The sequence below is a fragment of the Alkalicoccus luteus genome (assembly GCF_012034335.1).
GTDB classification, from domain to species: domain Bacteria; phylum Bacillota; class Bacilli; order Bacillales; family Salisediminibacteriaceae; genus Alkalicoccus; species Alkalicoccus luteus_A.
Genome location: NZ_JAATHJ010000023.1, coordinates 1 through 53,681, shown reverse-complemented (window position 1 = coordinate 53,681; position 53,681 = coordinate 1). Strand labels below are relative to the sequence as shown.

The 53,681-nt window shown below is 49.6% G+C and carries 47 protein-coding genes and 2 riboswitches; of the genes, 15 read left to right on the top strand and 32 right to left on the bottom strand.

Features of this window, described 5'->3' with window-relative positions; translation table 11 throughout:
• Window positions 1-273: 273 nt before the first annotated feature.
• From HCN83_RS13205 to HCN83_RS13180, 6 genes are all read right to left on the bottom strand, one after another.
• Window positions 274-1,242: a sugar phosphate isomerase/epimerase family protein gene (locus HCN83_RS13205; protein WP_168008087.1), complete on the bottom strand. Its 969-nt coding sequence runs from the start codon at window positions 1,240-1,242 to the stop codon at window positions 274-276.
• 17 nt (window positions 1,243-1,259) lie between these two features.
• Window positions 1,260-2,297 carry a Gfo/Idh/MocA family protein gene (locus HCN83_RS13200; RefSeq protein ID WP_168008085.1) on the bottom strand — a complete coding sequence of 346 codons (1,038 nt, stop codon included), beginning with the start codon at window positions 2,295-2,297 and terminating at the stop codon, window positions 1,260-1,262.
• An 11-nt stretch (window positions 2,298-2,308) separates the two neighbouring features.
• Entirely contained in the window at window positions 2,309-3,337 is a 1,029-nt protein-coding gene (locus tag HCN83_RS13195) for a Gfo/Idh/MocA family protein (protein ID WP_168008083.1), read from the bottom strand.
• Window positions 3,338-4,072 (bottom strand): ThuA domain-containing protein, encoded by a 735-nt coding sequence (locus HCN83_RS13190; RefSeq protein WP_205774655.1) that lies wholly within the window; start codon window positions 4,070-4,072, stop codon window positions 3,338-3,340.
• 27 nt (window positions 4,073-4,099) lie between these two features.
• Window positions 4,100-5,125 (bottom strand): LacI family DNA-binding transcriptional regulator, encoded by a 1,026-nt coding sequence (locus HCN83_RS13185; RefSeq protein WP_168008079.1) that lies wholly within the window; start codon window positions 5,123-5,125, stop codon window positions 4,100-4,102.
• A 326-nt stretch (window positions 5,126-5,451) separates the two neighbouring features.
• Complete coding sequence (locus tag HCN83_RS13180) at window positions 5,452-6,666, bottom strand: MFS transporter (protein WP_168008077.1); 1,215 nt, start codon at window positions 6,664-6,666, stop codon at window positions 5,452-5,454.
• Window positions 6,667-6,751: 85 nt separating this feature from the next.
• On the opposite strand from HCN83_RS13180, the gene HCN83_RS13175 reads away from it, so the two are divergent.
• Window positions 6,752-7,219 carry a metal-dependent hydrolase gene (locus tag HCN83_RS13175; RefSeq protein ID WP_168008075.1) on the top strand — a complete coding sequence of 156 codons (468 nt, stop codon included), beginning with the start codon at window positions 6,752-6,754 and terminating at the stop codon, window positions 7,217-7,219.
• Between the two features lie 81 nt (window positions 7,220-7,300).
• Window positions 7,301-7,807: a GNAT family N-acetyltransferase gene (locus HCN83_RS13170; RefSeq protein ID WP_168008073.1), complete on the top strand. Its 507-nt coding sequence runs from the start codon at window positions 7,301-7,303 to the stop codon at window positions 7,805-7,807.
• Window positions 7,808-8,125: 318 nt separating this feature from the next.
• Here the strand turns inward: HCN83_RS13170 and arsA are convergent, their stop codons facing one another.
• The 4 genes from arsA to HCN83_RS13150 all read right to left on the bottom strand — a co-directional run bounded on the left by arsA (window position 8,126) and on the right by HCN83_RS13150 (window position 13,127).
• Complete coding sequence (arsA, locus tag HCN83_RS13165) at window positions 8,126-9,862, bottom strand: arsenical pump-driving ATPase (protein WP_168008071.1); 1,737 nt, start codon at window positions 9,860-9,862, stop codon at window positions 8,126-8,128.
• Between the two features lie 23 nt (window positions 9,863-9,885).
• Window positions 9,886-10,242 carry an arsenite efflux transporter metallochaperone ArsD gene (gene arsD, locus HCN83_RS13160; protein ID WP_168008069.1) on the bottom strand — a complete coding sequence of 119 codons (357 nt, stop codon included), beginning with the start codon at window positions 10,240-10,242 and terminating at the stop codon, window positions 9,886-9,888.
• Between the two features lie 226 nt (window positions 10,243-10,468).
• Entirely contained in the window at window positions 10,469-11,836 is a 1,368-nt protein-coding gene (gene mgtE, locus HCN83_RS13155; protein ID WP_168008067.1) for a magnesium transporter, read from the bottom strand.
• Between the two features lie 222 nt (window positions 11,837-12,058).
• Window positions 12,059-12,224, bottom strand: a riboswitch (M-box (ykoK) riboswitch).
• 90 nt (window positions 12,225-12,314) lie between these two features.
• Window positions 12,315-13,127: an undecaprenyl-diphosphate phosphatase gene (locus tag HCN83_RS13150; RefSeq protein WP_168008065.1), complete on the bottom strand. Its 813-nt coding sequence runs from the start codon at window positions 13,125-13,127 to the stop codon at window positions 12,315-12,317.
• Window positions 13,128-13,223: 96 nt separating this feature from the next.
• Between HCN83_RS13150 and HCN83_RS13145 the strand changes: the two genes are divergently transcribed.
• Both HCN83_RS13145 and crcB read left to right on the top strand, forming a co-directional pair.
• Window positions 13,224-13,613: a fluoride efflux transporter FluC gene (locus HCN83_RS13145; protein WP_168008063.1), complete on the top strand. Its 390-nt coding sequence runs from the start codon at window positions 13,224-13,226 to the stop codon at window positions 13,611-13,613.
• The gene (gene crcB, locus HCN83_RS13140; protein WP_168008061.1) at window positions 13,610-13,990 is read left to right on the top strand and encodes a fluoride efflux transporter CrcB; all 381 of its coding nucleotides are present in this window, start codon (window positions 13,610-13,612) and stop codon (window positions 13,988-13,990) included. Before HCN83_RS13145 ends, crcB begins: the two co-directional genes overlap by 4 nt.
• Window positions 13,991-14,072: 82 nt before the next feature.
• Here the strand turns inward: crcB and murB are convergent, their stop codons facing one another.
• Window positions 14,073-14,993, bottom strand: a complete 921-nt coding sequence (murB, locus tag HCN83_RS13135; RefSeq protein ID WP_425483626.1) for a UDP-N-acetylmuramate dehydrogenase — start codon at window positions 14,991-14,993, stop codon at window positions 14,073-14,075.
• A 197-nt stretch (window positions 14,994-15,190) separates the two neighbouring features.
• Between murB and HCN83_RS13130 the strand changes: the two genes are divergently transcribed.
• Together HCN83_RS13130 and HCN83_RS13125 are read left to right on the top strand one after the other, a co-directional pair.
• Window positions 15,191-15,496 (top strand): antibiotic biosynthesis monooxygenase family protein, encoded by a 306-nt coding sequence (locus tag HCN83_RS13130; protein WP_168008057.1) that lies wholly within the window; start codon window positions 15,191-15,193, stop codon window positions 15,494-15,496.
• The gene (locus tag HCN83_RS13125; protein ID WP_246238238.1) at window positions 15,493-15,843 is read left to right on the top strand and encodes a hypothetical protein; all 351 of its coding nucleotides are present in this window, start codon (window positions 15,493-15,495) and stop codon (window positions 15,841-15,843) included. Before HCN83_RS13130 ends, HCN83_RS13125 begins: the two co-directional genes overlap by 4 nt.
• A gap of 49 nt (window positions 15,844-15,892) precedes the next feature.
• Here the strand turns inward: HCN83_RS13125 and HCN83_RS13120 are convergent, their stop codons facing one another.
• From HCN83_RS13120 to HCN83_RS13090, 7 genes are all read right to left on the bottom strand, one after another.
• Window positions 15,893-16,591: a PepSY domain-containing protein gene (locus tag HCN83_RS13120; protein WP_168008055.1), complete on the bottom strand. Its 699-nt coding sequence runs from the start codon at window positions 16,589-16,591 to the stop codon at window positions 15,893-15,895.
• Window position 16,592: 1 nt separating this feature from the next.
• Window positions 16,593-17,417 carry a PepSY domain-containing protein gene (locus HCN83_RS13115; protein ID WP_168008053.1) on the bottom strand — a complete coding sequence of 275 codons (825 nt, stop codon included), beginning with the start codon at window positions 17,415-17,417 and terminating at the stop codon, window positions 16,593-16,595.
• 976 nt (window positions 17,418-18,393) lie between these two features.
• Complete coding sequence (locus HCN83_RS13110; protein ID WP_168008051.1) at window positions 18,394-19,098, bottom strand: PepSY domain-containing protein; 705 nt, start codon at window positions 19,096-19,098, stop codon at window positions 18,394-18,396.
• Window positions 19,095-20,450, bottom strand: coding sequence for a sensor histidine kinase (locus HCN83_RS13105; RefSeq protein WP_168008049.1), 1,356 nt, complete (start codon window positions 20,448-20,450; stop codon window positions 19,095-19,097). Before HCN83_RS13105 ends, HCN83_RS13110 begins: the two co-directional genes overlap by 4 nt.
• Window positions 20,447-21,142 carry a response regulator gene (locus tag HCN83_RS13100; protein ID WP_168008047.1) on the bottom strand — a complete coding sequence of 232 codons (696 nt, stop codon included), beginning with the start codon at window positions 21,140-21,142 and terminating at the stop codon, window positions 20,447-20,449. The genes HCN83_RS13105 and HCN83_RS13100 overlap by 4 nt, the downstream gene beginning before the upstream one ends.
• A 356-nt stretch (window positions 21,143-21,498) precedes the next feature.
• The gene (locus HCN83_RS13095; RefSeq protein ID WP_168008045.1) at window positions 21,499-24,588 is read right to left on the bottom strand and encodes an efflux RND transporter permease subunit; all 3,090 of its coding nucleotides are present in this window, start codon (window positions 24,586-24,588) and stop codon (window positions 21,499-21,501) included.
• 83 nt (window positions 24,589-24,671) lie between these two features.
• Window positions 24,672-25,229 carry a TetR/AcrR family transcriptional regulator gene (locus tag HCN83_RS13090; RefSeq protein WP_168008043.1) on the bottom strand — a complete coding sequence of 186 codons (558 nt, stop codon included), beginning with the start codon at window positions 25,227-25,229 and terminating at the stop codon, window positions 24,672-24,674.
• Window positions 25,230-25,408: 179 nt separating this feature from the next.
• Here HCN83_RS13090 and HCN83_RS13085 point away from each other — a divergent pair, with 179 nt between their 5' ends.
• Together HCN83_RS13085 and HCN83_RS13080 are read left to right on the top strand one after the other, a co-directional pair.
• Window positions 25,409-26,272: a transporter substrate-binding domain-containing protein gene (locus tag HCN83_RS13085; protein WP_168008041.1), complete on the top strand. Its 864-nt coding sequence runs from the start codon at window positions 25,409-25,411 to the stop codon at window positions 26,270-26,272.
• Between the two features lie 21 nt (window positions 26,273-26,293).
• Entirely contained in the window at window positions 26,294-26,977 is a 684-nt protein-coding gene (locus HCN83_RS13080; protein ID WP_168008039.1) for an ABC transporter permease subunit, read from the top strand.
• Window positions 26,978-27,032: 55 nt separating this feature from the next.
• Here HCN83_RS13080 and HCN83_RS13075 read toward each other — a convergent pair whose 3' ends face one another.
• The 8 genes from HCN83_RS13075 to HCN83_RS13040 form a co-directional block, all read right to left on the bottom strand.
• Window positions 27,033-27,236, bottom strand: coding sequence for a hypothetical protein (locus tag HCN83_RS13075; RefSeq protein WP_168008037.1), 204 nt, complete (start codon window positions 27,234-27,236; stop codon window positions 27,033-27,035).
• A 28-nt stretch (window positions 27,237-27,264) separates the two neighbouring features.
• Window positions 27,265-28,089 carry an SDR family oxidoreductase gene (locus HCN83_RS13070; protein WP_246238237.1) on the bottom strand — a complete coding sequence of 275 codons (825 nt, stop codon included), beginning with the start codon at window positions 28,087-28,089 and terminating at the stop codon, window positions 27,265-27,267.
• Between the two features lie 51 nt (window positions 28,090-28,140).
• Window positions 28,141-29,073, bottom strand: coding sequence for a manganese-dependent inorganic pyrophosphatase (locus tag HCN83_RS13065; protein WP_168008035.1), 933 nt, complete (start codon window positions 29,071-29,073; stop codon window positions 28,141-28,143).
• 190 nt (window positions 29,074-29,263) lie between these two features.
• The gene (locus HCN83_RS13060; RefSeq protein WP_168008033.1) at window positions 29,264-29,950 is read right to left on the bottom strand and encodes a class D sortase; all 687 of its coding nucleotides are present in this window, start codon (window positions 29,948-29,950) and stop codon (window positions 29,264-29,266) included.
• 816 nt (window positions 29,951-30,766) lie between these two features.
• A complete protein-coding gene (gene metH / locus HCN83_RS13055) occupies window positions 30,767-34,213 on the bottom strand; it encodes a methionine synthase (RefSeq protein WP_168008031.1) in 3,447 nt (1,148 codons plus the stop codon).
• A 5-nt stretch (window positions 34,214-34,218) separates the two neighbouring features.
• Entirely contained in the window at window positions 34,219-36,075 is a 1,857-nt protein-coding gene (locus HCN83_RS13050) for a bifunctional homocysteine S-methyltransferase/methylenetetrahydrofolate reductase (protein ID WP_168008029.1), read from the bottom strand.
• The gene (gene metC, locus HCN83_RS13045; RefSeq protein ID WP_168008027.1) at window positions 36,072-37,238 is read right to left on the bottom strand and encodes a cystathionine beta-lyase; all 1,167 of its coding nucleotides are present in this window, start codon (window positions 37,236-37,238) and stop codon (window positions 36,072-36,074) included. Before metC ends, HCN83_RS13050 begins: the two co-directional genes overlap by 4 nt.
• Window positions 37,239-37,241: 3 nt before the next feature.
• On the bottom strand, window positions 37,242-38,366 hold the full coding sequence (locus tag HCN83_RS13040) for a methionine biosynthesis PLP-dependent protein (protein ID WP_168008025.1): 1,125 nt from the start codon (window positions 38,364-38,366) through the stop codon (window positions 37,242-37,244).
• 112 nt (window positions 38,367-38,478) lie between these two features.
• Window positions 38,479-38,585: riboswitch (SAM riboswitch) on the bottom strand.
• A 560-nt stretch (window positions 38,586-39,145) separates the two neighbouring features.
• On the opposite strand from HCN83_RS13040, the gene HCN83_RS13035 reads away from it, so the two are divergent.
• Both HCN83_RS13035 and HCN83_RS13030 read left to right on the top strand, forming a co-directional pair.
• Window positions 39,146-39,970, top strand: a complete 825-nt coding sequence (locus tag HCN83_RS13035; protein ID WP_246238236.1) for a DUF4397 domain-containing protein — start codon at window positions 39,146-39,148, stop codon at window positions 39,968-39,970.
• Window positions 39,971-40,070: 100 nt separating this feature from the next.
• A complete protein-coding gene (locus HCN83_RS13030) occupies window positions 40,071-40,736 on the top strand; it encodes a class F sortase (protein WP_168008023.1) in 666 nt (221 codons plus the stop codon).
• A gap of 856 nt (window positions 40,737-41,592) precedes the next feature.
• Here HCN83_RS13030 and thiW read toward each other — a convergent pair.
• Window positions 41,593-42,084: an energy coupling factor transporter S component ThiW gene (thiW, locus tag HCN83_RS13025; RefSeq protein ID WP_168008021.1), complete on the bottom strand. Its 492-nt coding sequence runs from the start codon at window positions 42,082-42,084 to the stop codon at window positions 41,593-41,595.
• Between the two features lie 147 nt (window positions 42,085-42,231).
• Window positions 42,232-42,561: a four-helix bundle copper-binding protein gene (locus HCN83_RS13020; protein ID WP_168008019.1), complete on the bottom strand. Its 330-nt coding sequence runs from the start codon at window positions 42,559-42,561 to the stop codon at window positions 42,232-42,234.
• A gap of 133 nt (window positions 42,562-42,694) precedes the next feature.
• Between HCN83_RS13020 and HCN83_RS13015 the strand changes: the two genes are divergently transcribed.
• Window positions 42,695-43,144 (top strand): DUF2188 domain-containing protein, encoded by a 450-nt coding sequence (locus tag HCN83_RS13015; protein WP_168008017.1) that lies wholly within the window; start codon window positions 42,695-42,697, stop codon window positions 43,142-43,144.
• Window positions 43,145-43,244: 100 nt separating this feature from the next.
• Here HCN83_RS13015 and HCN83_RS13010 read toward each other — a convergent pair whose 3' ends face one another.
• Window positions 43,245-44,081, bottom strand: a complete 837-nt coding sequence (locus tag HCN83_RS13010) for a 1,4-dihydroxy-6-naphthoate synthase (protein WP_168008015.1) — start codon at window positions 44,079-44,081, stop codon at window positions 43,245-43,247.
• A complete protein-coding gene (gene mqnB, locus HCN83_RS13005) occupies window positions 44,078-44,695 on the bottom strand; it encodes a futalosine hydrolase (protein WP_168008013.1) in 618 nt (205 codons plus the stop codon). Before mqnB ends, HCN83_RS13010 begins: the two co-directional genes overlap by 4 nt.
• A 350-nt stretch (window positions 44,696-45,045) precedes the next feature.
• Between mqnB and pgsB the strand changes: the two genes are divergently transcribed.
• The 4 genes from pgsB (at window position 45,046) to HCN83_RS12985 (ending at window position 49,967) form a co-directional block, all read left to right on the top strand.
• Complete coding sequence (gene pgsB, locus HCN83_RS13000; protein WP_246238235.1) at window positions 45,046-46,299, top strand: poly-gamma-glutamate synthase PgsB; 1,254 nt, start codon at window positions 45,046-45,048, stop codon at window positions 46,297-46,299.
• Window positions 46,300-46,383: 84 nt separating this feature from the next.
• Complete coding sequence (pgsC, locus tag HCN83_RS12995; protein WP_168008011.1) at window positions 46,384-46,833, top strand: poly-gamma-glutamate biosynthesis protein PgsC; 450 nt, start codon at window positions 46,384-46,386, stop codon at window positions 46,831-46,833.
• 48 nt (window positions 46,834-46,881) lie between these two features.
• A complete protein-coding gene (locus HCN83_RS12990) occupies window positions 46,882-48,117 on the top strand; it encodes a CapA family protein (RefSeq protein ID WP_168008009.1) in 1,236 nt (411 codons plus the stop codon).
• The gene (locus HCN83_RS12985) at window positions 48,114-49,967 is read left to right on the top strand and encodes a gamma-glutamyltransferase family protein (RefSeq protein ID WP_168008007.1); all 1,854 of its coding nucleotides are present in this window, start codon (window positions 48,114-48,116) and stop codon (window positions 49,965-49,967) included. The genes HCN83_RS12990 and HCN83_RS12985 overlap by 4 nt, the downstream gene beginning before the upstream one ends.
• 52 nt (window positions 49,968-50,019) lie before the next feature.
• Here HCN83_RS12985 and HCN83_RS12980 read toward each other — a convergent pair whose 3' ends face one another.
• Window positions 50,020-51,336: an endo-1,4-beta-xylanase gene (locus HCN83_RS12980; RefSeq protein WP_343033730.1), complete on the bottom strand. Its 1,317-nt coding sequence runs from the start codon at window positions 51,334-51,336 to the stop codon at window positions 50,020-50,022.
• A gap of 499 nt (window positions 51,337-51,835) precedes the next feature.
• The gene (locus HCN83_RS12975; RefSeq protein ID WP_168008005.1) at window positions 51,836-52,798 is read right to left on the bottom strand and encodes an NAD(P)/FAD-dependent oxidoreductase; all 963 of its coding nucleotides are present in this window, start codon (window positions 52,796-52,798) and stop codon (window positions 51,836-51,838) included.
• Window positions 52,799-53,681 lie beyond the last annotated feature (883 nt).

Sequence of the window (53,681 nt, the reverse complement as noted above, 5' to 3'; positions counted from 1 at the left end):
GTTGACTCGCCGATCATGGGGATTTTCCCACGCTGCTTCCTCCATTATCCTCACATCCTTTCTGCTTTCTTTCAGCATGCCAGAGGCGTGATAGGGAAAACAGGCACAGATTCTTTGACGCTTACTTTTCGAGCTAAGTTAAGTTACTTTCACTGCTTATGCCTTTCGGCGCTCATGCCGAAAGCCTCCTATCTGCCCTCATTCAGCAATCCAAAAAGCGGAACCGGGCATCCCCCGATTCCGCTTTACTTTATTGATTTCAACCTCGGTCGTTTACGCCCACCACATGTCCGCAGGCTTTTCACGGATCAGTACGCTGTTGACATTATCAGCGGCGCGCTGAAAACCTTCATCAATGGACATAATTGGATCTTCATGTTCAATGCTGACAACATAATCATAGCCGTACGTGCGCAGCGCACTGATCATATCCGACCATTCCTGCATGCTGTGACCGCATCCGACGGACCGGAACGACCATGCGCGGGTCTGCACCTCGCTGTATGGCTGCATATCGGTCAGGCCGTACATGTTTACGTTATCCTGATCAATGTACGTGTCTTTCGCATGGAAGTGATGAATCGCGTCAGCTTTTCCGAGTATTTTAATAGCTGCTACCGGATCAATACCCTGCCACCAGAGATGGCTCGGATCGAGGTTGGCTCCAATTGCAGGTGAAGTGGCTTCTCTCAGCTTCAGCATCGTGTGCGGCGAATGGACGAGAAAGCCGCCGTGCAGCTCGATGCCGATTTTAATACCGTGCTCTTCTGCGAAAGCGCCAAGCTCTTTCCAGCACGGAATCAGCTTTTCTTCCCACTGCCATTTCAAAATGTCGCCGTATTCAGCGGGCCACGGTGCAACCGGCCAGTTTGGCAGCTTAGCTCCTTCATGATCTCCGGCTGTTCCGGAGAAACCATTTACAACCGGCACGCCGACGAGCGACGCTAATTTAATCGTCTTTTTCATGACATCTACTGATTCTTGCGCAAATGCTTCATTTGGATCAATCGGGTTGCCGTGGCAGCTGAATGCGCTGATCATAAGACCTCGGTCTTCCACCTTCTGCATATATTCGTTGCGCTTATCTTCACTTTCCAGTAAACCGTCGAGATCGCAGTGGGAGTTGCCGGGGTAACCGCCCGTGCCGATTTCAACAGCTTCCAGACCTGCTTCTTTTACGTAATCGAGCATCTCTTCAAACGATTTGTCTCCGAATAAAACAGTAAATACTCCAGATTTCATGCAAACATCCTCCTCGATTATAATAAAATGCTGCGTCGCTCTACGCTGCTTTTGTAAATCGCATCAACAATCTGCTGCACATACAGCGCATCCTCCGGCTTAATGATAAGTGTTCCATCGCCGCGGCAGGCATCAACGAAATTTTGCAGCTGGAACAAGCCTGGGTCGGCTTCTCCCGGTACAAAGTTCGGCGTGCTGTCGAGCAGCATTCCGTGCTTCGCCTGGTTCACCTCAAGCGGAAACAGGTCTACTCCGCCGGTATCTCCGGAAATAGATACATATTCTTTATCTTCCTTCACATTCGCCGCCCATGAGGTTTCAAACAGCATCGTAGCACCGTTTTCAAAGCGAATGTATGCGGTGACATGGTCGTCCACTTCGAACGTTGTATGGTCGACGCGACCCCACTCGTTAATCTGGTCCGGCATGCGGCTCAGCTTGTTATACGTATTACCGCTTACTTCAACCGGCTTTGGACTGCCGAGAAGCCACAGCGATAAGTCGAGGAAATGACAGCCGAAATCGATCAGGCTGCCGCCTCCTTGGAGCTCTTTGTTGGTAAACACGCCCCAGCCTGGTACCTTTCTCCGGCGCAGCGCCTGTACCCTGGCAACCATCGGCGCACCGATTTCACCCGCTTCGACGAGCTTTTTTGCTGCCTGGCTTTCTTTCATGGAGCGGTAGTGGTAGGCGATCATGAGCTGTTTTCCGCTCCGTCTGGACGCTTCCAGCATCTCATTGCCTTCTTCAGCCGTCATCGCCATCGGCTTTTCGCACATGACGTGGACGCCCGCATCAAGTGCGGCAATCGCTGCCTCCGCGTGAAATTTATTCGGCGTACAAATAATCACAGCGTCCACCTTCGGCAGGACGTCTCGATAATCGTCCGTGACGAGCGGCTGGTGAAAGGAAACAGCTGCCTGCCTTGCAGTTTCCAGGTTAATGTCGCATACAGCTATTACTTCTACTTCATGCTTCAGCTCAAGCAGGACAGGGATGTGGCGGTGGCGGGCAATTCCGCCGGCCCCGATTAATCCAATGCGTAAACGATTCATGCTTATCCTCCTCAGCCGAGGTCCAGATCGACTATTGTTTTTGATTCGTTTGCTTCCAGTGCTCCAAGAATTACTTCCAACGATTTTTTACCTTCTTCGCCGGGTATAGCCGGTTCTTCGTCTGCCTGCACTGAACTTACAAACGAATCGATGACGCCGGAGTTCGTCTGGCCCCCGCTCTCATTTGTCTGAATACCGCCGAGCTCAAACCTTGCTTTTTCTCCGTCTGCGTAATCAATCACTACGTTGTACTGTGGATCATCTTCAAGCTTCATGATCCCTTTTTCTGCGTAAATGACGGTTGCATTGTCTTCTGCAGCGGTATACGACCAGCTTGCAGCAAGGGTGCCGATAATCCCCGTCCCGGTGCGCAGAACGCAGACAGCTGTATCGTCTACTGTGCTGTGATCTTTGGCGCTCGTTTCGATAAACGCCCCTACACTCGTAAAGTCTTCTCCGAGAATATAGCGGAGCAGGTCTGTTTTGTGGACGCCGAGGTCCCCCATAGCGCCAATAAACGCTTCGTCCTTCTTAAAGAACCAGCTGTCTGCACCGTCTGCGCTCCACCCTTCTGGTCCGCCGTGGCCGAACGCTGTCCGGAAGCTGTATATTTTACCTAATTCTCCGCGCGCGATCATATCCCGTGCACGCTGATGAGAAGGGACAAAACGCTGATTGTGGGCTATCATAAGCCATTTTTGCGCATTTTTAGCCGCTTCAATCATGTCATCCGCTTCCTGGGTTGATGTCGCCATCGGCTTTTCACACAGGACGTGCACCCCTGCGTTCAGTGCCGCAATGGAGACCGGTGCGTGCAGGTAGTTAGGCGTGCAGACGCTGACGATGTCAATATCCTCGCGCTCCAGCATGTCCTGATAATCCGTATAAGCCATGGCATCAAACATGCTTCCCAGCTCTTCAGCACGCTCCTGATTAATATCGCAGACCGCGGTAAGTGTCACCTCCGGATTTGCCGCATACTCGGGCAGGTGCCGGTACTTTGCAATACTTCCACAACCAATGACTGCTGCTTTCAACATTTATTCGTCCTCCTCTTTGGATGAAATCGTTTCGAGTGGTTCCGGATGATGTCCGTAAACAGGTCGTTCACCAGCTTTACGGGCGGCCCAGCCAGCTGCGTTTTTGATAACACGCTGGACATCGGGGTGATAATACGTTGGGTATGTTTCATGCCCGGGACGGAAATAGACAATCTTTCCGCTTCCGCGGCGGAACGTGCAGAGACTGCGGAACACTTCCCCGCCTTCAAACCAGCTTACCATTACAAGCTCGTCCGGAACCGGTATGTCAAAATGCTCCCCGTACATTTCTTCTTTTTCCAGCTCAATGCAGGAGCCGATCCCTTCGGTCAGGGGATGCGTCGGGTCGACTACCCAGATGCGCTCCTTCTCATCAGCCTCGCGCCACTTCAGGTCACAGCCGGTGCCCATGAGCCGTTTAAACACTTTTGAAAAATGCCCGGAGTGCAGTACGACGAGTCCCATCCCGTTCCAGACGCGTTCCTGCACCTTAGCCGCAATATCATCGCGCACTTCCTCATGGGCTTTATGACCCCACCAGATCAGGACATCCGTTTTATCGAGCACGTCATCTGTCAGACCATGCTCTGGTTCATCCAGTACCGCTGTACTGACTGAGTCGTAATCTTCTGTTAAAAAGCTGCGGATGGCTTCATGAATGCCGTCAGGATACACCTTTTGTACATCGGGATTTTCTTTTTCATGACGATTTTCGTTCCAGACCGTAATATGCATCAAACCACTCCTTTTAGGTAAACGTTGTCACGCACTTCCTTTGCTTAGCGGCGCTGTAGATTCCCGGACGATCAGGCTGACATCCAGTACCTCCGGCTCCGGGCTCCCGCCCTTCATCGCTTCAAGCAGCTTTCCGGCCGCTGCATCTCCTTTTAACTGAATCTGCTGCCGGATCGTCGTCAGCGAAGGAATGCTGTACCGACTCGAATGTATATCATCAAATCCGGCTACAGACAGATCCTCCGGTACGCGTATCCCCTGTTCGAATAAAGCCCGGATCAGTCCCTGGGCGATGATATCTGACGTGCAGAAAACCGCTGTGGCATCCGTAGCTGTCACTTTCTCTGCCGCTTCATACCCGCTTTTAAAGCCATGATAATGAAAGGTTTCGACCGGATGCATTGATGCGATCCCGGATTCCCTGCAGGCTCTCTGATACCCTTGAAACCGGTAGTTCTCAACCGGATTTTTCAGGTTCGTACCGGTAAACAGAATCCGGGTATGACCAAGCTCAGCCAGATGGCGGGTAGCGAGATAGGCTCCCTTCTCGTCTTCAATATTAACAGACGGATACCTGTCTGTATGTTCCTCGTACGTATCAATCAGCACGGCAGGTACATCGATGCTTCTCATTTCATCATAAATCTCTTTCGGAAAAAGACCGAAAAACAAAAGACCGTCAAGCTTTCGCTTTTGTACCCATGTCCGGTAATGCTCCGGACGTGACAGACCGGTCAGCAGCAGATCAAACCCGCTTTCGCGCGCGCGCTGCTCCACTGCACTGATCATCTCATTGTAATACGTATTTTCCCGCATGACAGAAGCAATCGATTGATTCACAAGCGGCAGAATGATTCCAATCAGCTGTGAACGCTGCCTGGTAAGCGAAACAGCTGTGAAATCCGGCTCGTAGCCAAGCTCCTCAATGGACAACAATACCCGCTCTTTCGTCGATTGAGACACTTTTTTCACGTTATTCAGCACGTAGGATACAGAAGCCTTTGAAACCCCGGCATGCTTCGCTACATCTGTAATAGTAGGTCGCTTTTTCATGGTGCCTCCCTTCTGCTTCGACGCCGGAGGTTAACCGGTTCACCAACCAATTGTTTCTATCATATCGGCTTATGCAAACGCTGTCAATCGTTAATGCGGCTATACTGTTTATAACGACAGTTGACTCGAAGTCATTCCTATGGCTTCTGTGGAAACAGGAGAAGCTTGTATAACAGAAAAAAATCCGCGGTCTCCTAACGTGCCCTTCTTTCATAACATACAGGTGTTCCCCTTCCGAATAAGCCAAAAATAAGTCCGGCCAGACTGTTTAGCAGCGTGACCGGACTATTATTATTTTTCTAACTATGCGTTCTCGTGAATCAGCTTCAGTCTCTCTGCCGGAAACCCGGGCTGAGCCAGATAAGCATCAGGCTTAAAATGAAGCCTGCAGAAGCTGCCGCAGTAAGGACAGTTGTAATGGGCAGCTCCGCCGCGACCAGCATCGTAATCAGTCCAAAAGCAATCGGTTCAAATCCGCTCGCTGCAAGCGTAATGATGCTCATGACGCGGCCGAGCTTCGCCTTCTCTGTCTGCTCCTGCACCATGGTAACTACCGGCAGGTAAACAAACATCGCTGCGAATCCCGCTGCTGCGGTAAGACCGACGAGCATAGGCATCGCTTCCGACCGGCTGAACAGCAGAAAGAGCAAAAATGTAAGCGCAAGAGATAAGAAGACAAGCCTGCCGCGTTTTCGCTTCAGATTCCATATGACGAGGACAACACTTGCTGTAAATGTACCAGCAGCCAGCCCTCCTTCCAGCAGGCTCAGTTCAAACGGCGTCCCGCCAAGGGCACTGACGATAATCGGAAAGCTGATGATAATCGGTCCGATCATAAATAAGTTCAGAACGACGATCGTAAGCGTACCGGTACGATGGAGCTCCGAGCCTTTTACATAGCGCAGCCCTTCAACCAGATCACTTAGTGCCGTTTGACCATCCGTCCGTTTTTCAGGATGCGGATCGCCGATGAACGGCGGAAATACGAGAATAGTGGAGATTGCTATCAGAATCGCTGCACCCGAGAAGGTAAGCGTGAAATCGCCGACCGTCAGCAGAAGGCCCGCAATGATAGGACCGATAATAAACATCATTTCGGTCGAACCCTGGAACAGGGAATTGGCACGCTGCAGCTCTTCATCTCTGACGATAATCGGAATCATCGAAGACACTGCCGGAAAGAAAAATGCATCGAGAAATCCAAATACGAGTGCAATGACGACAAGTGCTGTGACCGTCAGCCAGTCATTCATATACAAAACAATCATGGCTGCCATCACGCATACCTGCAGGAAGTTGGTCACAAACATAATGTTTGATTTCCGTATTTTATCTGCAAGGATGCCGCCATATATCATCATAATGACACGCGGAATGGATACACTCATCATGACAATACCTAAAACTGCCGGGTCCTGCAGCTCGTCTACGATAAACCAGGAAATGGACAGAAAGAACATCGAAAACCCAAGCATGATCGTAAGACCCGAGATCCATACGAGCAGAAAAGCTCTATTCTTATGTAAAGCAGGCGGTTTCATCGTTATTTCCTCCTCTCATTCACTGATGCTGAACGCGTAATGTTATGGTAAAATAATGAAAACTCGATACGAAAGGACGTTCGCTATGCGCTATTATACGCACATTTCAACAGCTTGTGCAGCTGCCCTTGCCGTTGATCATTATACGACTTTTTCATTCGCAGGAACAGCTCCCGTATTCACGGCTGCCGGACTGATGCTCGGTGCTGTGTTTCCTGATATTGATGAAACCACTTCCTGGATCGGCAGAAGATCAAGAGGGCTTGCATTTTGGGTGAAGCTGATTTTCGGACACCGGGGTCTGACGCACTCCGGACTTGCAGCAGTCATTGCGCTCCTTGCACTGCTCCGCTTTGATCATGCTTTTATTGATGCCTTCTGCTTTGGCTTTTTAGCCCACCTTGCCGGGGATCTGTTTTCCAGAAGCGGCATTCCCTTATTCTATCCCTTTACCAAAAAGCGGACGAGCTTTCCGCTTTATCGAACTGGTTCGTGGATCGAAATGCTGCTTTTTGCAGCATCGCTCGTTTATATTGCTTATTTCTTATTTTAGGAGAACGCTTCTTGTTTAGGTTTGTTTGTTTAGGGAATGAGGAGAGTGACAGAGTACTCTGTCTTGAAAGGAGAATGTTTCATGGGATTGGTCGTACATTCATCAAGGCTCACGTTAAAAGCACTTTCTCTCGACCTATTCCCTCATTTGCGACAGGCTAACTATTTTCCAGCTCATCTCGATGCTCATTTACAAGGGTTAAAGGTTAATTCAGCCTGCTACGGCTGGGGTCCATGGATTATTTATCTGCGGGACTCAGATGAGGTGATTGGAGATATTGGATTTAAAGGGGAGCCGGATAACTGGTCTACAGTAGAAGTCGGCTACGGAATTCGGAAGCCTTATCGCTTGAAGGGATATGCATCAGAAGCACTTGAAGCAGTTCTCAACTATTGTTTTCATTCCACAAGCGTTACCAGAGTGACAGCGGAATGCCGGCATGATAACCTCGGCTCGATCCGCGTCCTTGAAAATAATCACCTGTTTCCGGAAACGGAGCATTTACAAATGGTGAACTGGCAGCTTACGAAAAACCAATATTTGTCTAAACGAAGTGCTCTCGCTGCTTCTTCCGATACCGGAAGCTAAAGCTCAGCGACATTTGAAAGCAGCCTCTCCTTTTTGGATCAGGCTCTTTTTTTATTGCAGACGTTTTGTTAACAAGGCTTTATTATCGTTTAGTGTTATTCCGCCAGATGCAAGTCAAGGAAGGCTTTTCCTGAATAAATGTTTTCAAACGCGCTTTATTCCTCAGGTATTAACGCTCACCGATCGCTGAAGGCTGCTATAATCATCGAACAGCGGACTTCAAGAAAATGTTATATATGAAGTAATAAAGAAGTAAAACGGAAAGAACCAGCCGAAAAACACTTCCGGCTGGTTCCGATTTTGCAGAGAAACGATAGCTTATTTCGTTACATAAAATTGTTCAAGCAGTCCAGCTGCTTCGCCGCGGCTGTTCCATGCTGCCGTTACATAAGGTGTCGTGCCTGATTTTACACGGCTGATCCAAGTCTGCTCTGCCGCAGCCCGGTGCATGAGCAGCGGTTCCTTCGTTTCTGAGGCGGAGAAACTTTGATTCAGTATCCACCAGGCTGGTGTAATACCGGCACGCTCCAGATCCTGCTGAAGCCGCTCTCCTTCCAGCACGGGAGTAGCCTCCGGAAGGCTGACCAGCAGTACTTTTGTATACTCCGGATCGCGAAGGCGGGGCAGCAGCTTTTGAACAGCTTCAGAAGCATTGCCGCCTTTTCGTTCTACCTCCCGATGATACGATTCAGCTGCATCGAGGAGCAGCAGTGTATGGCCGGTCGGCGCAGTATCGATAACAACGATATCATCTGCTGCTTCATCCACAATTTCGGCAAACGCCTGAAAAATGGCAATTTCCTCAGTGCACGGCGAATCCAGATCCTCTTTCATAAACGCCAGCTCATCTTCTGAAAGCCCGGCTCCCGCTTCTGCGAGCACATTTTCTTTGTAAGCTTTCGTAACTGTTTTAGGATCCACGGCGCTTACTGTAAGTGAAGCAGGACGTTCACCACCCAACGCCTGCTCCACATGAGCAGCCGGGTCCGTAGTTGTTAAATGAACGCTCCGTCCCGAAGCTGCAAGCGCAGAAGCCGTGGCTGCCGCCACTGATGTCTTTCCTGTACCGCCCTTGCCCATCGTCATAATAACCCCTTTTTCCATACGGCCAAGGTCTTCCGCAAGCAGATCAAGCCCAGGCTCTGCGTGTGCAACGGACGCTCCTTCCTCTAAGGCTGTCTCTTCGCCGAAGAACGATCTGAGCGATTCAAGTCCGGTCACATTATGCGGCTTCAGCGGAATAAAAGATGCCTGTTCAGTATGAACTTGTTCCAGTGCTTCCTGCTGTCCGCGTTCCAGCTGCACTGCAGTGTCGTCATCCGTATGGCGCTCAAATACACCGTTGATAAGCAAATGCTGGCTGTTGATGCCAAGTTCACCAAGCTCTGATCCTGCACGTGATGCCTCTGCAAGACTGCCATGATCCGGACGTGCGACAAGAATCAGCTTTGTGCTTTTCGGATCTCCGAGTACTCGTACCGCTTCTGCATACTGCTCCCGCTTTGAAGCGAGACCCGAAACCGGTCCAAGACAGGATGCCCCGTGCTCGTTCTCATCAAGAAATGTCGTCCAGGCCTGAGGAAGCTGCAGCAGCCTCAGCGTGTGCCCTGTAGGGGCTGTGTCAAAAATAATGTGGTCATATACGGACGTTTTTTCTTTATCAGTCAGCAGCTGGGTAAACTCATCAAACGCCGCAATTTCAACTGTACAAGCACCAGACATCTGCTCCTCCATTGATTCAACTGCAGATTGCGGGAGCATATCCCTGTAAGGACCGAGAACTCTTTCCCGATAGGCAGCTGCCGCTTCCTCCGGATCCAGGTTCAGAGCGGAAAGACCAGGCACACCAGGTACTTGAGCGGTCTCGTGTTCGAGTTCCATATCAAATACGTCCTGCAGATTCGAAGCAGGATCCGTACTTACAATTAATACCTGCTTTCCTTGTTCCGCCAGGGTAACAGCCATTGCCGCAGCGGTAGAGGTTTTGCCTACACCGCCTTTTCCTGTTAAAAATAAATATGGAACCGTTATATCAGTCGGGTCAAATCGATTCACATTCTCCACTCCTTTTGCCAATTTTACAGCAGATTGATCTTAGCAGCTGGCTCTTTGCGATGCAGTTCCTTCTCGTCTACTTCCAGCATAGCAGCGAGCTCGCTTCTGTCCGGATAGCGTCCATACATAACCAGCTCTCCATCTACTGTAACGGCAGGCAGTGCGTCTGCCCCCTTCGTATCAAGCAGCTCTTTGACAGCTTTACTTTCTACAAACGGCTGAGGCTCCTGGGCAAGATTGAATCGTTCCATATCGAAACCTGCTTTTTTGACGTCGAGGTGCAGCGTTGCCATTTTTGTCAATGCCGGATCCACATCCGGTCCGCATACTCCCGTCGAACAGCAAAGAGCAGGATCAAACACTCGAATTTGCTTTGTCATTATTCATCATCCTCCTGTTGTATATAATCGATTGATTATATGCAAAGTGTAACGCACTGGTTTTAAAAACGCAACCGGCTCTCTGCCCTCTCTTTCAAGACTAATCTTTCCAAACGGAATCACTGCAAACTCCTTCTCTAACCTATTCAACGAAAGGACTCAGCTTTAATTCCGAAAAAGCAAAAAGCCGCCTGTCGATGTATGCGACAGGCGGCTTTTCATGTCTTTAGTTTGGCAGATACGCGAGCATGGATGTCGCGATTGTAAAGTAAATCATCAGGCCGATTACGTCGTTTAAGGTCGTAATAAATGGACCGGATGCGACTGCCGGATCAATCTTCAGCTTATTGATAATAAGCGGAATGGTCGCTCCGACAACAGTGGCAATGCTCAGTGTGATAAAGATGGACGTACCGACAACGCCTGCAAGCACCCAGTTTCCGTATAAAAATGGAATGAGAATCATGATGGTGACGGCGCAGAATAAACCTAGATACACACCCGTTCCGAATTCACGCCGGATCATGCCGCCAATTTGACCGCGCTCCACGTCGCCAGTTGCCAGTCGGCGAACGACAACAGCGAGCGCCTGTGTACCGGTATTACCAGCAGAGTCCATAATCAGCGGAATAAAGGCAGCGAGAATCACAACAGCCTCCAGCGTTTCTTCAAACTGATCGATCACGTTTGCCGTAATCAAGCCGAGGAACATGAGAGCTACAATCCAAGGAGCCCGTTTCTTAGCTGCTGTAAAAGAAGAGATTTTGGCGTCGAGCGAGCCGCGCACAGCGGAGATTTCACCGAAATCTTCTTCCGTTTCTTCTTCAACAACATCTAAAATATCATCTACGGTGATGATCCCGACCAGCGTGTTCTGCTTTGTCACAACTGGAACAGCAAGAAAGTCATATTTTTTAATGAGCCGGGCCACATCTTCCTGATCCTCTTCAGCGTCAACGGAAACGACACGTGTACTCATCGCATCCGCCACCGTATCTTCCGGTCTTGCCGTAATCAGATCCCGGAGTGACACGACACCTGCAAGCTTATCTTTATCATCAACCACATATAAATAGTAAATCGTTTCTGCATCCGGCGCCTCTTCTCGCAGACGCTCCATGACATCCCTTACTTGATCGCTGGCACGAAGCGCGATGAATTCCTTCGTCATGATGGCCCCGGCTGTTTCCTCTTCGTATGCCATCAGTTCACGGACTTCCTCCGCTTCTTCCTGCTGCATGATGCTCAGAATTTCTGTCGCTTTATTGTCTTCCATTTCAGCGAGAAAATCTGCCGCATCATCCGCATTCAGCTCGTCGAACATGTTAGCCACGTAAAGCTCATCGACAGTCTGAATAAAATGAGCCTGATCCTCTGCTTCGAGCTGCTCAAAAATCTCCGACATCTCAGCAGGACTTAGCACTGTATGAATAAACTCCCGCTGCTTGTCGGTCAGCTCCCGGTAAATTTCAGCCCGGTCCGTCGGATGCAGATCCATCACTGTTTCATGCACCTTCAGCGTCTGCTCTTCATCGATCTGCTGGATGATATACTTTTTGTACTCTTCACGAGTATAATGGTTTAGTTTGACCATCTTCCTTCCTCCCTTTTATGAGGAGGCTTATCCCGGAACAGGGAAAGCGGCTCCCCTTTTTCTCATCACTTCTTTACCCTCTGTGAACAAACATATATCGGGGTCCATCTTTCCCCACTCCTTTCCTTAAACCTGTTTCAGCTGTAAATACTTCATCAAAAAAGCACCCTCCACAAATAGAGGGTGCCTTGAATACGCACTCGCATATACCGAAAAAACGGTACATTCCCCCTATCGTAGAGCTTTAGCACTGTGCGGCATAGGGATGATCCCAGCTGCGTTAAAAACCACCTTAAGTCGATGGTTTCTGTTGACCCATTGGCGTCTTTGGACGTTTTTGGGCAGCAGCGTATCTCCTGCACAGGAGCCTCACCTAACGAGGTATTCAGCTGATGTTCTTGTGAAAATGTAGCATGCACATATTCAGTGTGTCAACCATATTCTTCAAAAATTTTTACTGTTGGCAACTTTTTTCTATCTAAGCAAAAAACAAAATCAAGACAGAAACCGTCAGGCAGTATGCCGCAAAATAAATCATGCGGCCATTCGTAACAAGATTAATAAACAGCTTGATCGCAAAGACAGAAACGATGACAGAAACGGTAAACGATACAACGTAAGGCAGAAACATTCCAGGAGCCGTCATAGCCGCATGCATTTCCGGAATCATAAATACCAGGCTGCCGATACTGACCGGTATCGATAAAAAGAAGGAAAATTTGAGCGCCGTTTCCGGGCTTACCTTTCGGGCAAGAGCTGCCACAACCGTTGCCCCGGACCGGCTGATCCCCGGCGCAAGTGCGAGCGTCTGAGCAAGGCCGATAATGACGGTATCCATGACGGTAATTTGCTCATCTGTTTTATCTCCGCGAAGGTTTCGAATGAGCCAGAGTGCGATCGCCGTGATCATCAGGGCAAGCGCGACCATGTGAATCGCCGTCAGTTCGCCTCCGATAAAGTCTGCGAACAAACCACCGACTATGATAGCCGGTATCGTACCGAGCACAATCAGCCATGCAAACCGGAACGAGCCATAGTGCCGGCGCTCCCGCGTCATTACATAGCGGGCAGTGCCGTTTATCATTTCCATCAAATCACGGCGATAGACGATAAAAACGGCAATCAAGGATGCCCCGTTCAGGAAGACCTCAAAATGCAAGTCCGGAACATCGATTCCGAAAAAGTGCTGCACGAGACGTAAGTGGCCGCTTGATGATACCGGAAGAGGTTCGGTCAATCCCTGTACTGCTCCGAGAAAAATGTATTGAAGTAACGCAATAAATTCAGTCATATGGTAAAGTCAATTCCTTCTGTATAATGGAGTAGGCGCATTCGCACTGGCGTACACATTACCAGATTTCAGGCAAAATAGAAAGGGGGCGCATGCATGCATCCCGTTATTTTACTGGCCGTCTTCATTGGCGGCATGACAGGAGCAGCTTCGCGATTTTGGATTAACTTGGCGTTTCTGGAAACCGGCTACCCCTTCGGCACGATTATTGAAAATATCAGCGGCAGCCTGCTGCTTGGCGCTCTCACAGCCTGGACGCTGTTGAAGCCTCTGCCTGCCTGGCTTAAAGCAGGCCTTGGCGCTGGCTTTTGCGGGAGCTTTACCACGATGGCAACACTCGCTTCCGATACTGTTTTAACTGCCGGCCTGAGCGAAACCGCTCCAATTATATACCTTGCCGTCTCTATATTTGGAGGACTGGCTGCAGCCGCCTTAGGCTTTTTCGGAACATATTATGCAACGAAGCGAAAGGAGGAGACAGCATGATTCTGCTGATGGCACTCGCCGGAGGTCTCGGTGCACTTCTGCGCTATATGATTGGCGTTCTTTTAACTGATCGGTTTACGAAAAGCAGCTTTCCTGTGCCAATGCTTGCTGTAAACCTGGCAGGCTCTTTTGGTCTCGGACTTTTTCTTGGACTGTACCTTGGCTACATCCCGCTGGATGCATATGAAGACCCTGTTTTCCTAATGGCCGGAGTTGGCTTTTTCGGGGCATTCACAACGTTTTCCACCTTTGCAGTTGAAACCATTACGTTGCTAAGGCGCGGTGCCTGGATGCCGGCCCTCTGGTATTCCTCTATCACCATCATCGGTTCACTCGGTACGTTTCTATTTGGTTTCCTTCTGGCAGGTCCTTCTTAAGGAAACGACAAAAAGGGCTGCCGGAACCGGATTTTAAAACGTACGGTACGGCGACCCTTACCCCTATATTAAAACCGCCTGCCTATTCCTCGCCTACGATTTTCGCTTCCAGCTCCAGATCCACGCCGAAATTCTCTTTTACCGTACGCTGCACCATGTCGATCGTTCTTAAGTAATCCGTTGCAGTTGCTTCGCCTTTATTTACGATAAAGCCGGCGTGCTTCGTCGATACTTCCGCATCGCCATAGCCTTTCCCCTGCAGGCCGCTGTCCTGGATTAACTTACCTGCAAAATACCCCGGCGGACGCTTGAAGACACTTCCGACAGACGGATATTCAAGAGGCTGCTTCGATTCGCGCTGGAACGTCAAATCATCCATTTTTTCTTTAATCACTGCAGGATCGCCCTCTGCCAGCTGAAATACGGCTTCCAGGACGATGTACCGTTTACGGCCGATAATACTTTTCCGGTAGTCCAGCTCAAGCTCTTCTTTGTAGAGACGCTTAATTTCGCCTTCCGGTGTGATAATGGTGACGTAATCAATCACGTCTTTCACTTCACCGCCGTATGCGCCGGCATTCATCACCATCGCCCCGCCGATCGTACCCGGAATTCCGCATGCAAATTCAAGACCGGTTAAGCTGTAGTCGAGCGCGCTGCGGGAGGCCTCTTTAATGTTTGCTCCTCCCTGTGCTCTCAACGTCAGTGACTGCTGATCAACCGTGATAGACTGAAGATGCTTAAAGTGCATGACAAGACCGCGGATGCCGCCGTCACGTACAATTAAATTGGACCCATTTCCGAGAATCATAAACGGAATGTCAAACTGCTTTTGTATCGCTACCACTTGTGCTGCCTGTTCGAATGTTTCCGGAGCTGCAAATATATCGGCATTGCCGCCCATCTTCGTGAGCGTATGGCGGCTCATCGGTTCATTTCGTTTTACAAGCCCGTCTCCGAGCACTGCCGCCAGTCGTTCATATGCGGCTTCTATTACATCTATTGTATTTGTCATTATGATCCCTCGCTGCTTTTTGCATAAATTCTATTCATCACTATCCTTTCCATTCTAAACAATTCCGGACCATTTGCAAAGGCTCTTTCGGAGCAGGGAACAGAATTATTCCTTGATTGCAATAGGCAGGGAGGCGAAGCATGTGGTAGTCTGGAGAAAATCATCAGCTATTGGAGGCTATTGCCATGTATACTGTATTTTCTACGTTCCATGTCCCCGCGGAGAAGGCGGACGAAGTAATCGGCATATACAAGAACCGCTCCCGCATCGTCGATAACGCCCCCGGATTTCTTGATTTCCTGCTTCTGCAAAATGATAAAAAAGCCGGTGAAATTACCGTACAGCTTTTTTTTGATACGAAGGAATCGTACATGAACTGGGTGCGCGGTGAAGATTTCATGCGTATTCACGACCTCGAAAAAAAGTATCCGGATCAGGACCTCGCTGCCATCATTCCTTCTGTTTCCCAGCATAAAGTGGTGGCCACATGATCCTGACGGATGAAATGATTATCGAACGTGTCACAAAGCGAATCTACGAAGCAAATCCTGAGCTGCTTGAACGTTACGGGGATCGTGGCAAGGAAAAATGCCGGGAAGACAACAACCATCATCTGAAGCAGCTCTCTGCAGCTTTTACCGTAAACAGTGAAGCAATGTTTATCGATTATGCCCACTGGCTGAACGGGATCCTGGTCAGACACGGTATGGAAACAAAACACTTAACAGAGAACTTTTTGTTTCTTGAGGAAGCGATGAAGGAAGACAGCTCAACCCGCGCTGACGTCTATCGCGCTTACCTTCAGGCTGCCCGCTCCAGTCTCGATAAGAGCTTCTAGACATAGTAAGTAATCCGTACGGTCCTCCCGTACGGATTTTATTCTGCTTTTAATCGTGTTTGATATCCAGCACTTCTCCGCTGTAGGCATCTATGATGACGTCTGCCTCCTGGTCGCTTGCTTCATTTTCAACTTCAATTTCATATACGAGCCGCCCGTCTTTTTCTTCCAGATCAATGTCATCTACAACTCCGGAAAAGGCCTCCAGTGCGATCGCTGCTGCTTCTTCCCGATCAATTGGATCAACCGGGACTGCTTCCTCCAGCGTAAACAGCTCGATATCACCGCTGTAAGCATCAATCTCAAGTCTGCCGGAAGCCCCGTCCTGGGAAAACACGACATCATAGACGTTCTTATCTTCCTCTTTCAGCTCCATTTCTGTCACAACTGCTCCGGAAGCGGTATCTGCGACAATGGCTTCCACTTCAGACGGATCCAGTCTTTCCGGCCCTTCCGATTCACCGGACGGTGCCAGACCATGTTCGTTAATCGGTTCAAAAGCCAGCACTTCCCCTGTAACCGGATGCAGGTCAATTTGATAGGTGCCATCCGCGGCCGTCAGCTGCATCGTATACGTGTCGTCCAGCGCCTGAAAGGCTGTAACCTCTCCTTGGTATCTTGATTCCATCATTTCTACTGCTTCTTCTGCGTGAAGCAGCTCCGGATCATTTCCAAACATGCCGTAGACACCTGTAAGGAAGGCACCGCCGCATAGCAGCGGCAGTGCCTGTTTCCATCTCTTCTTCATTTTAGTGGTCCACATAGATGACTTCACCAGTAAAGGCATCGACATACACATCGACATCATCATCCATGTATTCGACTTCTACTTCATAAACAAGCATGCCGTTCTCACGTTCCAGTTCAATATCATCGACATATCCTTCTCCCACGTGGTTCAGTGCAATATCTGCTGCTTCCTGTGCAGAAATCTGTTCACCGCTGCTTTGATTTTCACCGCTCTCTTCCGGTGCTGCTTGCTCGTGACCGCTCTCTGCCATAAAGCCGCGGATATCACTTTCCACATGGATCACTTCGCCCGATTCGGCATCAATATAAACGTCGCCATCTTCATCAAAAATCTCTACTTCCAGCTCGTATACGTACCGACCGTTCTTTTTCTCAAGTTCGCGGTCATCAATTTTACCGCCGTCAAAGAGAGCGAGTGCAGCTTCCTCTGCTTCCTCAAGGGAAATGGAAACCTGCTGCTCAACACTTGTACCGAGCAGGTCATCGTCTACTTTTACAACCTCACCGGTATAGGCATCCACTTTTATATCGTAATCATCGTCCATATAGTCGAGCTCTACTTCATACACGAGTTGACCATTTTCCGTATCCAGCTCGACTTCATCAAGCTGGCCGTCGACGATTGTTTTGGCTGCATCCACCGCCTGTTCCGGTGTAATACGCTCACTTTCATCATTCGCTGATGCTGGCTTTTCCTCTGCTGTCTCATTCGTTGTCTGATTGATTTCTGACAAATCTGCTGAAGGATCATCTCCTGCCAGTGCAAAAGCGGACGTTCCTCCAATAACGGAAATTACTGCGATCGAAAGTATTGTTTTTTTCATGATACTCGCTCCTTTTTGGATTAGGTTTAGTTGATCTGCTATTACTATATCCAGAGGAGATGAGAACATCATGAAGAGAAAATGAGAATTTGATTAGAAACAGCTAAACATTTCTCAGACGGTCGCAACAAAACCAAAGCGGTTCATCCGCTTCTTCTTCCGACAGGGTGTCCCCGATTGTATGAAAGGCCATAAAGCCTCTTTTTATACCTAGTTAAACAGCATAACTAAACCGCCTTTGGCTTCAGTCAAAGGCGGTAAAAGAGTGTCTATAAAGTTTTTTCAAGTGACTAAACTTGCATCTGCCTGACTCTGCGGACACTCGCTTTCCAGAGGGAACGGGCTTAGCTAACCGCTTCCTCCTGTTGTCGGAAGCGCTGGATCTTCGCCTCGTTCTGATCCTCTCGGAGTCGAGGTCCTCCGATGTCGGCAGCTGGCAGTAAGGTTCAAATGCCTGGTTATAGTTGGCCCGAGCTTGTGCAATAGTGATTGGACCTTCCCTTTGCGAGCTTTCTTACAGGAACGGGGATGCCAGTCCTTCTGCAACGGTCAGTGTGAGTCAGCTTGCGAGGCCATCGTATCTGTGGTTGTAGGCGACTGTTCGAATTCCCCCGCGTTATGTTACTTTTGCGAGGTCTTAAGTTGTTTTATTCGTTATAACGGTCTGTTAAGTTGCGTAAGTTACGTTTGACCGCTGTTAAGTTAGTTTCACGGAACGTTCTGTTACAATTGCCGGGCGTTGTGTCGCTTTCACAAGCCACAAAGTTGTTTTTGCAATCAACTCTTCCTGCCAGACCTGCGCTTGGTGCGAGAAGCAGCATATGTCTCTACGAAAAACGATTCATCGGCTGAAGGCAAGCCCACGGCAGGCTCGGTAAGAGGAGAGGAATACAATAAATAGAATAAACATGTAAGTTGATGGACTTTGTCAACTGCTTGAAACCGCCTTTGACTTCAGTCAAAGGCGGTCAGTCGATCAATCATCATAAATAACGGACAGCACTTCACCCGTGTATGCGTCAATTACAATATCAGCATCTACGCCGCCTTCTCCATTTTCAATCTCGATTTCAAACACGAGTCTTCCATTCTCTTCTTCAAGATCAATGTCGTCTACCTCGCCCTGATGCTCCTCAAGTGCTATAGCGACGGCCTCCTCTTCTGAGAGCGGCTCCAGCGAGGCTTCTTCTTCGAGCGTAAATAAATCGACAGCACCGCTAAGCGCATCAATTTCAAGTCTCCCGCTTCGGTTATCTACTTGAAACGCAACGCTGTAGTGCGGTGCTCCGTCCTCATCTTCCAATTCAACCGCTGTTACGTCTACCTCACCGGATACGGTATCCTCCGTGATGGAACGTATTTCTTCTTCTGTTAAAATGTCCTGAGACGCCGTTTCTTCGGTCTCCTCCAGCACCCTTATCTGCTCGAGTGCAAGCACCTCACCCGTAACCGGATCGATGATCGCTTCATATTCGCCCGATGCTGTTTCAAAGGAAGCATGATAGCCGTCCGCTTCCAAGTATAAGTTAGATACCTCTGCCTGATACCGATTCTCCAATGTTTCAATCACCGCACTTCCTTCAATCGCTTCTTCCTGCTGGAAAAACAGGAAGAGAACAGCCGCTAAAGCAGCCACGGCAGCAGAGGGTATCAAGATCAGTTGAATGGTTTTTCGTGTCATGCCTCTTCCTCCTCAGGAAATAAAACCGTGAACGTTGTTCCTTGTTCAAGCTTACTTTCCACGTGAATACGGCCTTCATGTGATTCCGTAATTTCCTTTGCGATAGACAGTCCGAGACCAGTGCCGCCGCTCGCTCTCGTCCGTGCCTTATCGACTCGGTAAAATCGGTCGAAAATATACGGCAGGTCTTCTTCTGCAATACCAATCCCTTTATCTGTCACTGTACAAGTCACACCATCGGCACCTCTTTTTACAGATACAGAAACGTCCTCTGAGCTGTATTTCAGTGCGTTTTCAATCAGCAGATAGGCAAGCTGCTTCAGCTGAAGCTCGTTTCCTTTTATAACAGCTGTTTCATCTGCATCAACGTGTACCGGACGGCTGTATGCAACCGACAGCTGTCGCGCAGTATCAGCAAAAACAGGGCCCGGCCGGACCGGCTCTTTTTCGACCGCCCTGTTTTCACCGGAGGCAAGCGCCAGCATCTGATTCGTCATTTCTTTCATTCGCTGTGCCTCGGAAGAGATCGCTTCAACGGCTTCATCGACTACTTCCGGCTTATCACGGCCGCGTCGCTTTAACAGCTGTGCATAGCTGTCGATCACCGTCAGCGGCGTTTTCAATTCATGAGAAGCATCCGAGACAAACTGCTGCTGCTTTTCATAGTTTTCCCGCAGCAGGTCAATCATATGATTGAAGGTCCGTCCCATATCTGCAAGCTCGTCTTTTCGCTTCGTATCTGGTTCGATTTTTTTAAAGGTTCCCTGCTCTTCAATCTGCTTCATTGTAGCGACGAGCGCCTGCACAGGCCGCAAAACAAAACGGCTGAGTGAACGGGCTGCAAGAAAAGAAGGAAGCACGATCACGGCTGTGGCCAGAATCAGCACGAAGCGGAGAATTTGCAGCGTTTCTTCATACATAGGCATCGGCTCGGTCACTTCCAGCGTGACAACTGCCCCTTCTTCCCACAGCAGCGGAACCTGAGCTGCGGCATAGGAGGAGCCGGCAAATTCAAAAACACGGGTCTCCTCTCTGCCAGGCTGCGGATCGGTGACAGGAATCGTTGCAAGCTCCGTATTTTGAGTCGTCACTGTAAGAAGACTGCTCCCCTCCGGACTGATAACCCGAATCATGCTGTCTCCTGAAACGTAGGATTCCAGAAAAGAAGCCGGATTCTGGTCCGGCTGTGAACTGACAGCCTCTGTCATCGTTCGCGCCTGTTCAAGCGTCCGATTTTGTTCCCCCTCCATCAGGTTTTGCTGGAATACGAGATAAATACCAATATTAACGACGATCAGGATTAACAGCAGCAAGCCAGTAGAATATAGCGTCATCCGCTGTGCAAGTTTCATTCGGCGTCATCCTTCAGCACATAGCCGACTCCGCGCACTGTGTGCACATACGATCGATCGAACGGTTTATCCACCTTTTGCCGCAAATACCTCACATACACATCGACAACGTTGGTTTCTCCGGCATAATCAAACCCCCAGACGCGGTCCATTAGCTGCTCTCTGGACAGAACCCGGTATGGATTTTCCATAAAATACACGAGCAGGTCATACTCTCTGGGAGTCAGCTCCAGCTTTTCCCCTCCTCGCCTCGCTTCTCTTCTCGGGAGATTAATTTCCACATCCTGAAACGTCAGCATTTCATCCTGCTGACCGTCTGACCGGTTGCCGTTGCGCCTTAAAAGCACTCGTACGCGGGCAAGCAGCTCTTCCATATCAAATGGTTTTGTCACGTAGTCGTCGGCTCCCTGGTCCAATCCGGTCACTTTATCTACAGTGGCATCACGCGCTGTCAGCATGAGCACCGGCACCTGCTTGTTTTCTCTGCGTATACGCCTCAGCAATTCAATTCCGCTCAAACCCGGCAGCATAACATCCAATATATACAGATGATAGCTTTGATCCTGTATCTGCAGCCACGCATCCATTCCGTCATGAACAACATCTGCTTCATATCCTTCGTACTGAAGCTCAAGCTGCAGCACTCTTGCAATTTTTTCTTCATCTTCTACGATCAGAATACGGTCTGTCACGGTTACTACCTCCAAACTGTGGCGTTTCTTTAGTCTTACTCTTTTTCAGTAAAAAAAGCAACTGACCTATTTGCAGGACCGCTTGCTTCTCAACTATTGAAATTCCTGAAAACCAATCCGTGCAAGCTTCCTCCTTTAACAAGCTGCTGCCCTCTGAACAGCGTTCCGTATGCTTCCATTTTCTCATGCCCCCTGTTGTATTCTGTTTTATGCTGTTCCGCTTTCTGGTCAAATAACAGCCGATCAAACCCCCGGCACTTTTCTACAAGTATTCGCTTCAGCTTTTGATTCTGCTGCAGCCATAAAAAAAAGAGGCACCAGAACATAAAGTTCCGGTGCCTCCAATTGAGAGCGGCTTATGCGTTTTGCTTTTTCAAGGCTCTTCCGGCAAAGGCCGTGTAGAGAGCCGGTACGATAATCACCGTCAGCACTGCTGAAAACAGCAGACCTGCGATAATAGAAATAGAGAGCGGCTGGAACAGCACATCACCGCTGAGTGCAACCGGGGTCAGTGCTCCGATCGCTGTGAATGCAGTCAACAGGATAGGACGCAGTCGAACGCGTCCAGCTTCGATAACCGATTCATGCAGTCCCATGCCTTCCTCGCGGCGCTGGCGGATAAATTCCAGCAGTACGATCGAGTTACGGACAACGATACCTGCCAGGGAAACGATACCCAGAAGTGCGGTAAAGCCAAGTCCGGTCTGTGTAACGAACAAGCCGACGATCGCTCCCGAAGCGGCAATATGCACCGTCGAAAGGACGAGAAACGGCATCGCGAGTGAATAAAACTGAATCGCAATGACGATGTAAATCAGAAATAGAACGAGTACAAACAGCGTGGCAAGCTCCAGAATGAAATCTGTTCGCTGCTCGGTTTCACCGCCGAGGCTAATCGTATACTCATCGCTGTATTCCGATTCCACCTCTGCAATGATACCTTCAATTTCGTCTTCTAACGCCTGACTGTCGTCATCACCGGGGAAGACACGAACGGTCACCGTCCGTTCTCCACCATCGCGGATGATTTGCGGGATCTCTTCCGTTCGTTCTTCACTCACGAGTGTATCAAGCGCGATCAGTTCCGGAGCGCCGGTTTCTTCCATCTGCTCCATGCTTGGCACTTCAATTTCGCTGATATCAATGTCTTCACCCTGAGGCACCCTGTCCAAGGCCAGCTGCAAGTCAACTGTCTCTTCAGCAGTGCGGAACGTCAGCAGCGGAATGCCCTCTGTTCTAAGGCCGATCTGCTCGCTGATGTCAGCTGGCGTCAGTCCGTTTTCTTCCAGTTCATCCCGGTCCGGCTCATAAACTAGCGTTGGCCGTCGCGGTCCAAGATCATCGAGGACGGTTCCGCTTTCCGGAATATCTGCAATTTCCTCCTGAAGTTCACTGCTGATATCCATTAGCGTATCCACATCAGGTCCTTGAAGGGTAAGCGCAATTGGCGCTCCAACAGGCGGACCTGCTTCGATCGTTCCGAGTTCGATTTCCGCATCCGGGAATTCCTCCTGAAGCGGTTCTGTCCAACGGTCGATCGTTTCTTCAGCTGACTGAGCTTCCCGTTCTACACGCAGCAGTATATTTCCAGTTTCTTCTCCAGTATTGTCCAGCCCGTCTCCAAACAACGGCGGCAGTCCGTCTCCGGCATACACAGCGGTTTCATACACATTCTCATCTTCAGCCGTAATCATATCCCGCATATCCTGCAGCACATTCTCCGTCTCTGCAAGCGACGTGCCGGCCGGCATACGGAGCTCTACGGTAACTTCATCTCTGTCCGTGCTCGGGAAAAAGACGACAGGAATGAAAGGAATCAACGCATAAAATGCGGTGGTAACCACAAGGCCGGAAATTGCAACTTTCCAAGGATGCCGAACCACTTTCGCGAGGATAATGTCACTGTACCAGTTTGCAAGCCAGTTAAACTGCCTGCCGAGAATACCGTCTACTTCCGCACGGTGTGAGCCGGCCTTTTTTGTAAGCTGCTTCCGCCTTCTCCATATCAGGAAAATCGGTACGAATGTCAATGCCACAATCGTAGAAGCAAGAATTGTCGTGATCAGCACCGTCGGCAGCGCCCGGATAAAGTTCCCGTTTGCACCAGTAATAAAGACGAGCGGCAAAAAGGTAAACACAATAGTGAGCGTTGAAACAATGATCGACGTACGCACTTCTCTTACGCCTGTCAGCGCCCCTTTAACCGGGTCCAGCCCTTCCCGGTACTTGTTGCGTATGTTATCGCCTACAACAATCGCATCATCGACGAGAATCCCGAGCGCGACAATCAAACCAATGATTGAAATCTGATTTAAATCGACACCTGCAAACGGCAGCGGAATTAGTCCGATGAACACGGAGGTAGGGATCGCGAGTGCAACGATCACAGCAGACGAGATATTCAGTCCGAGCAGCGTCACGACGATGACCGAAACGGCCGCAAATAAAAACGACAGTGCCAGATCACCAAATATCTCATCTACAATCGTTACCTGTGTATAGAACAGGTCCAACTCAACACCGGAAGGCAGCTCTCCTGCCAGCTCATTCATTCGTTCGTCCACCGTATCATGGAGCGTTGGAATATTGGCGCCTTCCTCCGGAAAGACCGTGAAAGCAAGCGCGGGTGTTTCTTCAAATGAAATCAGATCATCCGGCACATCCAGATCGATGCCGACATCTGCAATGTCTTCTAAGTAAACACTGTCTCCATCCAGATCAGTTCCTATAAAAATGCCTTCAATATCGTCAGAGCTTTGCAGCGTGGACAGCTCCAGCTGCACGTTTTCCCCATCTGCCTGCTGAATTCCGAGCGGCTGCGGGTTCAGCTCTCCTTCGACTGCATCGATTACGTCGGGCAGCTGCAGACCTGCATCGAACAGTTCATCTGCATCAATATCGATCAGCAGCTGCTGATCGGGGAATCCTTTTACGCCGACAGAAGCGACATCCGCAATCGATTCAATTTCTTCTTCCCACTCTTCTATGAGCTCCCGAAGTTCATAAAGCTCCTCGTAGTTGTCGCCAAGCACATGATAACTCGACAGACCTCCGAGCCCCTCCACTTCGGCAAACTCCGGCTCCGCTGTATCCGGCAGTTCACCTTCAGCTTGTGCAATCGCCTGCTGGATTTCTGTGAAAACCTCGCTCCGGTTCACGCCGTCCTCAAGCTCTACTGTAATCGTGGAAAAGCCGGAGGTGGAAACCGACTGAATCTCCGAAATACCGTCAATTCCCTCAATAGCTCCTTCAAGCGGCACTGTAACCTGCTGCTCGACCTCTTCAGGAGCGCCGCCCGGATAAGGTGTCGATATATTCCCGACATCAAAGGAAATCTCAGGTATTTCACGCTGTGGAAGCTGGAAAAGCGTTAATACTCCCAATAGAATAAAAATGCTGATAAACATCATCGTAATTTTTGGTCTCGTTATTATTTTGTCCATCATGCTGCTGACCCTCCATTTTTATGACAATAGTGTCATTTATAACTATAAGTTAAAAGCGGCTTTTTGAAAAGCAGAATGCACTGCTATGCAGAAAGACCGCTCCGAATCAGCTTATACACTTCCTCCGCCCATTCTTCTTCTGATTGGTGACGGTACGGAATCTGTACAGCAGACATGACAAATCCTGCAAGTGTATCAAGCGGAACGTCATCTCTGACGCTCCCGTGCTGCTGTTCTTCGATCAGAATATCTTTTATCTTAGACCGCATCTTTTGAAGAAGCTGAAACATCGCTTCTACACTTTTTTGCACTTTCGGTGAGGCTTCTTTATCAATGTACGGCATCACCTGCATCATTTGATGAATGTTTGCGTAGCGGCCCCAAAGCTGAATCAGCGCATGCACCGGGTCATCTGAACGGCTCGCACGATCCATATTTTCAACGACCTGCTCTAATAAGTGAACCATGAAAGCAGTAATAAGTTCTTCTTTTTTAGAATAGTAGTTGTAAATCGTGCTTCTTGCCACACCAAGCCTTTCTGAGAGTGCTTTGAAGTGAAAACCGGCGTAACCGGACTCCAGTATCAGCTTTTCAGTCTCCTGAAAAAGCTGCACCTCATCGATAGTTTTCGCTCGTCCCATCTTCAACGCTTCCTTTCCGGCCATAAACTAACATTCTATACCCTGTATCGGTCCTTTTTAACCCCCTGTTTCAGTTTCAGCGGGAGAACTTGAAGCGGCTCCATTGCCAGACCGACAGGTGACATGCTATGTTTTGTATGTTCACTTTTTCACTGATTATAATAACAGGAGGCACATAGATGAGGAAAACAGTTTTTACAGGCGCCGGAGCAATTCTGCTTTTGTCTGCCTGCGGTACTACAGATGATGCATCAGGGTGGGAACAGATTGAAGAAGAAGGCGTCATCGAGGTTGCTACTTCCGGAACGCTTTATCCGACGTCATTCCGTGATGAAGATTCTGATGAACTGACCGGTTTTGAAGTTGAGGTCGTAAGAGAAGCGGCCGAGCGCCTGAATCTCGACGTTGAATTTACGGAAATGGGCTTCGACGGTATGCTGACTTCCATAAACAACGGCCAGGTTGATCTTGCTGTAAATGACATTGACGTCAATCCGGCGCGTGAAGAAAATTTCCTTTTTACCGATCCTTATAAGTTCTCATATGGAAGCATGGTGGTGCGGGAAGACGATCTTTCCGGTATTGAAACGCTGGATGACCTCGAAGGTAAACGTGCAGGCGGCGCAGCAACCACGATCTACATGCAGATTTCCGAAGAGTTCGGCGCTGAAGGTGTTATATATGAGAACGTTACAAACGATGTGTATCTGCGCGACGTGGAGCGAGGCGAAACGGACGTCGTCTTAAACGACTTCTACCTGCAGTCGCTTGCAGTTGAAGCACTTCCTGAAATTGACGTCACCGTGCACCCGGACTTGTTTTACCACCCTAACAACCAGGCGATGATTATGGCGCAGGGCAACACAGAGCTTCGCGACCAGCTCAATGATGTAATTGCCGAAATGATGGAAGACGGCACTATCACCGAATTGTCCGAGACATTCTTCGGCGGACAGGATGTTTCTCAGGAACCGGATGTCGAATTTGCCGATGACGAAACGTTCATGGATGAAGAAGAGGACCTGGATGAGCTTGAAGAATAAGTCGGAAGGAGGAAGCCGGACGTGAATTCTATTCGCTGGGATCATATTTTTGATATTGAGCTTGCATGGAATTCGCTTCCTTACGTGCTGCAGGGGCTCGGCCTTACGCTGCTTATTTCTCTTGTCAGCATGGCAATCGGACTTGCGATTAGCCTCTTTCTTGCGGTGGCACGGGCTTCTCCCCGCTTCTATTTACGGTGGCCGGCACGCGTTTATATTTCGTTTATGCGGGGCGTTCCGATTCTTATTATTTTATTTCTGCTCTATTTCGGCCTTCCTTTCATCGGGATCGAGTTCGCCGCGGTTACAGCCGCTATTATCGGCTTCAGCTTGAACAGCGCAGCTTACATGGCGGAAATTAACCGCTCTGCGATTGCAGCGATTCCGCGAGGCCAGTGGGAATCTGCGCGTTCACTCGGCTTCTCCTATCCTAAAATGATGCGGCGGATTATTCTGCCTCAGGCCTCCAGAATTGCCGTACCTCCGCTGACGAACGTCCTTTTAGATTTGATCAAAGCGTCCTCTCTCGCAGCTATGATTACGGTGCCGGAGATTTTTCAGCTCTCCCGCATAGTCGCGGGACGTGAAATGGATTACATGACGATGTTCATTCTCGTTGCACTGATTTACTGGGCCGTATGTTCGGTGATGACACTGCTGCAAAACTACCTCGAAAAACGGTATGAGCGGTATGGAGCCTTATAACGAAAAGACAAAAAAGCACCGCCTCCAGCTTTAGACAGGGAGCGGTGCTTTTTTCTTACATACGGTTATGATCAGGGCTGTTCACTGATCCGGCTCTTTCCTGTTCCAGCAGCGCGATTACACGCTTCATCTGCTCAGTCTGCAAATCCGAGTTTTTCTTCAGCTGGTAAACCCAGATGATTAACAGAATCGCAAGAATAAGCGGCAGCAGGGAAAGAGCAATGAAAAAGAGCATGCCTAAAGCACCAACCATTTCCATTATACGTCTGCTCCTTTCAGAAAATGTCTTACAGGTCTGTACCCTGACCATCCCTGTTTAAAAACCCGCCTTCTGAATGAAGCACCTGACCGGTAATCCAGGCTGCTTCATCCCCGGCAAGCCAGGCTACTGCTCTGGCAGCATCCTCTGGCTTTCCGATCCGCCCATCAGGAAACAGTTCTTTCAGCTCCTGCTTTAACTCAGCTGACATCCATCCGGTATCAGTAGGTCCCGGGTTTACTGCATTCAGTCGAATCCCGCGCTTCATCAGCTGAGAGGAAACGGAGTGAACGAGCGTCTCTGCTGCTGATTTAGTGACGACATACGAAAGCTCATCCGGCATCTGTCCCTGTGACCAGCCTGTTGCGATATTCACAATACTCCCCTTTTCTTCTTTCGGAAGCTTTGCAGTAAATGCCTGTATTAAAAGTACGACAGCTCTTGTGTTCACAGCATAATGCCGATCAAGTGCTTCTGCCGTAACGTTACCAAGATGGTCATTAATAGACACTGCTGCATTATTCACAAGCACCGTCGGAGGCTGTCCCATTGCTTCTTCTGCTTTCATCAGTATTTCTGCCGCAGCCTGCGGCTGTTCAAGGTCTGCTTCGACAGCAGCAGCTCTTACGCCTGCCTGCTCAAGTTCCTGAATCAATTCGCTTACCGTCTGTTCATCCTTTCCCCATGGCATTTCGGAATCGTATTGACCCCACCATGTGAATACAATATTAAACCCATCAGACGCCAGCTTTCGGCAAATCGCCGCTCCAAGCCCCGCCCGTCTGCCTACACCCGTTACTAATGCTGTTTTTTCCATCAGACCACCCCAAACCCCTTTATTTTCCATCCTCATTTGTGAAAAACGGGATGCTGAGGCATCCCGTTCAAGATATCTTTTTTTATATCAGGAAAGAGCGTTTGTCAGTGGTGGTACAATCTGCTTTTTACGTGAAACGACGCCTTCCAGCAGCGCTTCGTGTTCGTTAAGCGTCACATCAAACGCTTGTTCAACCGCTTTTTCTTCTCCGCCTGCTGTAAGCAGGATCGAATCGTTGGAAAGAATATCTGTGACGGCCAAGGCAAACAGACCGTAGCTGTTGCTGGATACTTCCTGTTCCATCGCTTGCAGCACGTCTTCTTTTCGATTGAGCACGTCGTCTGCATCGACAACGTTAACCTGCGCCACTTTTACCGTATGCGGCCCCATCGTGAATTCTTTTGCATCCATCGTCAGCAGCTGGTCAACTGATTTGCTGCTCATATCCGCGCCGGCTTTCAGCATTTCCAGACCGTATTCCTCCAGGTTTACCTGGGCAGTCACAGCAAGTTCCTCTGCCGCTCGCTTATCTTCTTCTGTGCACGTAGGTGATTTAAACAGGAGAGAATCAGAAATGATAGCGGAAATCATCAGCCCTGCTACTTCTTTGCTGATGTCCTTGCCGTGCTCAGCGTACATTTTTTTGAGAATGGTTGCCGTGCAGCCTACCGGCTCTGCTCGGTAGTAAAGCGGCCCTTCCGTTTCAAAGTTGGCAATGCGGTGATGGTCAATGACCTCGGCTACCTGCACATCGCGAATATCATCGGCACTCTGCTGAAATTCGTTGTGGTCCACGAGAATAACCGTGTCGACTTCGTCCGAGACACGCTCGACTAGACGCGGCGCTTCCATTCCGAAGTGATCAAGCGCGTACTGCGTTTCTGCTCCAACTTCCCCAAGCCGGACTGCTTCAGCTTCTTCGCCAAGCTGCTTTTTCAAGTCGGCGTAAATAAGGGCTGATGCAATCGTATCGGTGTCCGGGTTTTTGTGTCCAAATATGAGCTTCTTTTCTGTATTCATGAAGACCGCTCCTTTAATAATAGCTGTAATTGTGCTTCCCGCTTCATTTTATCATTCCTTACGAAAGCAGACCAGACCAACAGTGGCAAAAGCATGATCTAAGATGGTCTGTGGTTCTGCGATCAGAAACGCTCTTCTTTCCGCCAGAAACGCATTGCATATAAAAAACTCCCCGAAACGCAGGGAGTCATCATCCTTCTTCCATCGGTACCGTATCAACGAGAGGCGCTTCAATGATGTAGCGGTCCGGTGCCGGTCCGATAAATGTAAATGGATAGCACGTCGTCAGCGTCAATACCGGCTCGTCTTTATCGACGATAACGGTCCGGTCTTCTGCATCTGTGATCCATGTTTTATCGATTTCATATTCGTATTGCACACCCTCGAACTGAATATACATGCTGTCCCCGTCTTCCAGTTCTCCGAGCTCGCGGAATACCGTATCGCGGTGCCCGGATAACACGGTATGCTGCATGCCGTCAGGCGGGACGGTGAAATCCCCTTCATGATAACCGACGCCCTGCTTCAGCGTCTCATCATCTGTTCCCCAGTAAATCGGGTATTTCATGTCGACAGCAGGAATAAGCAGCCAGCCGATATCGTCCCCTTTATCATACTCCTCGTACATTCTGGGCTCATCTGACGCAGGTGCATCGAAGGCCGGCTCTGGAAGATCGGCTGGTTCATCCAGTTCTTCCGGTTCGTTCGCCTCTGCTTCCACCGGCGGACTCTCTTCCGCTTCCGGTTCCAGTGCGACAATATCATCTGACTCAAGTGCTTCACGCCCAGATGAACTTTCCGTCGCCCAGGCATAGCCATTCCAGGCCGCCCCGGCTAGTCCGGCAGTAATCAGCAAAACTGCTATTTTCTTCCGCATCGATGCTCCTCCTTCACGCTGAAAAATAACTGCATATATGCGTTCCCTTATCTGCTTCAGGTGCCCTATTGTAAACGCTCTGAGGGTATCAACGATGATGTGTAATGTCTGAATGTTCTGCATCGAGTATACCACATGTCACCGGCGAACACAGGCTCTGGACTTAACAAGGGGGGCGAAAGGAATCATCGAAGCCTAGCTTCTTTACAAACTGCCTCAGAACTCTGAACGAAAAGAACCGTGACCTGTTTTGACAGGCCACCCCCCTCCGCAAAATCGTGCGGTAGGGACCAGACTATATATAACGGATGTTTTTTATGTGAATGGACGATTAGATTCTTCCATATCCAGCGAACTCCTGGACAGGGATTCATTTTCGGAAGCTCTTCAGTTAAAAGCAACTTTACTTGCCGCAAAAGCTTCACAACGTTGAGTAAAGAGAACGTCACGACGACTGATAGTGACTTTACGGCGGTCAAAAGCGATTTGCGCAACTTAACAGAACGTTATAACGAACAAAACAACTTAAGCCTCGTTGAAACTAACTTTACACGACGTATATCGAACACTCTGCCAGAACCGCCGCTTGATAAAAATCAAATTGGTATCTCCAACGCGTCCTTTTCCCCGATTTCCGGCAAAAAAGCGTGTCTGCGAGCGAAACCGCACCATTCGTATAAATAAATGCCGATCATTAATTCACGCAAGCGACGGTTCGCGATTGCAGACCGTTACTGCTTCCATTAGTCAACAATCTAAATCCCCTCCGTACGTTATTACGGAGGGGATTTCCAGCCTGATAGTTTTCGTCATTTTTTATACAGCAAAATACCTTCCCTGCGGATGGGCAAACACCATTGCAGTGACGCTTGCTTCCGGCTCCATCATAAAACCGTCTGTCAGTTCCATCCCGATTTTGGACGGCTGAATCAGGCTGAACAGCTTTTCCTGGTCTTCCAGGTTCGGACAGGCCGGATACCCGAACGAGACGCGGACGCCCTGGTACTTAGCAGAAAAACGCTCTTGCATCGTAAAGTCCGGTGAATCCGGGAAGCCCCACTTGTCACGCATCATTTGATGGACACGCTCGGCGAAGCCTTCTGCCAGTTCAAGTGCCGCTGCCTGAATCAGATGGCTGTCCATGTACTCACCGGCTTCCTTTGCCTCTTCAGCAAGACTGCGCACGCCTTTCCCTGCGGTGACGGCCAGAAAACCAACGTGATCCATGACGCCGCTTTCCCTGCTGCGGAGAAAATCGGCGAGGCAGAGGTACGGCGCTTTATCCTGACGCGGAAACGTAAACGTCTCCAGCACCCGCTGGTGATCTGCCGGATCGTAAATGTATACACTGTCTCCGTCCGACTGGGCCGGGAAAAACTGATACATGCCGTCAGCACGGAGCTGTTTTTCTGCTGCTGCCTTCTGTAAAAATCCATCCACGCGTGCTTTCAGGTCTTCTGTTTTCTCATCTCCACGCTCCAACTTCCGCTTCACATTTCCCTGCAGTCCAAGGTGTGATCCGAGCAGCGTCTGCATGTTTACGTACGGGTACAGGTGCTTCAGGCTGTAATCACGCAGAATGTGCGGCTTATAGTCTTCCGGCACAAACAGCTGCGCCTCACGGTCCACATCCGAAACAGGCTTTTCCGCAACGGCTGTCGCTGCCTGTTTCTTTTCGGCATCAGCAGCAACACGCTCTCTCGCCTGCGCCTGCTTTTCTTCCGTGAGCGACCGCAGTGCTTCACGATCCTCCGGTTTCACGAGCTTATTGGCAATATCGAGCCCGTTCATGGCGTCTTTGGCGTAAAGCACCATCCCATTATACTGCTGCGCGATTTTAGTATCCGTAAATCGTCTCGTAAGCGCCGCTCCGCCGACAAGAATCGGAAGATCGATGCCATGCTCCCGCAGATCATTTGCTGTAATGACCATCTGCTGGGTTGATTTTACGAGCAGGCCGGAGAGGCCGATGACGTCAGGCTGTTCCTTTTCCACTGCCTGAATCAGCTCGTTCGGTGTCACTTTAATACCGAGATTTACAATCGAGAATCCGTTGTTTTTCAGAATGATTTCGACAAGGTTTTTCCCGATATCGTGCACGTCACCTTTTACTGTCGCCAGAATGACTTTACCTTTACCGCGGTCATCCTTCTTTTCCTCCATGTGCGGTTCGAGGTGAGCGACAGCTGCTTTCATCGCTTCTGCGCTCTGAAGTACTTCTGCTACGATCAGCTCATTATCATTAAACAGCTTTCCGACCCTGTCCATACCGGACATGAGCGGCCCGTTGATGATGCTGAGCGGTTCATCATACTCCTCAAGAGCCGTATCCAGATCCTGATAGAGCCCTTCCTTCGTACCTTCTACGATATAGTTAGCCAGCCGTTCGTCGAGCGTCATCGTTTCAGCTGCCTGCTCTGCCTTCGGCTTCTTTTTCCGGTAAAAGGCGGTGAAGGTCGCCAGCGTCTCGTCGTTCGTATCGAACAGGAGTTCATCGGCCAGCCGCTTTTCCTCGTCCGAAACCGATCCGTAGCGCTCAAGCTTTTCCGTGTTCACGATGGCATAGTCGAGCCCGGCCCTTGTGCAATGGTACGTAAACGCTGCGTTCAGCACCTCGCGTCCGAGCGGCGGAAGCCCGAAAGACACGTTACTCACGCCGAGAATCGTCAGACAGCGCGGCAGCTCCTCTTTAATCATACGAATCCCCTGCACTGTCGCTTCCGCTGAACCCAAATACTGCTCATCTCCGGTGCCGACCGGGAATACGAGCGGATCAAAGATAATATCCTCGGCAGGGATCCCGTATTTAGTTGTTAGAAGATCGTGCGAGCGTTTCGCAATATCGAGCTTCCGCTGAGCGGTTACGCCCATTCCTTCTTCATCGATCGTACCGACGACGACAGCTGCGCCGAATCGTCTCACCAGCGGAGCAACGGCCTCGAACCGCTCTTCGCCATCCTCAAGGTTGATAGAGTTAATGATCGCCTTCCCCTGCGAATACGTCAGTGCCTTCTCGATCACGTGCTCATCAGTCGAGTCGATCATGAGCGGCACTTTCACTTTATTGATGACCTGGCTGAGGAACTTCTCCATGTCTTCCATTTCGTCACGGTCCGGGTCAGCCAGACAGACGTCTACCACGTGTGCACCCTTCTTCACCTGCGCACGTGCAATTTCAGAGGCTTCTTCAAACTTTTCTTCTGCGATGAGCCGCTTAAATTTTTTCGACCCGATTACGTTCGTTCGTTCGCCGACAAGCAGCGGACGCATCGATTCGTCATAAACGAGCGGTTCGATCCCAGATACTACATGCCCGTGCCGCTCCGGAATCTCTCGCGGTTTGTAAGCTTTCAATGTTTCATCCATCACGCGGATGTGCTCTGGCGTCGTACCGCAGCAGCCGCCGACCACATTCAGCCAACCTTTCTCGGCAAAGCCCGCCAGTTTCTTGGCAAGCATGTCAGGCGATTCATGGTAATGACCTTCTTCATCCGGAAGCCCTGCGTTCGGATAGCAGTGTACAAAAGTGGTCGACAAATCCGAGAGCGAACGCAGGTGGTCCTGCATGAATTCCGGACCGGTTGCACAGTTAAGGCCGACGACGGTCGGATTCATATGCTCAAGCGAGATATAAAATGCTTCGATACTTTGTCCAGCGAGCGTTGTTCCCATCGGTTCGATCGTGCCGGAGACAATCAGCGGCCACGTTCTGCCGTACTCCTCTTGTACGCGTTCAATGGCAACGTAGGCTGCTTTTACGTTCCTCATATCCTGACTCGTTTCCAGCAGAAGCAAATCTGAACCGCCGTCCACCAGGCCGCGTACCTGCTCTTCGTATGTGTCAGCAAGCTCCTCAAACGTCGTGCCGCCGGTAACTGACAGTGATTTTGTCGTCGGCCCCATTGCTCCGGCAACGAATCGCGGCTTTTCTGGTGTTGAGAACGCCTCGGCCTCCTGCTTCGCAAGCTTTGCTGCCGCCACGTTCAGTTCATACGCTTTATGCTGTAAATCATAGTCGGCAAGCACAATCGATGTAGCACCAAACGTGTTCGTTTCGATGATATCCGAGCCTGCCTCAAGATAAGCACGGTAAATCCCACGGATCACGTCCGGAGATACTTCATTTAAATATTCATTGCAGCCCTCATACTCTTCGCCGCCGAAATCATCGGCGTGCAGATCTGCTTCCTGGAGCATCGTTCCCATCGCCCCGTCTAAAAGCAGAATCCGCTCGCGCAGCTGCTGTTCAAATGCTGTGGTCATGCTTGTCATCCTCTCCCTGTTGCCCGTCCGCTGATGACGGCTGTTTTTTCCTGTTCCCGAATGTAGGCCGTCAATGTTTCCGTAATCGAGTACCGCAGGAACGGCGTAATCAAATATACCGTGCGGAAATGCTTCAAGGCGGTATCGATCAGTTCTTTCGCCATTAGAATCCCTTCCCGCTCTCCGGCTTCCCTGTCGCCGTCCGTCCGCTTCATCCGATCGCGCACTTCATCTGTCAGCTTGATACCAGGAACTTCATGGTGCAAAAATTCCGCATTCCGGCTGCTGACAAGCGGCATGATCCCGATATATACCGGCACATCGAGACCCTTTACAGCTTCCGCCGCTTCCTCAATCCGTTCGCTGCTGTAAACAGGTTGACTCATGAAGAAATCAGCTCCGGCCTCGACCTTCTTCTCAAGCCGCTGTACTTCACGGTCGAGCCGTCTTGCGTTTGCATTAAACGCTGCCCCGACCGTAAAGTCCGTTTTCGCTCCAAGGTCCTTGCCGGAAAACGACGTCCCTTCGTTCAGCTGTTTGATTAAACGAATTAAATCCATGGAAGACATGTCATAAACGGAGGTCGCTCCGGGGAAATCACCGACTTTTGCCGGATCGCCTGTGATCGCGAGAATATCGCGAATACCAAGCTCATGCATCCCAAGCAAGTGCGACTGCAGACCGATGATGTTCCGGTCCCGGCAGGCGATGTGCAGAAGCGGCCGCGATCCTTCTGCTTTAATCCGTGCGCCGAGAGCCAGATTATCAATACGGGACGACGCCAGCGAGTTATCGGCTAACGTGACTGCATCAACTCCCGCTCCGGTAAGCTTTCGTGCGCCTTCCATAAATGTCGGAACGCCGGAGAGCGCCTTCGGTGGATCGAGCTCAACAATCACAGACGTCTGACCGCTCGGAGCTGTCAGCTTTGTGATCCGCTCGCCTTCCAGTTCCGGAGCAGCGGCAGCCCTTTTTCTGCTCGGTTCGGCTTTTTTAACCGGCTTTAAATCGTTCTCCTCAACCGCTCTGCGAATTTCACGAATATGCTCCGGTGTCGTTCCGCAGCAGCCTCCGATTAATACAGCTCCTTCTGCGGCAAGAGATGTCGTCATATCACCGAAATAGGAAGGATTGGACTGATAGGAAAAACGCCCGTCGCGGACGTTCGGCAGACTTGCATTCGGATAAACGCTTAACGCAGCTTTTGATAGTGTAGCTGTTTCTTCAAGCGACTGCAGCATATGATACGGACCCATGCGGCAGTTAATTCCGCACACATCTGCTCCAAGTGCCTCCAGCTCCTCAAGCGCCTGCTGCAGCGGCATGCCTGTATGCAGCACGCCGATATCGCCGAGTGTGGCCTGTGCGATGACCGGCCTGTCTGTTTTCGCCCGTATATAGGTAAGAATTTGCTTCAGCTCATCAAAGTCGTAAAACGTCTCCAGCAGAAATCCGTCTGCATCAGTATTGAGCAGTACATCCGTCTGCTCTTTTAAAACAGCCATTCTCTCACTTAGCGGCGTTTTTTCCTGATGCATCGTTGCCACACCGCCGATTGTTGCTGCAACGTACGCTCGTCCTGCTGATGCTTTCCGTGCAATGTTTACGGCAGCACGGTTCAGTTCCTCCACGCAGTCCGACAGCTGATAGCGGGCTAGCTTTGACGCATTCGCCGCATACGTATTGGTCTGAATCAGATCAGCCCCAGCTTCGATATAAAGGCGGTGTATTTCTTCTATCTGGTCCGGGTCCGATACGTTCAGCTCTTCAAAGCAGCCTTGGATTCCTTTTTGGTAAAGCAGGGTACCCATAGCCCCGTCTCCGATGACGAGGCTCTCGTGCAGCTTTTCTTTCAGGGTCATACCTGCTCCTCCTTTCTGGAAGCAGCAAAGGCATTCGCGAAGTCCTGCTTCAGATCATCTGTTTTTTCAAGCCCGACGGACAGGCGCAGAAGGCCGTCTGTAATGCCCCGTGCATGCCGTTCTTCATCCGACATAGCCGCGTGCGACATCGTTCGCGGATAAGAAAGAATCGATTCCACCGCTCCAAGACTGACCGCAAATACTGGTATTTCCACATGATCAACGAAGCGCCGGACGGCTTCTTTGTCCTTCAGTCGGAAGGAGAGCACGGCGCCTGCCCCGTCCGCTTGTTCTTTATTAACGGTATAGCCGGGATGCGTTGTCAGACCCGGGTAATACACATGTTCTACCTCCGGTTGCTCTAAAAACCAGGCTGCGAGCTCATGAGCCGATTGTTCCGAAACACTCATTCTTGCGTGCAGCGTTTTGAGTCCGCGCATGACGAGCCAGCAGTCCTGCGGTCCGAGAATGGCCCCGAAGCTGTTTTGCAGAAACTGCAGTTCTGACGCAAGCTCCTCGTCTTTAACAACAGCGAGACCGGCTACAACATCACTGTGACCACCAATAAATTTGGTCGCACTGTGGATAACGATATCCACTCCCAGGTCAAGCGGCCGCTGCAGCACCGGCGTCATGAACGTGTTATCAAGCGCCGTCAAAATGCCATTTTCTTTCGCAAAGTCCGTAATTTCCCGAACCGGCGTGATATTCATCGTCGGATTCGACGGCGTTTCCATAAAGATCATTTTTGTATTCGGTTTAACCGCTGCTTTTACCGCTTCAGGGTCCGTCATATCAACGAACGTATGCTCAATCCCTTGGCGGTGAAGCACTTTTGTCGTCAAGCGGAAAGTTCCACCATAAACGTCGTCGGTTATAACGAGGTGGTCGCCGGTGGAAAGCAGCATAAACGTTGTCGAAATGGCTGCCATTCCTGAAGCAAAGGCAAATCCGTGCGTTCCGTTTTCAAGGCCCGCAATTGTCTCTTCCAGCGCACGTCGCGTCGGATTGCCGGATCGTGCATAGTCGTAGTCGCCAAACTGTTCGATATCTGGCTGGTGAAACGTGGATGCATGCTGGACAGGAACGCTCACGGCACCTGTTGCCGGATCCGTTTTATGCGGGGAGTGCAAAAGAGAAGTCTGCTTGGAATAGTTTGTCATCAGTTATATCTTCCTTTCCAGGGTTGCATGTTGGAATGCTTTTTTCAAGTCATTTGTGAGGTCTTCCGCGGATTCGATGCCGACCGAAAACCGAAGCAGTTTGTTATCGACGCCGAGTCTCAGACGGACTTCTTCAGGAACATCTGCATGCGTCTGTGTTGCCGGATACGTCATCAGACTTTCCACTCCGCCCAGACTCTCCGCGAAGGAGATGACCGACAGATTCTGCAGGATGGGATTGACCATCGTTTCATCCTCAACACGGAACGACAGCATTCCTCCCCTTCCCGGATAAATCACGTCCGTTACGAGTGCTTCCTGCTCCAGAAAATCAGCAACGATCCGGGCGTTTTCTGTGTGCTTGTCCATTCGCAGCTTCAGCGTTTTCATGCCGCGGATGACGAGCCATGAGTCCAGCGGCGAAAGAACGGCCCCGATGCTGTTATGATAGTAAAACAAGTCTTCACCGATCTTCTCATCTGCCGCGACAACCAGGCCGGCGATAACATCATTATGACCTGACAAATATTTGGAGGCACTGTGGATGACAATGTCTGCACCTTCCTCGATCGGCCGCTGAATCACCGGTGTGTAAAACGTATTGTCGACAATCAGTAGAAGATTGTGCCGCTTGGCTAAATCGGCGTAAACGGACAAATCAGCTTCCTGCATGAGCGGGTTTGTGGGAGTTTCAATAAAAAGTGCCTTCGTCCGCTCGTTAATTTTTGCCTCGAATGAGTCCGGCTGATCCGGCTCCGCGTAATGAAACGTAATTCCCCATTTCGTCCAGCCGTTTTCAAACAGGCGGTACGTGCCGCCGTATAAGTCGCTCGTCGCGATGATCTCGTCGCCCTGTTCAAACAGGGACAGCACAACGTGTACCGCTGCCATTCCCGAAGCACAGGCAAGACCTCTCGCGCCTCCTTCAAGCTCGGCGATGGACTGCTCCAGCACCGCCCTGGTCGGATTCCCTGTACGTGAATAGTCGAAGCCGGTCGACTGACCAATGCCTTCGTGCCGGTAGGCAGTAGAGAAATAAACAGGAGCATTGACGGCTCCGGTTGTATGATCGCTTCGGTTTCCTGCCTGCACAAGCTTTGTTTCCAATGAAAAATTCCTGTCTGTCATGGCTGCGCCCTCTCCTTCTTCATTTATAGACTGACGAGTCTGTTAACAAGTCTGCAAATATAAAAAAACTTCTTTACCGGCTGCGATAAAGAAGAAAGTGTCGTGATTTTTCTTCTTATCTTGCAGTCCTTGTTTCGGAAACTGCAGGATTTAGCACCTTGCCAAAGGCTGGTTGCTGAGATATCAACGGGCCGGTCCCTCCATCTCTCTTGATAAGAACGTTCGTCAGAATATTTAGTTTAACGTGATAATTCCTCATTCTAAGGGAAAATTGCAGCGAATGCAATGCCTAGTCTTATGGCAGCGCTGTCTTTTACAACGCGGTATGTGAATGAGAAGGAGCGGCATTTCTATTTCACAATGTGAGCTTCAGACGAATGCAGGTGCACGGCCTTCACTCTTGCTGTGCTGCAGCTGATGGATTTCTCTTTAACGGCAGACAGGAAACGCTTTGTTGTCGTGCATTGTATTCCCTGATATTCTTTTTCCTCCTATACAGGAGTAGCACCTTCATGAACAATCTATTCTGGTTATGAGCCTTTACGTGACTGTTAGTTATATGGCAGAAAATTATTTTTTAGATGACATCTGATCCAAATAGTCACCATTGTCACGTCTTCTTTCATGACAATAATAGCAACTTAAAAAAGTTTTCAGATTATTGGTTTACCTTTTGTATAAACGGGCTATACACTCTATACATTGGTTGGACAATATCTTTACATACATTGTATAGAAGTTATTCAACCAATACAAAAATGATTAAGGAGATGATGAGGTTGAGAAAGTTGAAGTGGCTTATGATTGTTTTCGTTGCTATGCTTATGTTTGGAAGCGCAGCAGCTCCTGTATTTGCGGACGGTCACGGGGATGATGGCGACAATGCAATGGTGAGGGTATTCCATGCTTCTCCTGATGCTCCGGAAGTCGACGTGTATGTGAATGGTGATGCAGCAGTTGAAGGAGCGGCATTCCAGGATATCACCGACTACCTCGAGCTTCCAGCAGGCGACCATGATGTAGCGATTTTCCCAGCCGGTGAAGGCGGCGAAGGAGATCCTGTCATTGAAGAGACGCTTACAGTGGAAGGCGGCATGTACTACACAGTAGCTGCTGTTGACACGCTTGAAAACCTCCGTCTTGAAGCTTTTGCTGATGATAACACGGTAACTGAAGGTATGACGAAGATCCGTGTCGGTCACCTTTCACCAGGAGCACCAGCCGTTGATGTCGGTCTTGTCGGTGGAGACTCTCTGTTTGAAGGCGCTGAGTTCTTCGCAGTAACTGATTACCTTGAGCTTGATCCAGGCACGTATGACCTTGAAATCCGTGCCGCTGGTACAGAAGATGCTGTTCTGGACCTTTCCGGTACAACGCTTGAAGCAGACATGGTGTACTCTGCATATGCAGTAGGTGCAGATGCTGATGAGCTGGACGTTGTTCTCGTCGCTGACGAAGCCCACGCTGCTCCATCTGATATGCCGCAAACTGGTATGGGCGGAGCTTCCCAGTCTTCTACCTTGATGCCGATTGCACTGACTATTGCAGCAGGGGCTCTCGCTGCAGCAGTATTCTTCCGCAGACGTTTTGCTCCACAAGCATAATCTTTACTGGGTAAGTCTTCTTGTCTTCCTCGGAGCCTGTTCCGGTTCCGGGGAGGACAATTTCTCTTCCCCGGAAACTTCGTTGTCCCCTGAGAGCCCAATGGAGCCGGCTGTATCAGAAGAGGTTGAGACTGATCCCGGTGACGCGGATGCAGGGTCTGCGCCAGCTTCGGAAACCGCATCCAGCAGCGAATTGAATGAGCCGGAAGAACAAGCAGTTTCCGAAGAAGAGAACGATTTCGAAGAAAATCAAGTCGAAGAAACGGTAGAAGAAGTTCAAGAGGCAGAACCGATTCAACCGGTACTTGGAGGTACTTCTTCGGGAATGGAACCAGTGCGAATTGAAATTCCGGCGATTGACGTGGATGCTGTCGTCGATGGATACGGATTGAATGAAGAAGGTCAAATGGCTGTTCCGGATGAGGGTGAAACAGTTGCCTGGTTTAACAGAGGTGCCAAACCAGGAGCGCAAGGTAATTCGGTTCTGGCAGGCCACGTTGATGACTATGAAGGTCCGGCCGTATTTTATGACCTGAAAGAGTTAGAGCCAGGTGACAGCATTCATTTGTATGACGAAGACGGTGAACAGATGACCTTTATCGTACAGTCAATGGAGAGTTATCCGTATGACGATGCACCAGTTGACCAGGTTTTTGGCGGCACGGCGTCGCGCAATTTAAACTTAATTACGTGCACCGGAGAATTTGACCGCAATGTTGGCACCCACCGTGAACGACTTGTCGTGTATACAGAGCTTGAGCAATAAATATTTTCTGCCGTTCGTATCGACGAACGGCAGAACGCCTTCTTATCCCAAGCTTCAGCTCACAGGCATTCTGGTTTTACGCCTGTGACTGCAGAATAAAGCGAGCCGATGATGATCGGCTCGCTTTTCAGAGGGAACGGGCTCGGCTTTCCCTTCTTCCCTTCGCCGGATCTTCGCCTCGTTCTGATCCGAGCTCCTTCGATGCCGGCAGCTGCAGTGCGTTTCACGTGCCTGGTTCGGACTGCACGATCGGCTTCCATACAGGATAGAACCTTCCCGATGAGACGTTTCGATGTTGAACAGGGGTGTCCGTACTTCCTACAATTCCGTATAAAAGGTAAAAAAGCAGTCGCGTTTGCCTGTCGTGACATTATTCTCCACGAATCAGAGCCATTTTCCCGGTGTGTCCGGCGGAGGCGCAACAAGCAGTCTGAAGATTTCGTACCGTTCAGATCTGTGAACGGCATCCACGCACGAGCGGAGCCGGACTGGCTTTTGAAGGCTTCTTGTGAGAAGCCTGAGTCCGAGTGAAGCCTCATCGCCGTTCGAACTTGAACGGCATGAAAAGCGCGAGCGGAGCCGGACTGGGTCTTGAAGGCTTCTTGTGAGAAGCCTGAGTCCGAGTGAAGCCGCGCCATCCTCCCGTGCCTATCTTCCCTTCATAACAGGGATCAAACAGCTGAAGGCCAGCCCGCGGCGGGCTAAGTAAGCAGAGGGGAAATACAATCAAGCGAATAAACATGTAAGTGGAAAGACTTTTTCGTTGATGTTAACTGCTCGACGCCTTAAAGAATTGACGAGGCGCGGGAAGTGCACGTCGCCGGGAAGGCACTGGCCCTACTCTGTTTTCTTCGTTTTATTCCGATTCGTTTCTTTTTCGATCCGGCCGCCAGCGGCTTAAAATAAGCAGAGCTAGGACGGCACCCGCTGCACTGCTTACAAAGAATGCTGGTACAAAAGCAAAGATAGCTGCTGAATCTCCTAAAAAGAAAATGACGATTGGTACAGCCAACAGCGCTCCGAAAATGGATGTTCCGATTACTTCTCCAGCAGCTGCCGCCCACGTTTTACGTGACCATCGGTATGCCAATCCTGCCAGCAGCGCTCCTGCCATCCCTCCGGGAAAGGCCAGAATCGTTCCCAGTCCGAGCAGGTTTCGAAGCAGCCCGATTAAAAATGCAATCAGCACCGCAGGCCCGGGCCCTAATAGGACGGCAGCAATGATGTTTACCGCGTGCTGGACAGGATACGCTCGGGCAACACCAGCTGGAAACCAGATAAATGCTGCACCGACAATTCCAATAGCTGTAAGCATTGCTGTTAAGGTGATCAGTCTTGTATTTTGCATGAAGTTCCCCCTCCCCTCCAAAAGTATAGCAGGTATCCTTTTTCGGCAAACGTATTTAGCATCTTTTCTTACCGCAGACAGCAAAGAGTGCTGCCCCTGTAGTAGAGACAGCACCTGAGTGGTCGATGCTTTCCGTTTCTTTATTTATTAAGCGATAAACCGCTCGCATACGTCAGCACATTTTTTACACATGTCTGCGCAGTGCTGGCAGTGATCGTGATCATGCTGGCCGCATTCATCAGCACAAGCCTTGCAAACGACCACACATGTTTTTAAATATTCATCAAGAAACGGAGAATCTCTGGAAACAGCCTGTTCGGTAAAGGAGCAGACATCCGCACATTCACGGTCGATTCGGATGCACGCTTCCATCATCTTAACGTCGTCTTCCTTTAAGCATTCATCAAAACATCTGTTGCAGGCTTCCATACAGTCATGCAATGCTTTCATCAGTTCATCTTTTTGAATCTCATTCATGAAGCATTCCTCCTCTTAATGGTTTCATTACTGCTTCTATTTCCTTTCCCTTCCCTTCTTTTTCCTAAACACGATTATTTTAAAAGGGATCTGGGAAAAGAGCTGTACACTACATTCTGAAGGAGTGACCTCCATGCCATGGAATATGCAGGATTACCCAAGCTCTCTGAAAAATTTAGATACTGCCGTCCGCAAAAAAGCAATTGATATCGCGAATACGATGCTCGAAGAAGGCTATAAGGAAGGGGAAGCAATCCCGATTGCGACCGAACAAGCTAAGGAATGGCAGAAAAATGCATCTGACAAGGAAATCGAGCAGCTTAAGCAAGCATCCCAAAAGGAAATCGAGTCCGCAGACGGTGATGATTCCGCGCGCCCTGAGTTAACGGATAAGGATGTTTACGTAAAACCCCACGAAAACGGCTGGGCGGTTCAATCAAAAAGTGCGAAACAGCCTTCAGACACCTTTTCGGAAAAACAGGAGGCCGTCTCCCGGGCCGAGGAGATTGCTCGGAATAAAGAAACGTCGGTTATCGTCCAGAAACAGGACGGCTCTACCCAAAAAACCTACAAGCCTTCTTGATAATACCTGCATTTCATAACAAAGAGCCTGCTGTGCACCTTCACAGCAGGCTTTTTTTTGAATTACGTTGATTACATACAGACAAAGGGATCGCCTCTGCCTAGCTCTGTTTATTCCAGAGATCGTCCCAATTCATTTCTGGTACGAGACCTTCGTCAGCTGCACGGGTAAGCAGCTGTTCGACTGCTTCCCGGCCGGTACTGCCAAGCGCGAATGAAAATTCGTTCACGTAGAGATCAATGTGCGATTTTGCGACTTCCTCGGACATTTCCTGCGCGTGCTCCATCACGTAAGGCATAACCTTCTCCGGATTCTCCCACGCTGCGGTGAGTGACGTTCGAATCCCGGCTGCCAACATGTCTGTGTCCGTTCCCTTTTTAGCAATAATCGCCCCGAGCGGAATAGGTGTGCCGGTATCCTGTTCCCACCAGTCTCCAAGATCCACCAGCTTTTTCAGGCCGAAGTTCTGATACGTAAATCGCGCTTCATGGATGACAAGACCTGCATCTACATCACCGCGCTCCACTGCCGGCATGATGTCTTCAAACGGCATCACCGTTACTGCTGCCTTAACACCTGAGAATTGCTGCTTCTGCCAGAGGCGGAAGAGCAGATAGGCAGTGGACTTGTCACTCGGCACGGCAATCGTTTTTTCGTGCCAGTCAGATGTATCTTCCTGCTTCATCAGCAAAAGCGGCCCGCAGCCTCGGCCGAGCGCGCCGCCGCATTGCAGCAGGTCATAGTCCGACGCCGCGTACGGGAGTGCGGCAAATGATATCTTCATGACAGATGGACCTTCTCCTTCAGCAGCCCATCCATTCGTTTGATCGATATCAGCGTATGTGACTTTAACATCATCGAACCCCGGTACAGATCCATTGACCAGGCTGTGAAAAATAAATGTGTCGTTAGGGCATGGTGAAAATGCAATTTTCATTCTACTCTCTCCTTCCATTGCTGCAGAACGAGCGAGAGCTGTTTAAGCGCTTGCTCGATATCCCATTTTTGTAAGCTTCTCGGCCCAGTTATATTTGAAACCGCACGAATTTCAACAAATGGAATCCCACAGATTAACGCGGCATGAGCAGCTCCTGCACCTTCCATCGCTTCTCCTCCGGCTTCAGGATACCTCACCATAAGTTCTGAGACTCGGGACTCTGTTCCAGCAGCAGTAGAAACTGTTAAGATAGGGAGATAGTGTGCTTGAAGCTCCGCAAATTGAGCGGCAGCCTCTGAAGAAAAAGCAGACGTTCCAAATCCTAATTCATCCGTACTTAAAAATCCAGCTTCTGATTCCGCTCCTAAATCCGCAAAAATACTGTGTGTGCCAACGATGACGTCACCGATTACGGCTCTTCCGGGAAATGCTCCGGCTATACCGGCATTGATGATCACGTCTGGTTTATGTGTCAGTGCAGCCTTCATGGTTCTCGCTGCTGATTCTGCCGGACCAAAGCCGCACAGCTCCACTGCAGCTTCTGATTCCGCAAACACTCGTCTTACTGCTTCACGCTCTTTTTCAACCGCTGTCACAATTAAAATCGACTTCATGAATATTAAGCTCCTTTTACAGTTCGACGAAATAATAGATTTTTCATTAGGATTCCTGTATAAGTGTATCAGGTACAGCGTATAATAGAAATGCTTGAAGCTTACTCCCGCCTGCCTCATGGTAAATATTTCATGTAAATTCAGCGGTTAGGGGCATGCTTTCAAGGGAATAGTTCTAAGGATAGTGTCTTTTCCGTTCTATTTTCCAGTCTGACACAGCTGACGTCCTTACTATAAGAAACTTTCTCTGTTGAGTGAAACATAACAGGATGGTTGGCGTTCTTATAATTGGGGAACGTCCGCTTACTGGGCAGAACAGAAGGTGCAAGTTATTTCAGGAGGTAGCAGGAATGGCCGAATTAATGTATCTCGGAGTCATTGCAGCAGTCATTTTTTACATTGGCATCAAGGAACGCCGAAAAATGGATCGGCAGCTGCAAAAGATTCCGACACGAATTCTTGTAAATGGAATTCGAGGAAAATCAACCGTCACCCGACTCTTAATGGGAATCGCGAAAGAAGATGGACAGCGAACTGCTGGTAAAACAACCGGCACCTCTCCCCGTTTGTTTTATTGGGATTCTGAAGAGGAAGAACCGATTATGCGAAGCCTGCAGGGTGCTAACATTTCTGAGCAGAAAATCATCAATGATCAAGTAGCTGACCGCAACGTTTCCACGTTTGTTGCAGAGTGTATGGCAGTAAACCCGGAGTATCAGAAGGTATTCGAAGACCGATTTGTTCGTCCGCACATTACGGTTATCACGAATATTGTGGAAGATCATCTTGATGTCATGGGTCCTACCCTCGATCAGATTGCTGAAGCCTTTTCCCGTACGATTCCGAAAAACGGATATGTCGTCATGCCGGAAACAGACTATAATGATTTTTTTGAGGATATCGCAGAAAACCGCGGCTCTGAAGTGGTCTACTATTCTACGAAGGGCATTGATGAGTCGTACTTGAAGAAATTCCCTTACATGATGTTTGCGGAAAATGCGGCGATTGGGTTAGCCGTTGCCGGCATTCTTGGAATAGACCGTGACACAGCGATGCGGGGGATGCTGAATGCACCGGTAGATCCGGGTGCGATGAAAATTCATTCCTTCGGTACAGCATCTGAACCGAGCTATTTCTTTAATGGTTTCGCTGCAAATGATGCTACTTCCACGCGGAATATCTGGAATAAAATTCTTGCCTCTGGCTACCGTCACAGGCACAAGGCAGTTATCATGAATTGCCGGGATGACCGTGTTGACAGAACGATTCAGTTTGCTGAAGAAGTGCTTCCCGAGCTGAAAATGGACACATTGATCGTAGCTGGTAAAGCCGTCCAGCCCATTGTCCGCGCTTATGAGGAAGGCAGCATCCAGGTGAATAAGCTGATTAACCTGGAAAAAGCAGACACAGAGGAAGTTATTGATGAACTGAAAAAGCTCCCGGATGAGACGCTGCTCTATGGGATTGGAAATATTCACGGCGGCGGCCAGGAAATTGCTGACGCCATGGAAGAACTCGGTGCCGAACGGAAAGATCCTGGCAAGCAGTCAGGTGCAGCTTACTTTCCGAAACGACGGGACCGCGTATTGGCCGAGCAGCATTAATCGGCAAGTCGTGGAAGGCTGTTCTTTTACGGGGCAGCCTTCTCGGCATGCATATTTCACTTATTTTAAAGGAGTTGGCTGAGCTTGTTTGGTACGGATTTATACATTGCGATTGTTGTCGGGGTTTTGCTATCCCTTCTTTATGCAGAGAAAACAGGAATTGTTCCTGCAGGACTTGTTGTACCGGGCTATCTGGCCCTCGTATTTGATCAGATTATGTACTTAGTGATTGTTGCCGCAATCAGTCTGCTTACATATTTAATCGTCACGCAGGTGATCGGACGCATGACAGTTTTATACGGCAGACGAAAGTTTGGTGCGATGCTGACGGTAGGGATTTTATTAAAAATGGCCGTTGACTTTTCTTATCCGCTTGTCGGGTTCGAGATATTTGAGCTCCGGGGCATAGGTGTTATCGTGCCGGGGCTGATAGCAAATTCGATTCAAAAGCAGGGCGTTCTGCCCACCTTCTCGTCCACCTTTGTCATAGCCTTTGCTACCTTTGTTATTATCACAGTGTTTCATTTATTTTAAAGCAGGTGAGAATAGTTTATGGAAAGAAAGTTTACCTTTCAGGAGCGCATGAAGCTGCTCCAAATCAAACATAAAAAAACGGCCCTGCGTGATTCCCTCATTGCCATGGCTGTCATCTCTGTCCCCCTATTTGGGTACAGCTGGTTCATTCCTGCTGAGGAAGCAGAGGATACGAGACCGGATAATGTTGATTACCGCATATCCATGGTCGGAGACATGATGATGGGCCGGCACGTGCTGGAGGCCGCAAACCAGGCAAATGAACCAATTGATCGCGTATTTGACTACGTGACACCGTTCTTTCACGAATCTGACTACACAACGGGAAATTTTGAGAATCCGGTGATGGACCCCGATGATCCGGAAATTGCCCCGCAAATAGAAGACGCCGAGCTTCACAATAAGGATATTCATTTCTTTGCGGAGCCGGACTCCGTTGATGCCTTGATCGATGCCGGCTTTGATTCTGTGAACTTGGCGAACAACCATATGCTCGACTACGGTGACTTATCATTAAATCAAACGCTTGACCACATGCGCGATGCAGATATTGAGTTGGTCGGCATTGGGGATGCTTTGAACATTGATGAAGAGGATACAGGGGATCTCGATGCTTCACGCATTGAAACATTTGAAAATGAAGACGGCGTCCGCTTTGGCATTATCGGTTTCACCGACGTTTTCGTACAAGGCTTCAGCGCCTCTGATTACGTCGGCGGGGTCTTTACATCCGAATATGTCGGACTGACCATCCTGCGGGAACAGCTGCAGGAGGCAAAACTTCCTGAAGAAGACGGCGGTCTGGGTATTGATGTGATGATGGTGCACGTGCACTGGGGCGATGAGTATCAGGTAGGCTACAACGAGACCCAGGAAGCGCTGGCCCAGTTTATGAACAACTACGGCGCCGATATTATCATCGGTCACCACAGCCACGTGCTGGAGCCGTTAACAGTTGTTGAAAATAACGATGGCCACCGCACGTTTGTCATGAACAGCCTTGGAAATTTCGTATTTGACCAGGGCTGGTCCCGTACGAAAGAATCGGTTATTGCCCAGCTCGACTTTCTGGATGACGGCTCAACGGAAATGTCCTTTGTGCCGATCCGGATTGGAGACACGAAACCTTATGAAACTGCTGGCCCGCTAAAGAGCTATCACGATTTCCGCATTTACCGTACGCTGCGTAAAGAACTTAATTCCGACTGGTGGACAGTCGAGGATGGCCGCCTCAAGGTGGATCTGGACGCTGCAGGAGTGCTTGAAGGAGTTGGACCATCATGAATTACAAACCATATCTCCGCTGGACCTATGCAGCAGCGTCCGTCATTTTTGTAGGACTCGTCGCATGGAACCTTTATTTTGCGGACGAATTCGATCCGTTCCGCGAACCATACTCAGGTGCCTTTCAGGATCGGCAGACAGACTCTGTTGAGGTATCCGGAAGCAATGAGACTGAAGAGCCGAACAATGAACAGAACACTTCGAATACAAATCATTCAGAAGAAACGCAGCCGTCAATCGGCGTGTACGGCGTCAGCTCCGTACATCCTCTCGCTGCAGATGTTGGTATGGAAGTTATGGAAAACGGCGGGAATGCAGTTGATGCCGCCGTTGCGATCTCCTTCATGCTGAACGTCGTCGAGCCATACGGCTCCGGGATTGGCGGAGGCGGGCTTATGCTCGTCCACGATCCCGAAGAAGGCATTTTGAGCTACGATTACCGGGAGGCTGCCGCTGAAAGTATTGATGCTAGAGAAGGAGAAAATGCCAGTCCCCGTGGGGTCGCTGTTCCCGGCCTAGTGAGAGGCATGGAAATGATCTATGAAAATCACGCTGAACTTCCGTGGGATCAATTGCTTGACCCAGCTATTGATACAGCTCGAGAAGGCTTTGATGTCGGAAACGTACTTCATCAAACAATCGGAAATGCTTCACGACGCTTGAACACACTTGATGATAGGGAGCGGGAGAATTTCTTTCCAGGTGGTCAGCCTATTGAAGTAAATGATACGCTTGTGCAAAACGATCTAGCAGACACGCTGGAAATCATCAAAAATGAAGGCGCCGCTGGTTTCTATGAAGGTGACATTGGTCAAGCGATTATTGATGAACTAAGAAGACATGGCCAAGCAACTTTTGAGGAAGATGATTTTAATAATTATGAAGCTCAAATGACAGAGCCTGTGTCTGCTGAAGTTGGCGGACAAACCGTGCACGGCGGTCCCTCTCCTTCTTCCGGTGCTGTTGTCGTCCAGGCATTGCAAATGGCTGAACGCATTGCTGAACAAAGCGATGTGTCGCTGGAAGAGTTAACAAACGAACCTGAACATGAAGCAGCATATACGCACATGATTAATGAAATCACGCGAATCACCTATGCAAGTCGTCTCGACGCGCTGGGAGACCCAGAGTTTGATGATATCGATCATGAACGTCTGACGGACGACGAGTATATCGATACACTTGTAGATAATTTTTCCGAAGAAGAGATTGGCGAAACAGATACGGACTTGTTTGATACACCGTCTGAAACAGCTGATGCTCGGCACACAACACATTTTGTTGTCGTTGATAACGATGGACGCATGGTGTCTGCTACGCATTCTCTCGGTGAGTTTTTCGGCTCCGGCTTCTACACCAATGGTTTCTTTTTAAACAACCAGGTAGATAACTTTAGTCCGGACCCCGAATCTATCAACCGTCATGAGCCTGGTAAACGTCCGCGTACATTTGTTGCGCCGATGATCTTTGAAGAGCAGGGACGTCCTGTTCTCGGCATGGGATCACCTGGCGGACGTCGTATTCCCGCTATGGTACTGCAGACGATTATGCGCTACCAGCACGGTCTAAACGACGACGGTGAATCGATGTCTCTGCAGGAGGCAATTCAACATCCTCGCTTCTATAATGAAGATAATGTCATTTATGTAGAGGATACCGATTTTGATCCTGAGGCAGCTGAAGAGCTGCGAAACATGAACTACTCGATTATCGAGCACACCTCCCCACTTTTCTACGGCGGCATTCAAGGCCTCGGCCTGACGCTTGATGAAGATGGAAATGTGTCCGGCATGTACGGCGGCGGTGACCCGCGCCGTAACGGTTCATGGCAGATCGAATCAGCTGAATAACTTGTTAAAAGAAGCACAGTCCGCAACGACGGACTGTGCTTTTAATTTATGCTTATGCGCGTGATTCTTCTGTTTTTCTCGGTTTAAGAAGAATGACGCCCACGGCAGCTGCAACAAGCCCCAGCAATCCATACAGCGGCATATTAGTCGCTGTAGCTGGCAGCTCATCTCCGTGTTCTTCCACGTCTACTGGTTCAACGCCTGCTTCCATTTCTGCTTCTGTCGCCGGTTCATCGCTCATCATTGCCCAGTAGGCAGGCTTCACGTTTTTGTCGACATCAAATACAAATGGAGCGTCTTTTCCGATGCCGTCATTAAACTCCTCCGCACGATCATCAAGCCACGTATGGTCATCTGCAATGCCCCAGAACGTCACGTTCGTGATCATCTCATCCAGCGACTCGTAAAGCGTGAAGAGCTGATGATACCGCTCCGCCTGAACCTCAAACGCCTCATCCGGAATATCAGCGTACGTATCAAACGCCGGGGTCGGCGGATAGCCGTAAAGACTGACGTCTAATTCCGTGATATGCGTCTCAAGCCCAAGGCCATCGAACAAGCGGATCGACTCTTCAATTTCCTCGAGGGTCGGCCAGTCGAGCTGAATATGAGACTGATGGCCAATACCATCAATTGGGACTCCTTCATCGAGAAGTTCCTCCACGAGCGCATATAAATCATCGCGCTTCGGATTGATTTCTGTATTGTAATCATTGATAAACAGCTTCGCATCTTCCCCACCGTATTCGCGGGCGGTATGGAATGCACGTTTAATGTATTCGTCTCCGGTGATTTGATACCACTCTGATTCGCGTAATCCGCCTTCATCATCGATGACTTCATTCACCACGTCCCAAGCATCTATGTCATCTTTGTATCGCTCCACTACGGTTCCCACGTGCGTTTCCAGCCTCTCCAGCAGCAATTCTTTATTTGCTTCCTGTTGATCCGGATCCTCTTCGTCTACCATTTCATTGCCTTCTTCATCAATAAAAAACCATTCTGGAACCTGGCTGTGCCATATAAGCGTGTGATATCTGAGTTCAAGATCATGTTCATTTGCAAAGGCCACAAGCTGATCCGCTTCATCCCAGTAGAATTCTCCCTCTTCCGGCTGAATATAGAGAGGCTTCATCACATTTTCTGCGACTACACTTCCATAATGATGCTTCAAAATCTCACCATGCTCGCCTTCAAGCTGATACAGTTCTACGGCAGCACCTATATCAAAGGACGCTTCAAACCTGTCCTGCATGGATTCCGCATCGAGTGCGTGAGGACTATGACTATCCGCCAGTGCGGCAGTTCCTAACGGGGCAGTAAGTGACATCGCTGCTATGGCTGCAACGGTACGTTTCAATTGTTTCAAACCATCCACTCCTTTGAATGTGTTGCGCTCATCCTGCATACAAGGTTCCCGTTTCACCAGCCTTCCCGGATTATGATAGCGCTGTCATAACAATGTAAGCATACCGTCATAAGTTAGTAAGTTCAATGAATTAACTAATATTTCAGAAAATAGACATGAACCTCCTAGTTTCTTACTATACTATTTTCCCACTATTGTAATGCTTCAGAGTAAATGAACCGCTCCTTCCGATACCTTCTTTTTTTATCCAAGGTAACCAGCATGTCACATGGGTGAGATCCATTCGGTATTAGGCTAGTGACAATTGAAACCAGGCTCTCAAACTTCTCCTGATAGCTGCGAATAACAGGGAGCCTTGACTCCCGGGATAGGAGAACGAGGCTAAAGCCGAGGCCGTTCTCTCCGGAAAGCAAGTGTCCGCAGATGCAAGGTTACTCGCCTAATACGACTTTATCAACATTCTGAAAAGCCCGTCAGTTACCTGACAGGCTTTTGCTGTTTATCTATGCTGTTTAAGCACTGCCTCTGCCGCGGCAATTCCAGAGAGTACTGCGCTTTCCACACGTGTTTTTCCGCTGGTATCATCCTCATGGAGGAATGCATCCCCTGCAAAATAAAGCGGCAGTGTTTCTGCCTGCATCCATGCTCCGGAATGTGTTTGCTCCGCTTCCGAGTAGCGCCAGCGTTTTACCTGTATCTCCTCTGTTGATACCGTGTTCCAGGCTGCGAGCGCGTTTTTGATCGCTCTGGCCGTCACTTCATCTGATTCTTCAAAGTAATGTTTGCTCCATTCCCCCGTCATATATACGGAAAGAATGGGTTCGGTCGAAATACCTTTCTGATCGGCGGCGATCATTTTTTCAATTCCGTCAGGCAGATCGCGATCCAGAATCCCGTTCGATCCGATTAGCAAATGCTGCTTTAATGGCTGCAGACCGACAATCGCAGGACGGAATGTTAATGCTTCAAGTTCCTCAACCGCTTCTTCCGTACCGGGAATTGCTGAACGGTGCAGCAGCTCTGCCGTCTGCGGCGGCGGAAACGTGACGATGGCTGCATCTGCCGGGAAAATACTGCCGGAATCCGCAGCAAGAACCACTCCCCCCGCATCGGCTTCCATGCGAACGATCCGTTCTTCCAAATGGAGATCAAAGGCGGAAGCCATTCGTTTGACCAGCATATTCATTCCTTCAGGTACCATGTAGCGTGGATGATCGTCTCCAAACCACTTCTTAATCAGCCCTTGTTCAAGCCAACGGTCTACTTCCTGTTGAAACGTTCGGGTCCGCACGGTGAAAAACTGAGCACCATGATCAGCCTTTCCTTGCCCGATACGTCTTGTTGCCATGCGGCCGCCGGCGCTTCTGCCTTTATCGATTAGTATCGGTTCATGACCAGCATCAGCAAGTGTTTTTGCTGCGAACACTCCCGCCAGTCCTGCTCCGGCTACTGCTATCTGCATACAACCATCACCCTTCATTGACAGTAATTCTTCGACTTGAAGCAGTCGACAGCCTTATTGTAGCATGCAGGACAAAAAAACCCCCGTCGTATGCTGTACATTGACCCATTTACGACTCCTGTTTAAATTAACATTAGAGCTCCGTTAAAGCATTCTGTAGAAGGAAATCTCCTGCATCGCGGCAGGCTTGCCGTGAACGAGCTCCTTTGCTTTCCCGCTGCGGAATCATCCCAGCCCGTTTCCGGCCAGGCGACCGCCGGTTTTCGTTTCGTTCATCCTCTCCAAAACAAGCGGGAGAGAATGATTCTTCCTTTTTCGATCAGGAAAAGCGACGACAGGGCAGATGTCTGCACAACAAGAACAAGTGACGATCATCCCGGCACATGAGGAGGTGCCAGCAAAAGAATGCCTCTGCAGAAAAAGGAGCCGCAGTCGCCGTCTCATTTTATCAGCACCAATCATTCACAGGGCTAAACAAAATTTAAAATTAATCGAATAAAGATGTTTTGAAACTTCCGGAAAGGGTAATAATAAGTAAATCCACTTTATAAGAGACTCAGCCTCGTCATTCCGTGTGAATAGATCGTGTACGAATTTTGTTTGTACTGCGATAATGGATAAGACGCTGAGTATTCTAAGTTGATACCACGGAATTACACTCTGCGGATCCGTTCCAACGATGAGAATCGACGGAAAAGCTTATGGTAAACCGGGAAGCAGGAAAGCAGAGACGGTTGAGTCCCTTATGAAGTGGAAAAGGGGCTGTCCCATAAGTCGATATTATCGACGGGACAGCCCCTTTTTTATGTGTAGAAAAAATTTATAGAAGGAAACAGAAAAAAATCGCCGAACCTGTGTGTAAGCGACAAAACCAACACCACCA

Coding starts and splice junctions, on each gene's coding strand:
- HCN83_RS13205 (WP_168008087.1), bottom strand. CDS start 1,242: ATGAAATCTGGAGTATTTACTGTTTTATTCGGAGACAAATCGTTTGAA.
- HCN83_RS13145 (WP_168008063.1), top strand. CDS start 13,224: ATGCATCCCGTTATTTTACTGGCCGTCTTCATTGGCGGCATGACAGGA.
- HCN83_RS13070 (WP_246238237.1), bottom strand. CDS start 28,089: ATGAGGATGGAAAATAAAGGGGTTTGGGGTGGTCTGATGGAAAAAACA.
- HCN83_RS13085 (WP_168008041.1), top strand. CDS start 25,409: ATGAGGAAAACAGTTTTTACAGGCGCCGGAGCAATTCTGCTTTTGTCT.
- HCN83_RS12975 (WP_168008005.1), bottom strand. CDS start 52,798: ATGCAGATAGCAGTAGCCGGAGCAGGACTGGCGGGAGTGTTCGCAGCA.
- HCN83_RS13030 (WP_168008023.1), top strand. CDS start 40,071: ATGGAGCCGGCTGTATCAGAAGAGGTTGAGACTGATCCCGGTGACGCG.
- HCN83_RS13195 (WP_168008083.1), bottom strand. CDS start 3,337: ATGTTGAAAGCAGCAGTCATTGGTTGTGGAAGTATTGCAAAGTACCGG.
- arsD (WP_168008069.1), bottom strand. CDS start 10,242: ATGACAAAGCAAATTCGAGTGTTTGATCCTGCTCTTTGCTGTTCGACG.
- mgtE (WP_168008067.1), bottom strand. CDS start 11,836: ATGGTCAAACTAAACCATTATACTCGTGAAGAGTACAAAAAGTATATC.
- mqnB (WP_168008013.1), bottom strand. CDS start 44,695: ATGAAGTCGATTTTAATTGTGACAGCGGTTGAAAAAGAGCGTGAAGCA.
- HCN83_RS13015 (WP_168008017.1), top strand. CDS start 42,695: ATGCCATGGAATATGCAGGATTACCCAAGCTCTCTGAAAAATTTAGAT.
- HCN83_RS13075 (WP_168008037.1), bottom strand. CDS start 27,236: ATGGAAATGGTTGGTGCTTTAGGCATGCTCTTTTTCATTGCTCTTTCC.
- thiW (WP_168008021.1), bottom strand. CDS start 42,084: ATGCAAAATACAAGACTGATCACCTTAACAGCAATGCTTACAGCTATT.
- metH (WP_168008031.1), bottom strand. CDS start 34,213: ATGACCACAGCATTTGAACAGCAGCTGCGCGAGCGGATTCTGCTTTTA.
- pgsB (WP_246238235.1), top strand. CDS start 45,046: ATGGCCGAATTAATGTATCTCGGAGTCATTGCAGCAGTCATTTTTTAC.
- HCN83_RS13125 (WP_246238238.1), top strand. CDS start 15,493: ATGATCCTGACGGATGAAATGATTATCGAACGTGTCACAAAGCGAATC.
- HCN83_RS13065 (WP_168008035.1), bottom strand. CDS start 29,073: ATGAATACAGAAAAGAAGCTCATATTTGGACACAAAAACCCGGACACC.
- HCN83_RS13060 (WP_168008033.1), bottom strand. CDS start 29,950: ATGCGGAAGAAAATAGCAGTTTTGCTGATTACTGCCGGACTAGCCGGG.
- HCN83_RS13170 (WP_168008073.1), top strand. CDS start 7,301: ATGGGATTGGTCGTACATTCATCAAGGCTCACGTTAAAAGCACTTTCT.
- HCN83_RS13095 (WP_168008045.1), bottom strand. CDS start 24,588: ATGATGGACAAAATAATAACGAGACCAAAAATTACGATGATGTTTATC.
- HCN83_RS12990 (WP_168008009.1), top strand. CDS start 46,882: ATGAAGCTGCTCCAAATCAAACATAAAAAAACGGCCCTGCGTGATTCC.
- HCN83_RS13190 (WP_205774655.1), bottom strand. CDS start 4,072: ATGCATATTACGGTCTGGAACGAAAATCGTCATGAAAAAGAAAATCCC.
- HCN83_RS13050 (WP_168008029.1), bottom strand. CDS start 36,075: ATGACCCTGAAAGAAAAGCTGCACGAGAGCCTCGTCATCGGAGACGGG.
- crcB (WP_168008061.1), top strand. CDS start 13,610: ATGATTCTGCTGATGGCACTCGCCGGAGGTCTCGGTGCACTTCTGCGC.
- HCN83_RS13175 (WP_168008075.1), top strand. CDS start 6,752: ATGCGCTATTATACGCACATTTCAACAGCTTGTGCAGCTGCCCTTGCC.
- HCN83_RS13020 (WP_168008019.1), bottom strand. CDS start 42,561: ATGAATGAGATTCAAAAAGATGAACTGATGAAAGCATTGCATGACTGT.
- HCN83_RS13090 (WP_168008043.1), bottom strand. CDS start 25,229: ATGGGACGAGCGAAAACTATCGATGAGGTGCAGCTTTTTCAGGAGACT.
- HCN83_RS13115 (WP_168008053.1), bottom strand. CDS start 17,417: ATGAAAAAAACAATACTTTCGATCGCAGTAATTTCCGTTATTGGAGGA.
- metC (WP_168008027.1), bottom strand. CDS start 37,238: ATGACAAACTATTCCAAGCAGACTTCTCTTTTGCACTCCCCGCATAAA.
- HCN83_RS13185 (WP_168008079.1), bottom strand. CDS start 5,125: ATGAAAAAGCGACCTACTATTACAGATGTAGCGAAGCATGCCGGGGTT.
- HCN83_RS12985 (WP_168008007.1), top strand. CDS start 48,114: ATGAATTACAAACCATATCTCCGCTGGACCTATGCAGCAGCGTCCGTC.
- HCN83_RS13120 (WP_168008055.1), bottom strand. CDS start 16,591: ATGAAGAAGAGATGGAAACAGGCACTGCCGCTGCTATGCGGCGGTGCC.
- HCN83_RS13010 (WP_168008015.1), bottom strand. CDS start 44,081: ATGAAAATTGCATTTTCACCATGCCCTAACGACACATTTATTTTTCAC.
- HCN83_RS13200 (WP_168008085.1), bottom strand. CDS start 2,297: ATGAATCGTTTACGCATTGGATTAATCGGGGCCGGCGGAATTGCCCGC.
- HCN83_RS13110 (WP_168008051.1), bottom strand. CDS start 19,098: ATGACACGAAAAACCATTCAACTGATCTTGATACCCTCTGCTGCCGTG.
- HCN83_RS13150 (WP_168008065.1), bottom strand. CDS start 13,127: ATGACTGAATTTATTGCGTTACTTCAATACATTTTTCTCGGAGCAGTA.
- HCN83_RS13130 (WP_168008057.1), top strand. CDS start 15,191: ATGTATACTGTATTTTCTACGTTCCATGTCCCCGCGGAGAAGGCGGAC.
- HCN83_RS13105 (WP_168008049.1), bottom strand. CDS start 20,450: ATGAAACTTGCACAGCGGATGACGCTATATTCTACTGGCTTGCTGCTG.
- HCN83_RS13180 (WP_168008077.1), bottom strand. CDS start 6,666: ATGAAACCGCCTGCTTTACATAAGAATAGAGCTTTTCTGCTCGTATGG.
- HCN83_RS13040 (WP_168008025.1), bottom strand. CDS start 38,366: ATGACAGACAGGAATTTTTCATTGGAAACAAAGCTTGTGCAGGCAGGA.